Below are 55,932 nucleotides of genomic sequence, written 5' to 3'. Positions count from 1 at the left end.
ATTTTGAGAAGTGCTCTTGCGCAGCATCAGTAATAACGATCATGGCGATTGCTCAATAGTTGACTAAATTACTTGGTTATAATACGCCCAACACCGACGCTCTACAAGGTACGGCACAGGCAACCAATGTGTACGCTGGCCGCGCCTTGCGCCAGCAGGATGCGGCTAATTTCCGCCACGGTACTTCCGGTCGTCACAACATCGTCGATAAGCAGGATATGGCGTCCGCGCACCGGCATTTCAAGGCGAAACGCGCCGCGCAGGTTCTTTTTGCGCGCGCTGGCGCTCAATGAATGCTGAACTGCGCCCTGTCGCACCCGCTTTACCGCTTCGCGATATTCACAGCCCAGCCAGCGAGCCAGCGGTTTTGCTAGCAGCGCCGCCTGATTGTAGCCGCGTTGCCAGGCGCGCCGACGATGCAGCGGTACGCTCAGCACCAAATCTACACGCGGCAGCCGGTAATCACGACGCATTGTTAACAATTTTAACAAAATCAGCCGCGCCAGCATCACTCTGAGTGCGGTTACGCGAGAAAACTTCAGCTGCTGCACCCAATCGCTCAGCGGCGGCAGGTAATCGCTGACGCAGCTCAGGCTCTGCCACGGCGGCGGGCGGCGCAGGCAGCGCCCGCAGGGCTGCATTCCACTGGCCGGTAAACCGCAGCAGGGACAGAGTGCCGGTAGCCGCGGAATTTGCTGCACGCAGCGGCTGCACAAACCGTGGCTGGCAATCTGCAACGGCAGGCGGCATAGCCAACACAGGGCCGGGATTGGTAGCATAGCGACCTCCTTATCACTTTTCCGGAGTGTAACCGATGAGTTCGCTTTACTGGCACACCACAGGCACGGGCGATCGCGATCTTGTGCTGCTGCACGGCTGGGGTTTGAACGCCGAAGTGTGGCAAAACATCGTTCCGCGACTCAGCTCGCATTTTCGCCTGCATCTGGTGGATCTGCCGGGCTTTGGCCGCAGCCAGGGTTTTGCGCCGCTGACCTTAGCGGAAATGGCGCAACAGTTGTTGCCGCAGCTGCCCGATCGCGCAGTGCTGCTCGGCTGGTCGCTGGGTGGATTAGTTGCTAGCCAGCTGGCGTTAACCCAGCCAGAGCGCGTTGCAGCGCTGATCACCGTTGCCTCATCGCCATGTTTTACCGCGCGTGATCAATGGCCGGGCATCAAGCCCGAAACGCTGCAAAATTTTCAGCAGCAGTTGAGCACCGATTTCCAGCGCACCGTGGAGCGCTTTCTGGCACTGCAAACCATGGGCACGGAGAACGCGCGACAGGATGCGCGTCAGTTGAAAGAGGTGGTGTTATCGCAGCCGATGCCGTCGGTTGCGGTGCTGGAAGGGGGATTAGAGATTTTGCGTCAGGACGATTTGCGTGCCGCGCTCGACGATCTGCCGCTGCCATTCCTGCGTATTTACGGCTATCTCGATGGGCTGGTGCCGCGTCGTATCGCAGAAGAACTGGATTCACGCTGGCCAGCTTCATCCTCGGTGGTGATGGAGAAAGCCGCGCATGCGCCTTTCATTTCTCACCCCGATGAATTTACGCAGCTGATCATCAAGTTTACCGCAGCCACATAAACTGCCACGCAGCCAGCTTTAAGGGCTGGCTGCCATCCAGCTTCTCCCCGCTAATCACATCCTGCATATGCCGCGCCAGCGGTAACTGTGTCGTCACCTCATGACGGCTGAGATTAAACACACACAGCAAACCCTCATCGCTATCCGGCTGATGGCGACGCAACACCAGCAGGCTATTTTCGCTTTCCAGCAGCGTCATCGGGTTATCGGGATGAAACGCGGGTTGCCGCGTGCGCAGTTGAATCAGCGCGCTCAGGCGTTCATACACCTGTTGGCGCAGCGGGTTGCCGCCGCTGATCCACTGTTCCATTTCACGCAGGCTGTACTTCTCCCGGTTGATGGCACGGTTATGACCGGCGGCCCGCACGCCTTCATTGTCGTTGCGCGAGCCAAGAATACTTTGAATGTAAATCGCCGGTACGCCAGGAAATGACAGCAGAATCGCGTGTGCCAGCAGGAAGCGGCGCAAACGCGTGTCATCGTCATCGTCCTGCTGATTGAGCGCATCGAAATAGGTGACATTGATTTCGTAAGGGCTGGTGGTGCCATCGGCATTGTTCTTGTAGGAGACCAGCGCGCCTTCCAGTGCTAAATCACGCACCAGCGCCACAATCTCCACTTCCGACAAAATGCCGCGCGCCGGATTGAGTCCAATGCCGTCGTGCGAGGCAAGAAAGTTAAAGAAAGTGGTGGTGCCACCGCCTAAATCCAGCGTGCTGGCCCATTGACGCAGCGCACGCGCCGATCCGGAATGAATGGCGTGCAGCACCAGCGGCGGCAGCGAAAACTGGTATACCATTTGCGCTTCATCTTTGCCGTTACCGAAATAGCTGATGTTGTCTTTGTGCGGCACGTTGGTTTCGGTGACGATCACCGTGCCGGGCGCCACTTCATTGGCAATGGCGCGAAACAGCTTCACCAGCTGATGCGTTTTCGGCAGGTGAATGCAGTTGGTGCCCGGCGTTTTCCACATGTAGCCCACCGCGTCGAGCCGCACATAATCCGCGCCTTTGTTCAGGTAGTCGAGCAGCACATCGACCATGCGAATCAGCACTTCCGGATTGCCAAAGTTGAGGTCGATCTGATCGGCGCTGAAGGTGGTCCAGATATAGCGCGTCTCGCCGTCGGCCATCGCAAACGGTGTGAGCAGCGGCGAGGTGCGTGGACGCGTCACCGCGCTGAGATCGGTCGCCGGCGGCATGCTGATAAAGAAATCATCCCAACCCGGATCCTGCGCCAGAAAGTGTTGAAACCAGCGGCTGTGCGCCGACATGTGGTTGCAGACAAAATCAAACATCAGCCGCGTTTCGCTGTGCAGCGCGCTGATGTGCTGCCAGTCGCCGCAAATCGGATTGACCTGGTGATAGTCGATAACCGAGAAGCCATCGTCGGAAGAGTAGGGAAAGAACGGCAACAGATGCACCAGACTGAAAGTGGATTGCAGATGCTGCTGATAAAAACGCGAGAAGCTGGCAAGGGTTGGCTGTTCAGGTTCGCGGAATTGATCGGCATAGGTAATCAGCACCACATCTTTCTCATCCCAGTGCGCCTTGCGCGGCAGTTTTGCCGTATCGCGTGCGGCACGAATGTGCGAAAGCAGGCGTTCACGCGCCGCGACCGTAAAGCTGCCGTGATAAATCTCATCGATTAAGGCGTTGATAATATCCATGGATCGCTGGGCCACGCGGAAGGTTATTTTTTCAGCGTAGTTGGATGAGGAGATTTATCAAGCTGATACGCGCGGAGACTAAGGTTTCTCCGCGCGTTATTTACGGCAGGAACTTAGCGTTTTTTACCGAATGCCGCGGCGAGCGCATCGCCCATCGCGCTGTTGCCGGCAGACGAGCTGGCGGGTTTGCCGCGACCTTTGTTATTGGCCGCCGGGCGGGCGTTTTCTTTGCCTGCGCTGCGGTTGCTGCCGCGGGCATGGCTTTCACCAGGCTGCTCGTCCAGACGCATGGTGAGCGCAATACGCTTACGCTGCATATCCACTTCCATCACCTTCACTTTGACGATATCGCCGGCTTTCACCACCTGATGGGGATCTTCAACGAACTTGTCGGAAAGGGAAGAGATGTGCACCAAACCATCCTGATGCACGCCGATATCGACGAAAGCACCGAAGTTGGTGACATTGGTGACGGCGCCTTCCAGCACCATGCCCGGCAGCAGATCGTTGAGCGTTTCCACGCCTTCAGCAAATTGCGCGGTTTTAAACTCCGGACGTGGATCGCGGCCCGGTTTTTCCAGCTCTTTGATGATGTCTGTGACCGTTGGCAAGCCGAAGCGCTCATCGGTGAAGTCGCGGGCATTCAGATCACGCAGACCGCCAGCATTGCCCATCAACTCATCCAGCGCCTGCTCGGTGGCGGCCAGAATGCGCTCGACCAGCGGATAGGCTTCCGGGTGCACGGTTGAGGCATCCAGCGGGTTATCGCCGTGGTTGATGCGCAGGAAGCCCGCGCACTGCTCAAAGGCTTTCGGCCCGAGGCGGCTCACCTTTAGCAGCTGCTGACGATTCTGGAAGCGGCCATTTTCATCGCGCCAGCTAACAATATTCTGCGCCATCATGCGGGTTAAACCGGCCACGCGGGTCAGTAGCGCCACAGACGCGGTGTTGAGATCGACGCCCACGGCGTTTACGCAGTCTTCCACCACCGCATCCAGCTTCTTCGCCAGCTGGCTTTGGCTGACGTCATGCTGATATTGGCCTACGCCGATCGATTTCGGATCGATCTTCACCAGCTCGGCGAGCGGGTCCTGCAGGCGACGCGCGATGGAAACCGCGCCACGGATGGAAACGTCGAGATCCGGAAACTCCAGTGCCGCCAGCTCAGAAGCCGAATAGACCGATGCACCGGCTTCGCTGACGATCACTTTCTGCGCGTTGATTTGCGGGAACTGCTTCTGCACGTCGAGGAAGAAACGCTCGGTCTCGCGCGAGGCGGTACCGTTGCCAATCGCCACCAGTTCAACCTGATGTTTGGCGCACAGCGCCGCCACAGCCGTGGCCGCTTTCGCCGCCTGGCCGGTGTGCGGATAAATGGTATCGGTCGCGACCAGCTTGCCGGTGGCATCTACCACCGCAACTTTCACACCGGTACGTAAGCCTGGATCGAGGCCCATGGTGGCGCGCATGCCCGCAGGCGCAGCCATCAGCAGATCGTGCAGGTTACGGGCAAATACGTTGATGGCTTCATCTTCGGCGCGTTCACGAAGGGTGCCCATCAATTCAGTTTCGAGGTGCAGCAGCACTTTGATGCGCCAGGTCCAGCTCACCACCGCTTTACGCCAGCTATCCGCTGGCGCGTTATTCAGGCGCAGCTTGAGGTGTTCGGCGATCAGCGTTTCGCCATAGCTTTCACGCGGGGCTTCGTCGAACTGCGGATCGGCATTCAGCGACAGCTGCAGCACGCCTTCATTGCGGCCGCGGAACATCGCCAGCGCACGGTGCGACGGGACGCCGCTCAGCGCTTCGTGATGATCGAAGTAGTCGCGGAATTTCGCGCCTTCTTCCTCTTTACCTTCCACCACGCGCGAAACCACATGCGCGTTCTTCCACAGATATTCACGCACTTTCGCCAGCAGCGTCGCGTCTTCGGCAAAGCGCTCCATCAGGATGTAGCGCGCGCCATCCAGCGCAGCGCGCACGTCGGCGACACCTTTGTCGGCATCAACGTAGCTGGCGGCCAGCTGCTCGGGATCCTGCGATGGGTCCTGCCACAGCGTATCGGCCAGCGGTTCCAGACCGGCTTCAATAGCAATCTGTCCGCGCGTGCGACGCTTCTGTTTGTACGGCAGGTAAAGGTCTTCCAGCTCGGTTTTGTTCAGCGTGCTGTTGATGGCGGTGGCGAGTTCAGGCGTGAGTTTGCCCTGTTCGTCGATGGATTTCAGAATCGACTGGCGACGATCGTCCAGCTCGCGCAGGTAACTCAGACGGCTCTCCAGCAAACGCAGCTGAGTGTCGTCGAGTCCGCCGGTCACTTCCTTACGATAACGTGCGATAAACGGCACGGTGTTCCCTTCATCAAGTAAGCGAACGGCAGCATCAACCTGGTCGGCGCGTGCCTTCAGCTCACCTGCGATAATCTGGCTCAGTGAATCTTTCATCATCATTAACAATGCTTACACAGGGTTGGAAATAGCGGACAGTTATACGGAATGAGGCCGAAAATTGCCAGCCGGTGGCCTGTGAATCCGTCTTTTTCTGAATGCAGCGCGCGCAATCTTGCTGATGGTCAATCGGTCGCTTATTGTTAGCCTCTTTGCTGCGAAGAACCGCCGTCACCACGAGTTGAAGTCATGAAAACCCAACTGATTACCCGCGAAGGCTATAACAAGCTGCGTGCCGAACACGACCATTTGTGGAACGAAAAGCGTCCGGAAGTCACCAAAATCGTCTCCTGGGCTGCCAGCCTCGGCGATCGTTCGGAAAACGCCGATTACACCTACAACAAGCGTCTGCTGCGCCAGATCGATCGCCGGGTGCGCTATCTGCGCAAATGCCTCGCCGATCTGAAAATCGTCGATTACGCGCCGCAGCAGGAGGGCAAAGTGTTTTTCGGTGCCTGGGTGCAAGTGGAGAATGAGCAGGGCGATGTGAAGCGTTTCCGCATTGTTGGCCCGGATGAAATTTATGGCGAGACGATGAAAGAGTACATCTCGATCGACTCGCCGATGGCGCGCGCGCTGATCAAGAAAGAAGTGGATGACGAAGTGGTGGTCAACACGCCGGAAGGGCAGAAGCTGTGGTTTGTGAACAGCATCGATTATGTGAAAGAGACGCCTTAAAAAAGCGCAATCGCCGTTGGTGTAGTACTCAACACTCTTTCGCAAAACGCACACATCGTAGCGGCGCAATTTATTGCGCGATAAATCGCGCCGCTACGAAATGTGCGGTATTAAATGGCAGAGATTAACGGTACGGCCGTGATGCGTTATTTACCGGCCTGGGTCGCGGTGGTGGTTGAGGTACCGCTGCCACCTTTGTCGCCGCCGCCCATGGTCGCCAGCGCCACGCCGAGCAGCGCGCCTACAGCGCCAACACCGATCGCGTCCGAGTTACCCTTCGCCGTCGTGGATGCCTGCGCGCCAGCCGCTTCGCCCGCGCTGGTGGCCGCCTGAACCTGAGTGAAGCTGGTCAGTACCAGTGCGCCCAGCAGAATTACCGTTTTTTTCATTTTTCTCTCTCCACATGAACTCAATAACAACAGGTACGAATCCAGTGTCGGAGATCGAGAGAAGCGAGGAAAGAGGAGATTACTGATTGATTTGTAGGAATTAATTTAACACTGGCCTTGTTTTTCATCGCTCGGGAATTGTTCCGAAAACAGATGCGCATTCCGCGAGAGAAATGCCCTATTTTATGCTGCCATCACTCCAACTCAGGCCTATTCTTCACCATCACCTTAAGTCAAATCGCCCTGAACGCCTCTCTGGCGGCGGGATTTTTTGTCATGAACCAGTAACAGAAAGAAAATGCGCCAAATTTTCAGATAAGCGCTAAGCGGCTTGAAAGCACAGATAAAAAACGCGAAGCGAAGCGCATTTCAGGGTCAAAAATAAATATAAGCTGCTGTTTAATATGCTTTGTAACAATTTCGGCTAGAATATAAACCATTAATGACTGTCACACTGAGGCCTCTTTTTTTAACAATATTGGCTCAGGCAATGGCGCCTTTGGGAGTTGAACATGCAAGAGAACTACAAAATTCTGGTCGTCGATGATGATATGCGGTTGCGTGCGTTGCTGGAGCGCTATCTCACCGAGCAGGGCTTTCAGGTGCGTAGCGTTGCCAACGCCGAGCAAATGGACCGACTGTTAACCCGCGAATCCTTCCACTTGATGGTGCTCGACTTGATGCTGCCGGGCGAAGATGGTTTGTCTATCTGCCGTCGTTTACGAAGTCAAAGCAACCCGATGCCGATCATCATGGTCACTGCGAAAGGTGAAGAAGTGGATCGTATCGTCGGTCTGGAAATCGGTGCGGATGACTACATTCCAAAACCGTTTAACCCGCGCGAACTGCTGGCGCGTATTCGTGCCGTACTGCGTCGTCAGGCCAATGAGTTGCCGGGCGCGCCTTCGCAGGAAGAAGCGGTTATCGCCTTCGGTAAGTTCAAGCTGAACCTCGGCACCCGCGAGATGTTCCGTGAAGATGAGCCAATGCCGCTGACCAGCGGTGAGTTTGCCGTGCTGAAAGCGCTGGTGAGCCATCCGCGTGAGCCTCTGTCACGCGATAAGCTGATGAACCTGGCGCGTGGCCGTGAATACAGCGCCATGGAACGCTCCATCGACGTGCAGATCTCGCGTCTGCGCCGCATGGTGGAAGAAGATCCGGCGCATCCACGTTACATTCAGACCGTTTGGGGTCTTGGCTACGTATTCGTTCCGGACGGCAGCAAAGCATGAGGCGATTGCGCTTCTCACCCCGCAGTTCGTTTGCCCGCACCTTGTTATTGATTGTTACCTTGCTGTTCGTCAGCCTGGTAACAACCTATTTGGTGGTGCTCAATTTCGCCATTCTTCCCAGCTTGCAGCAGTTCAATAAGGTCCTCGCGTACGAAGTGCGTATGTTGATGACCGATCGGCTGCAGCTGGAAGACGGAACGCAGTTGGAAGTGCCACCGGCCTTCCGACGCGAAATTTATCGTGAGCTGGGCATCTCGTTGTACACCAACGCGGCGGCGGAAGAGAGCGGTTTGCGCTGGGCGCAACATTACGAATTCCTCAGTGAGCAGATGGGCCAGCAGCTGGGCGGTCCTACCGATGTCCGTGTCGAGGTGAATAAAAACTCGCCGGTGGTGTGGCTGAAAACCTGGCTGTCGCCGGATATCTGGGTGCGCGTGCCGCTCACCGAAATCCATCAGGGCGACTTCTCACCGCTGTTCCGCTACACGCTGGCGATTATGCTGCTGGCGATTGGCGGCGCCTGGCTGTTTATCCGCATCCAGAACCGACCCTTAGTGGATCTGGAGCATGCGGCGTTGCAGGTCGGTAAAGGCATCATTCCACCGCCGCTGCGTGAATACGGCGCGTCGGAAGTGCGTTCGGTGACGCGGGCGTTTAACCAAATGGCGGCCGGTGTGAAGCAGTTGGCCGACGATCGTACCTTGTTAATGGCGGGTGTCAGCCACGATTTGCGTACGCCGCTGACGCGCATTCGTCTCGCTACTGAGATGATGGGCGAGCAGGATGGTTATCTGGCGGAGTCGATCAACAAAGATATCGAAGAATGCAACGCGATTATCGAGCAGTTCATCGACTATCTGCGTACCGGTCAGGAGATGCAGACCGAGCGTGCCGACCTCAACAGCGTGCTGGGCGAAGTGGTGGCGGCAGAGAGCGGCTACGAGCGCGAGATTGAGAACGCGGTGATGTCCGAGGATTTGATGCTGGATATCAACCCGCTGTCCATCAAGCGCGCGCTGGCGAATCTGGTGGTCAACGCGGCGCGTTATGGCAATGGATGGATTAAGGTCAGCAGCGGCAAGGAGCTGAACCGCGCGTGGTTCCAGGTGGAGGATGATGGTCCGGGCATCAAGCCGGATCAGCTACAGCATCTGTTCCAGCCGTTTGTGCGCGGCGACAGCGCGCGCAGTACCAGCGGCACCGGTCTCGGTTTGGCGATTGTGCAGCGTATTATTGATGCGCATGAAGGCTCGCTGGAGATTGGTGACAGCGACCGGGGCGGATTGCGGATTCGTGCCTGGTTGCCGATTCCGGAAGGCAGCAGCGCTACGGCGGTGGCGAGTATCAATCACAGTGCGTGATACCCGGCGGGCATTTATGCCCACCGGGTTTTCACATCACAACTGCGGACCCGCCTGAACTAGCGCTTTACCCGCATCGTTATCGGTATATTTCTCAAAGTTAGTAATAAAGCGCTGCGCCAGATCCTGCGCGGCTTGCTGCCAGGCCGCTTCTGTTGGCCAGCTGCGGCGCGGATCGAGAATCGCGCTATCCACCTGCGGCAGAACTTTAGGCATCTGCAGGTTGAACACCGGCAAGGTGTCAGTCTCAACCTCATCCAGCTCACCGGCCAGAATCGCATTGATGATGGCGCGCGTGTCTTTCAACGAAATGCGCTTGCCGCTGCCGTTCCAGCCGGTATTCACCAGATACGCCTGCGCACCTGCCGCTTCCATGCGCTTCACAAGCACGTCGGAATATTGCGTAGGGTGCAGCGTCAGGAACGCCGCGCCAAAGCAGGCAGAGAAGGTGGGCGTTGGCTGCGTGACGCCGCGCTCGGTGCCGGCCAGTTTGGCGGTAAAGCCAGACAGGAAATGGTATTGCGTCTGTTCCGGCGTCAAGCGTGAAACCGGCGGCAGCACGCCAAAGGCATCGGCGGTAAGGAAAATCACCCGCTTCGCATGGCCCGCTTTCGACACCGGCTGCACAATGTTCTCGATATGCTCGATCGGATAAGAGACGCGGGTGTTCTCGGTCTTGCTGCCGTCGGCGTAATCCACGCTGCCATCGGCGCGCACCACCACATTTTCCAGCAGCGCATTGCGGCGAATCGCCCGGTAGATCTCCGGCTCCGCCTGCTCAGACAGATTGATGGTTTTGGCGTAGCAGCCGCCTTCAAAATTGAACACGCCGTCGTCATCCCAGCCGTGTTCGTCATCGCCAATCAGCTGGCGATCCGGATCGGTGGACAATGTGGTTTTACCGGTGCCGGACAGGCCGAAGAACACCGCCACATCGCCCGCTTTGCCGACATTAGCCGAACAGTGCATTGAAGCGATGCCTTTCAGCGGCAGCAGGTAGTTCATGATGGCGAACAGCCCTTTCTTCATCTCGCCGCCGTACCAGGTGCCGCCAATCAGCTGCATGCGCTCGGTCAGGTTGAAGGCGACGAAGTTCTCGGAGTGCAGACCTTGCGCCTGCCAGTCTGGATTGGTGCACTGCGCGGCGTTCATCACCACGAAATCCGGTTTGAAGTCAGCCAGTTCGGCTTCGCTCGGGCGGATAAACATGTTTTTGACGAAGTGCGCCTGCCAGGCCACTTCCATCACGAAGCGCACGCTGAGGCGCGTGTCAGGATTGGCACCGCAGAACGCATCGATCACAAACAGGCGTTTGCCGGAAAGCTGCTGGGTGCAGCGATCTTTCAACGCCTGCCAGGTTTCCTGTGACAGCGGCTGGTTATCATTTTTACCGTTGCCGACATCGTTCCACCACAGCGTGTCGCGCGTGGTGTCATCCCGAACGATGTACTTATCTTTTGGCGAGCGACCCGTGAAGATGCCGGTATCCACGGCAATAGCACCGCTCTGCGTCAGAATGCCTCGCGCATAACCTTCCAGCTCTGGGCGAGTTTCTTCCTGAAACAGGGTGTCGAAATCAGGGTTGTACACCACTTCGGTGGTGCCGCTGATGCCCATAGAGGCGAGGTCTTGCGATGTCAGGCCGTTAACGCGCATGTGACTGCTCCTTTAATCGGTATCTGTTACTGCATATTTTTTATGAGGTGATTCTGCCGCCTGCCTGCATAGCCACGCAGGGCAGATCGCGCGCAGTGTACTCTTCTGAGCACGGCGGAAAAGAGAAGATAGTCAGAAATGCGAGCTGGAACGTGACAAGTAGAGAAATCTGCCACTTATGAAACTAAAGTCAGCGTTATTTAGCTAATAACCGTGATAAATGATAGGGATACGTTCAGCAGGAATGCGGGCGGATGAACCGCCCGGCAGGTAATTAATGCACGTGATCGCTGTTGTTGGTTGGCGCGTTACGAATAGCGGCAATATCCACTGCATCGAACACGTAATGCGATCCGCAATAGTCGCAATTCATATCGATTTCGCCATCCTCTGCGAGGATTTCGTCCACTTCCTCAACCGGCAACGTGCTCAGCACTTCACCGCAGCGCTCGCGTGAACAGGTGCACTTGAAGCTGACTGGCGACGGATCGAACACGGTGGCTTCTTCCTGATGATACAGGCGCCACAGCACGTCGGTGGCGGGCAGCTCAATCAGCTCTTCGCTCTTCACGGTTTCGGTCAGCGTGGCGAGGTGATTGAAATCATCCAGGCTCGGCTCTTGCGCTGGCAGCACCTGCAGCAGAATGCCGGCTGCGCCTTTGTTGCTGGTGCGGATAAACAGGCGCGTTGGCAACTGCTCAGAACGTATGAAGTAATCTTCCAGACAACCCGCCAGCGTATCCGCTTCCAGGCCAACCACGCCCTGATAGCGCTCGCCTTTCTCTGGCGAAATGGTGATCACCAGATAGCCGTTACCGACCATCTCTTTCAGGCTGCTGCCGGGTGCGATCTCCGCGTCTTCTTGCACGCGCGCCACGCCACGCAACTCCTGACGGTTGTTACCGTTGATCACCGCCAGCGTCAGCGGACCGTCGCCCTGTAACTGCACCGTGATATCACCGTCAAACTTCAGCGTTGCCGTTAGCAGGCTGGTGGCTACCAGCAGCTCGCCCAGCAAGGTTTTTACCGGCTCAACGTAGTTGTGATTTTCGACGATTTCACGCCAGGTTTCGCTCACATTGACCAGCTCGCCGCGCACGGCGACGTTTTCGAACAGGTAACGGTGCAGTTGATCGTTTGCAGACATAGTGTTTCTCTCGTTGGGGGCGCGTTATTTATCACCCGACAATTTAAATTTCATCAGATCGCGGCGCTCTTTCTTATCCGGGCGGCGATCGGGGTGCGGCATGGTTAAGGCATTCATCTTGCGTGCCAGCGCGGTTTTCTCGCGCTTGTCGATGCTGGCGGCGGTTTCGGCATACAGCGCCTGGGCTTCGCTGGCCGGACGACGCTGATCGGTCACGGCGGTGATCACCACGGTGCGCTCATCGTTGCCCTGACGCAGCGTCAATTCAGCATTTAGCTCCACCAGTTTGCTCGGCTTGCTGCGCTGACCGTTGTAATGCACTTTGCCGCCTTCGACCATTTCGCGTGCCAGCGCACGCGTTTTGTAGAAGCGCGCGGCCCACAGCCATTTGTCGAGGCGCACGCCTTCGCTCACTTTCTCTTTCATGGTATTGCGGCTCCTGCTTTAACGCAGCGTCTCACACAATTGGCGATAATCGCGTACCGCCGGATGACGCTGGAAAGATTGATCGGGCCGACCGGAATCCGGATTGCTGACGCCTAAGCACCAGCGGATGCCCCAGCGTGTTGCTGCATCCAGAATCGCTTCGCTGTCATCAATGAATAGCGTGCGCGCGCTGTCAAACGCAGTGTGTTGCTGAACGGCTTGCCAGAGACGCGGATCCTCTTTCGGATATCCAAAGGTATGGGTGGAAAGTAATAAATCAAGGTGGGCAGCTAATCCGGTCTGCTCCAGTTTCACATCTAGATTGTAAGGATGCGCATTGGTCAACAGAATCGTGCGCTTACCTGCGGCACGCAGCGCCTGCAATAGCGGCAGCGTATCTTCACGCATTGCCGCGCGGTGGCGCTTCTCCCACGTCATGGCGCGAATATCCAGCGCCAGTTCCTGAGACCAGTAATCGAGACAATACCAGTTTAGCGTATGCACCACGGCCTGGTATTTCTGCTCAATCAGCTGATGCGCTTCGCCCAGCGTGATGGCGCGTTCGCGGCTCAGGGTTTCCGGAACGTGTTCCAGCCAGAAGTGGCGATCAAAGGCGAGATCGAGCAAGGTGCCGTCCATATCCAGCAGCACGGTATCAATCTCTGACCAGTTAAGCGTAACCTGCATTGTCTTTCTCGCCGCAAAAAAGTGGGCGACAGGGTAGCACAGAAGGAGAGGGCTCAGAACAGTGAGCGCACGCTCTGCATAGTGTTCAGATTGTGGTTGAAGCACTTATCGTAATACTGCTGAATTTCCGCCATGCGCAGGCGATTGCGATGAATACGACGCAGCGCCAGCAAGCCGTTGATCACCGCGCTGGCAATCAGCACCAGCATCAACAGCGTCGTACCCAAATAGCGCCACTGCGCCATGGCATCCGGCTCGTTATGCAGCGCGATATGGCGTGTGCCGTTGGCATCGGTGGTAATACTGGTGATGATGCCGCTGGCGGCGAATGGCGTATGCAGCAGCATGCCAGACATGCGTTGCAGCTCGCGCCATTGCGAAGGCGCATCAAGATCGAACAGCGGTACCGACGGCTGCGGCTGCATCACCATCTGACGACCTTCATCACTGACAATCAGGAAGCCACCCGGCGGTGGACTATTGAGGTTTTCAGCCGCACGGCGCGTTTCACGCGCGAAGAAGCTGGAGGTGGCGGTGTTCACCAGATTTTCCAGCGCTTCGGCACTCACCGGACGCAGCAGCACGTTCATGCCATTCAGCTTGCCAGAATCCGCGCGGTGAATCAGTGAATCCCAATCTTTGGCGTTGCCGAGATTCACCAGCGCATTTTTCAGGCGTACGCAATCCTGCTGCTGGCTGCACAGATCCTGGGTTTTCAGCACCAAATCCGAGAAGTCATCCAGCAGAATCATGCCCGATTTCTGAATCGCCGAGGCGAGCTGCGGATTGAGTTTGGGATCGGTATTGGTTTCCGGATGCAGCTGGCGCGTGGTGGTATCGAGCAGCGCCGAGGCTTTATCGATGATCTCCGATTGCGGCTGTGGCAGCGGCGCGGCGTTATTCCAGTAAATCGCCGAGCAGTCGAACGGCATGTAGGCGTAGCTGCGATTGCTTTGATAATTGCCCGGTACCGAACACATGCCGGTGCCGCCCACTTTCAAAATGTCGCCGATGTGCAGCGGCAGCGCATTCAGCTTATCCACGCTATTCACTTCAATGCTCTCGGTGCCTTTCACCCATGCAAGGCTGAGTTTGATCGGCATGCTGAGAGGAATCCAGGTGAATAGCATGACCAGCACCAGCAGCGAGCCGCACGCCAGCACCAGATTTTTACGCCAGCGCTGCACCGGGAAGTTACGCACTTCATCCTGCAGCGACAGGAAGCGCCCCTGACGCACTACCTGACGATTGAGGTACATATCGACGTCGGTGGTTTGGCCTAAATCGTGCGCTACATACGGCTGCCAGTGCGCGGGATAGATTAAATCAATAATGCCCAGCGAGATGTTGCTCTGCTCCTGATTGGATTCACCAAACAGGCCCCAGCGCTTGGGCGCACCGCGCAGGCAATGCACATCGCGCAAACCTTTGGCGCCAGGGAAGCGATAGAGGAACCACAGGCTAACGGCGATCATCAGGCAGCCGAGCAGCGCAATCCAGCCCATCAGGCTGCCGGGCAGCACCAGACTCAGGAAGAACAGCAGGAAAGCGAAACAGATGGCGACCGCTTCACGCGTGCCGTCGGCGCGAGACAGCTGATACTCTTCTGAGGTCTCTTTGCGTACCTGCAGCAGCTCAACATTCTCGCTCTCTTCTTTACGAATCGACGCGTTAGTGGACATCGGACGCACCAGTGGCGGCAGCGCCGGTTGTTCTACCGCGTAATTCACCAGCGAATGTCCGTTAAGCGAAATCACCAGCGGCAGCGTTTGCGTGCGGATCAGCTCTACGTGGTTCTCTTCGGCTATGTACTGTTCCCAAAGCGGCGGAAGATGAACTTCGACTTCATCGAGATAGTAGCGCCACTTCTGCGGATCGTCGGTGGAGAGGCCATAGCGGGTGATGGAGCGGGTGACAGGATAAACATTGTTGCTTTGCGCGGTGAGCGTCAGCGCTTGAGGTTCGCGCGGCTTCTTTGCGGATCGCGCGCTGCTGTGTTGCTGCTGTTTCACTAGTAGCGCGATGTACTTTTCAACGGCAGCGCGTTCTTCGTCGGTGAGCTTGCGATTAGGCGGACTGATAAACGGCAGTGGTTTCGCCAACGGCGGACGATGCCGCATAGCGAACCAATAGCCGATACCTGCTAATAAGGAACAGGCGAGCATGACAGCCAGAATGACAATATAAGTGCTCATGCTTTGCTCAATCCAGCCAAAAAACTGCCTTCACGTTAACGAATTACTCCCGGTGAATCCATCAATACAAGTCAATTTTGGCGAGCAGATGTCATTCTGACAAGGGAAAAGTCAGATAAAATAACGCGCAAAATCATTTAATTATAGTTTGTTAGATCATTCCTTAACGGGATGTTAACCAGACATGACTCAACTAAATATCGGTATTTTCTGAATTTAACCCCACACCGTTGACTTATTGTGAATTTTTAACTGCATAGATAACAAGAAGTTGTTAGCAGCCATAAGTGAATGTATGTCACCATAGTTTACTTACGCTGCGTGTCGCACAATAGTTCTGGCTTCGGTATGCTGGCGTCATCACGTTTCACAGGGTTGTGCTAAGTTTGAGGCTGATATGAAAACCCCAATGAAAAAACCTGACATCCTCAATGTGGCAGCGGTGGCCCGCTCCCGCCTGTTCACCATCGAAGCGGTCGATCTCGCTTTCAGTAATGGCGCGCGCCGCGTTTATGAGCGCATGAAACCTTCCGACCGTGAAGCGGTGATGATTGTGCCGATAATTGGCGATGACGTGATCCTGATTCAGGAGTATGCCGTCGGTCTGGAAAGCTATGAACTGGGCTTTCCTAAAGGGCTAATCGATCCTGGCGAAAGCGCCTTTGAAGCCGCCGATCGTGAACTGAAAGAAGAAGCGGGATTTGGTGCCACCAAACTGGAAGCGCTGGGCAAGCTGACCATGGCGCCCTCATATTTCTCCAGCAAGATGAACATCGTGGTGGCGGAAGGTTTGTACGAAGAGAAGCTGGAAGGTGATGAGCCGGAGCCGCTTATTGTCCATCGCTGGCCGCTAAATAATCTGCTGGCGCTGCTGGATGAACCCGACTTCCGCGAAGCGCGTAACGTCAGCGCGCTGTTTATGGTGCGTGAGTGGCTGGTGAAGCAGGGCCGTTTAAGCTACTAAATTGCATCATCATTAAAAAAAGAAAGCCGGCGCATTTGCCGGCTTTTTTGATCAGAACAGTTCGTGGCTTTCGCCGTTGTCCATGAGGGTGGTGCCGACATCATGCACCGAATACTCGGTTGGCTGGGTGCCGTTGATGAAGTACTCCTGACGCGAGTTACCGCCGTTAGCCAACTTGCCGGTGCCGCGATCGATGTTAACGGTAACCACGCCATCTGGCGGTGTTAGCGGCTGTACCGGCACGCCTTCCAGCGCGGATTTCATATAGTCATCCCACGCTGGCTGTGCACTCTTCGCGCCGCCTTCGTAACCGGAGATTTGATCCGGTATCGCACCTGACATGGTGGAGCGACCCAACGCGCGCGAATCATCGAAACCAATCCACACCGACGTCACCACGCCCGGACCATAACCAGAGAACCACGCATCTTTCGAGCTGTTGGTGGTACCGGTTTTGCCGCCGATATCGTTACGCTTCAGGTCACGACCGGCACGCCAGCCCGTTCCCATCCAGCCCGGCTCGCCGAAGATGTTGGTGTTCAGCGCGCTCTTGATCAGGAATGACAGCGGCGTGTTGATCACGTGCGGAGCATACTGCTGCTCGCCACCCGGCTGTGCAGGCACTTGCTCCAGCTCCGGTTGCGGCACGGTTTGGTTCTGCGATTGATCGGAGGTCGCGACATTCTCGACGCTCTCTTCATTCAACGCGACCGACTTTTTGGTATCGCCATAGATCACCGGCAGGTTGCACTGCGGACAGGCAATCTTCGGTTTTTCTTCGAAGATCACGCCGCCTTGTTCATTCTCAATCTTCGCGATGAAGTAAGGATCAATCAGGAAGCCGCCGTTCGCCATCACCGCGTAGCCGCGTACTACCTGCATTGGGGTAAAGGACGCCGCGCCTAAGGCTAACGATTCGGTATGCACGATGTTCTGCGCCGGGAAGCCGAAACGCTGCAGATATTCCGCCGCGTAATCAACGCCCATCGCACGCATCGCACGTACCATCACCACGTTTTTCGACTCGCCTAAGCCCTGACGCAAACGGATTGGACCTGCATACGTTGGCGGTGAGTTCTTCGGACGCCAGTCAGCACCCGCACCGGCATCCCAGCGCGAAATCGGCACGTCGTTGAGAATCGATGCCAGCGTTAAACCGCGATCCATCGCGGCGGTATACAGGAAGGGTTTGATGTTGGAACCCACCTGACGCAGCGCCTGGGTTGCGCGGTTGAACATGCTCTGATTGAAATCGAAACCGCCGACCAGCGCGCGAACCGCACCATCTTCTGGATTGAGTGACACCAGCGCCGAGTTCACCGCCGGAACCTGGCCGAGCCACCAGTCGTCATTCACTTTACGCACCCAAATCTGCTGGCCGGTTTGCAGCACCTGCGTCACGCTGCGCGGCGTTGGGCCTTGCAGCGTGTCAGATTTGTAAGCGCGTGCCCAGCGTACGCCGGCCATATTCAGCGTAACGCTGCTGCCATCTTTCAGCATCGCCGTGGCGTGATCGGCGCTGGCGCTGGTGATCACCGCAGCATTCAGCGGTCCGTAAGTTGGCAGATTTTTCAGCGCATTCTGGATGCGGGTTTGATCCCAGCTCGCTTCGCCCACTTTCCACAGCACATTGGTTGGACCGCGATAGCCGTGGCGCATGTCATACGCCATCACATTGTTACGCACCGCCTGCTGTGCGGCTTCCTGCAGATGGCGGGTGACGGTGGTGTAGACCTTGTAACCATCTTCATAGGCTTTATCGCCATAACGCTTCACCATCTCCTGACGCACCATTTCACTTAAGTAAGGTGCAGAGAAGGCGATTTCCGGGCCGTGATAGCTGGCCGTCAGCGGCGAGTTACGCGCTTCGTTATATTGCTGCTGCGTGATGTAGTTTTGATCCAGCATACGCGCCAGCACCACATTACGACGCGCCAGCGCACGCGTATGAGAATAGAGCGGGTTGAACGTCGAAGGTGCTTTTGGCAACCCAGCAATCATCGCCATTTCACTCAGCGACAGTTGATCAATAGGTTTACCAAAGTAGACCTGCGCCGCCGCGCCTACGCCGTACGCGCGATAGCCGAGATAAATTTTGTTGAGATAGAGCTCAAGGATTTCATCTTTGCTTAGCAGCTGTTCGATACGGATCGCGAGGAACGCTTCCTTAATCTTACGCATCAAGGTGCGTTCCGGGCTGAGGAAGAAGTTACGCGCCAGCTGTTGAGTAATGGTACTGGCGCCCTGCGAGGCGTGACCGGACATCAGCGCAATGCTGGCTGCACGGAAAATCCCCACCGGATCGACACCGTGATGCTCGTAGAAACGGCTATCTTCGGTGGCAATAAACGCTTTGATTAACTCAGGCGGCATCTGTTGTAGGGTCAGCGGGACACGGCGCTTCTCGCCGTACTGGGCGATTAGATCGCCATCCGCGCTGTAAACCTGCATAGGAGTTTGCAGGCGCACATCTTTCAATGTGTTCACATCAGGCAGCTGCGGCTCTATGTATTTGTACAAACCATAAACCGTGCCGGCTCCCAGCAAAATGCAACACACTGCAAGGATCAATAAATACTTTACGAACTTCACCTGAGAATTCCCATCTGTTGTCGTTTGAGCAGTTTATAAGCAACCGCGCGGTAGTATAAAGACAAGCCTGACGCATTCATATACCTGTCAGGCTTGAAGTTGCCGGGGTATCAGCACTCTGACCTTTTAATGATAAGGAGATCGCGCGTATGGCTTTTCAGCGCTGGCAAATTGGACTGGATATCCAAAACGGACAACTGTGTGCCCTTGGCATCGAACGCCGACGTCATGGTTGGCAGTTGCGACACTGGTGGCAACAAACGCTGCCGCAAGATACGTTAAGAAACGGCGTGCTGCAAACCACGCCTGCGTTACTGGATATGTTAGGGCGCTGGCAGCGCCATCTGCCGAAGCGCTATTCACTGCGCGTTGGCCTGCCGCCGCAGTTGGTATTGCAACGCACTTTGCCGCTGCCGGAAACCTCGCTGCGTGAACCCGCGCTGGGGCGCTATGTGGCGGCTTCTGCGCAGCGTCTGTTTCCCGTCGAACCCGCTTCGCTGTCGCTGGATTATCGCTCACCGGGCAAGGATGCACCGCTTTACGTTACCGCGGCACGGCGCGAGGTGATTACGCAATGGCTGACGCCGCTCAAGCAGGCAGGTCTGCGACCGGACGTATTCGAACTGAGTAGCCTGGCGCTGACGCAGATCGCCATGCGCCTGCCGTTACGCCACAACCACTTATTGATTCATCCGCTTAGCGATCATTGGCTATGGACGCTGGTGGGGGAAAGCACTACATCAGGCGCGGCCACCGAACCTCTCACCCTTACGCAGCTGCGCGAAACCTTTCCGCAGATGGAAAGCGTATTCTGCACCTCAACTCAGGTTTTGCCTGAGGAGCAGGTTAAACGCTGCAAGCCGTTTTCGCTGCTGCACTATCTGCAACCGCCGTTGCCTGCACAGGAAGGTATTTTTGCCATCGCGCTTGGGCTGGCGCTGCGGCCGGAGGATGTCTGATGCTGGCGGTCAACCTGCTTCCCTGGCGCATCCAGCAATCGCAGCGGCGGCGCCAGCAGAGCCTCTCGCTGCTGTCGCTTACGCTGGTCTGCACCTTGCTGATCCTCTCATTACTGTGGTGGCGCGGCGTCATTGCACGGCAGCAACAAACGGACGCGCTGATGGATATCACCTCTCTCCTCAGCGCACTGCAGCAACAGCTGGAACAGCAGCAATCGCTGTTGAAGCTGCGTGAATCACTCCTTCAGGCTCAGCAGGCACAGCTGCAACGGCAAGATCAGCATCAGCGCTGGCAGCATTTTTGGCAGCAACTGCCGGAGTTAATGCCAGACACCTTGTGGCTCAATCGCCTCGAACGTCGGCAAGGGCAACTGGTGTTGGAAGGGCGGGCGCAGAGCATGGCGGCGGTCAGTGATTTTCGTCATCAGCTCATGACTCAGCCGCTGTTCAGCAGCGTAAAGCAGGGCGGTGTGAAGCGCGAAGCGGGCGGCGACTATCGTTTTGCTTTGCATGCGCGCGTGCAGGAGGTAGCCGATGAATGAACTCCTGCAGCGCTGGCTGATGCTCACGCTGCCGCTGCGCATGCTGGGACTTTTGACGTTATCGCTGGGGCTGTTTGCGCTGACGTGGATCGTGCTGCTTCGTCCGCAGCAGCAGATGCGTGAAGCGCAAGCGCGGCAGCTGGAACAGATGCGTCAACAGCAGCAACAGCGGTTGCAACAGCTGGCTTCACTTCCGGCGATTGATGTGTTGCAGAGCGAGATTAGCCTGCTGCAGCAACCCACGAAGGATACCGGCACTCAGCAAACGCTGGAGCGAATCGTGGCAGCGCGCGGCAATCAGCTGGAAGCCTGGCATCCGGATAGCCAGCCGCAGCAACTGCAATTAAGGCTTGCCTGGCCGCAATTTCTGCCGCTGTTTAGTGAACTAGCCAGCACCCGATTACCGGTGCCACAACGCTTTCAGCTGCAAGCCGAGCAAGGCGTATTGAACACGCAACTGTGGCTGGAGAGTGACGATGCGGAGTAGCGCCTTGCTGTTGTTACTCTGCAGCTCGCTGGCACTGGCGCGCGATCCTTTCCAGCCGCTGGCAGCAACGCTGTGTCAGACGCAGGTTGCTGCGCCAGAAGGCTGGCGCTTACAGGGCATTATTGGCACGGCGCCGCACTACGTGGCGTGGCTGGTGTCACCTCAAGGCAAAAGCCATCGGCTGGATAATCAAGCGCCTTTTCCCCAGCCGCCCTGGCAAGTCGTGCAGCTTACGTCGCGCATGCTGGTATTGAGCGCAGCACAAAGCTGCACGCCACAGCAAATCACATGGGTAATAAAAGGAGGTTTTTATGAAATGGATGACGTTACTGATGCTGTTGTGTCTGAGCATGCCGCTGCGCGCTAACGACGACCGATTAAGTCTGACGTTTGATGATGCGCCGGTTGAACGCATTTTGCAGGCGCTGGCAGATTATCAGCAGACCAACCTGTTGATTGCGCCGGGCGTTGAAGGTCGGCTGTCGCTGCGCTTAGACAATGTCGGCTGGGATCGCGCGCTCGCGCTGGTGACGCAGCTGGCAAAACTCATCGTGGTGCAGGAAGAGGGCGTTTTGCTGGTCTATCCGGAAAGCTGGCAGCAGCAGCAGGCGCAACAGGAAAAGGTGGAGCGTGAGGAGGAGAAGCAGCAAACGCCGCTGGAACAACAAACCGTGACGCTGCATTACGCCAGCGCCAGCGATATTTACCGCAGCCTGCAAGCCGAACGCTCGTTGATGACGCCGCGCGGTAGCGTCACGGTCGATAGCCGCACCAACAGTTTGCTGCTGCGCGATACGGCTGAGGCATTGCGTGACACCGAGCGCTGGTTAAAAGCGCTGGATTTGTCGCTCGAGCAGGTTGAGCTCGCGGCACACATCGTCACCATCAATGAAGAGCATCTGCGCGAGTTAGGTGTTAACTGGGGCACGTCACCGGCAGAAGTGGTAACGCAGGCGTTGCGCAACCCGCTGCTCGAGATTCCTCTTGCGGTGAGTAATCCGGCGTTTCGCGCGGGCGTGACGCTGGGCCAGGTCAGCGGCGAACTGCTCAACCTGGAACTGAGTGCGCTGGAGCAGGAGAACCAAATCGAAATCATCGCCAGTCCGCGCTTGTTTACCTCGCATCAGCAAACCGCCAGCATCAAACAGGGCACGGAAATCCCTTATGAGGTGAAATCGGGCAACAGCGGTGCCACCGCCATTGAATTTAAGGAAGCGGTTTTAGGCATGGAAGTGACGCCGGTGGTGCTGGGAAATGGCCGCATCCAGCTCAAACTGCGGCTGAGCCAGAACTTGCCAGGGCGCAGTGTAAACATTGGCGACAACCAGGTGCTGAGTATTGATAAGCAGGAGATCGAGACTCAGGTGACGCTGCGCGATGGCGAAACCTTAGCGCTGGGCGGCATTTTCCAGCAGCAGCGTACGCAGAGCGAAAAACGCGTGCCCTGGCTGGGCGATATGCCTTTATTAGGGAATTTGTTCCGTCAGCAAACTGATGAGCAGAAGAAAAAGGAGCTGGTGATCTTTATTACTCCCAGACTGGTCAGGGAAGCAGCGCTTACTGCCGGATAAAGCGGAAAATTCGTTCTGTGAGGCCAACTGCGTTGACGCAGGGCTGGAATTAGCTTACAAGGTTTAGCGATTTTCAAAACGGTGTAACGGAACGCGGCAGAATAACCTTCCGAATGACGTTGGTCACAAGCGATACTGACGTCAAAAGAAATATCGCCAAAATAATTCGAGCTCCAGTAAGACGTTAAATGAGTGAATGCACTGTGCTTACATCGGTAAGCGATGACAGTGGATGACCCCGGCCAGCGTGCCTGTAGCACGAAATATAGCGGATCAGCGGAGGTGCGTTACCGTCTCGCGAACCACAGACCGGTCCTGTTAAGAGGTCGCCGGGGGCAATTTATTCGGTTGCCAAACGGCCATGAGTGTTGAGATAATTTTCCGTCTGACTCTTGTTAACGCTCATGAGGTCTCAGTTCCTGTCCCGCCAGCTATGCTGAACGCGGGGTATCATCAACGAATTCTTAGTAATACCGATAAAATGGCAGAGAAACGCAATATCTTTCTGGTTGGGCCGATGGGTGCCGGCAAAAGCACTATTGGTCGTCAGTTGGCTCAGCAACTCAATATGGAATTTTTCGATTCCGATCAGGAAATTGAGCGACGCACCGGAGCGGATGTAGGCTGGGTATTTGATGTGGAAGGCGAAGAAGGCTTCCGCGATCGTGAAGAAAAGATCATTAATGAGCTGACCGAGAAGCAAGGCATTGTCCTCGCGACCGGTGGCGGCTCAGTCAAATCCCGCGAGACCCGTAATCGTCTCTCCGCCCGCGGTGTGGTCGTATACCTTGAAACCACCATCGAAAAGCAACTTGCACGAACCCAGCGTGATAAAAAGCGTCCGCTGTTGCAGGTTGAATCACCGCCGCGCGAAGTACTGGAAGCGCTAGCTGGTGAACGTAATCCGCTTTATGAAGAGATCGCTGATGTCACTATTCGCACTGACGATCAGAGTGCAAAAGTGGTGGCCAATCAGATCATCAACATGCTGGAAAAGAACTAATCCAGCGCCCTGAGGGCTCAGCAATAGGTATCGGTCATCATGGAGAAGATCACTGTCTCACTCGGGGATCGCAGTTACCCCATCACCATCGCTGCCGGACTGTTTAACGATCCGGCTTCTTTTTGGCCGCTCAAAGCAGGCGACAATGCCATGCTGGTGACAAACCAGACCCTGGCGCCGATCTATCTTGAACCCCTGTCAGCGCTGCTCAGCAATGCCGGCATTAAGGTAGATCAGGTCATTTTGCCTGATGGTGAGCAGTACAAAACCCTGGCGGTCATGGACGAGGTGTTCACCGCGCTGCTGAAAAAGCCGCACGGTCGTGATACCACGTTGATTGCACTCGGTGGTGGCGTGATTGGTGACTTAACCGGATTTGCTGCAGCCAGCTATCAGCGTGGCGTGCGCTTTATTCAGGTGCCGACCACGTTGTTGTCTCAGGTTGACTCCTCCGTCGGTGGAAAAACCGCGGTAAACCATCCACTCGGCAAAAACATGATTGGGGCGTTTTATCAGCCCGCGTCTGTCGTAGTGGATACCCATTGCCTGACCACTCTGCCACCGCGCGAACTAGCGTCCGGTCTGGCGGAAGTGATCAAATACGGCATTATCCTTGATGGCGAATTCTTCCAGTGGCTAGAGCAAAATCTTGATGCTCTGCTGGCGCTGGATGAAAAAGCCCTGGCTTACTGCATCCGTCGCTGCTGCGAGCTAAAAGCAGAAGTGGTTGCGGCTGATGAGCGCGAAACCGGCGTACGTGCACTGCTCAATCTGGGCCATACTTTTGGTCATGCGATTGAAGCGCACATGGGCTACGGCAACTGGCTGCACGGCGAAGCGGTGTCGGCTGGCATGGTGATGGCCGCACGTACCGCTGAACGTTTAGGGCAGTTCACCTCGGTTGAAACCGATCGCATTATCGCACTGCTGCTGCGTGCTGGTTTGCCTGTACATGGCCCGGCGAGCATGGCGGCGGAAGATTATTTGCCACACATGATGCGCGATAAGAAAGTGCTGGCGGGCGAGCTGCGTCTGGTGCTGCCTCTCGCTATTGGCCGCTCTGAAGTGCGTGGCGGTGTGGCTCATGATATGGTGCTGGCAGCAATCAACGATTGCCAGAAACCCTGATTATTAGAAGTGATGAGTGGTGATGCGGCGTGTGGGAAGCGCGTCGTTTTACGGAGGAGGCGAAATGGATGAGTTCAAACCGGAAGACGAGTTAAAACCTGACGCCAGTGACCGCCGTCCGACGCGGCCACGCAAATCGTCTTCTGCGCCGAAAGTGAAAGTACCGGTTTCCCGTCAACATATGATGATGGGCATTGGTATTTTGGTTCTGCTGTTGGTGGTGCTGGGGATTGGTTCAGCATTAACCGGCCCAGACGAGAAGAAACCTGCAACCAATACCGCAAATAATGGCGCGGCACCTTCTGCTGGTGGCAGCGAAAAGAACATCGACCTTTCGGGATCGACGTCCATGAGCGGCCAGCAAAACGCCACGCCTTCTGCTGAAGGCAGCGTAGCGCAAAACACCGCGGGCACAACTGCACCAGCGGGCAGCGATGGTCAATCCATCTCGATGCCATCAGTCTCCTCGACGCCGACGCAAGCTGCGCCTGTGGATACGCCAGCTAATCAACAACGTGTCACGCTGCCGGGCGATCTCAATAGTGCGCTGAACAATCAGCAAGGTTCTGTCGATGCCGCAGCACAAGGCGCGCAGGGTAATAGCTCGCTGCCAACCGCGCCAGCCACAGTCAGCGGCAACGGTAAAGCGATCACGCCGCCAGCCATGCGTTCAGAAACCCCCGCGCGCACCAGCAACAACGGTACACGCGAGACGCACGCGTCGACGCCGCATAAAACACCGACCGCCACTAAACCAGCAGCTGTGAAAGAGAACAACACCCGCACCACCGCGACGCGTAATCCCGCGCCTGCCAGTGCGAGCGGTGCCAGCAAATCGTTGCCGTCGGGCGGGAACTACACGCTGCAGTTGAGCGGTGCGTCGAAAGAAGAGAGCCTGAACGCCTGGGCGAGAAAACAGAACCTGAGTGGTTATCACGTGTATAAAACCACGCGTAACGGCGAACCTTGGTATGTGTTGGTGAGCGGCGCTTACGCCACGCCAGCCGATGCGAAACGCGCCGTGGCATCGCTGCCAGCGGAAGTGCGTGCGGCCAATCCGTGGGTAAAACCGCTTAGCCAGGTGAAGAAAGAAAGCCAGTAATGAGATGTGGGGCCGCAAAAATGCGGCCCCGTTTAAAGCGCAGAGCTGCTGTCGGTTCCACCACAGCCAATAATTAAGATGTAATAACCACGACAGCATGAAAAAAAATCGCGCTTTCCTGAAATGGGCCGGAGGGAAATACCCGCTCCTCGATGACATCCGTCGTCATTTGCCACAAGGTGATTGTCTAATCGAACCCTTTGTCGGCGCCGGTTCCGTGTTCCTCAACACCGACTATGACCGCTATCACCTGGCGGACATCAACGGTGATCTCATCAATCTGTATAACATCGTCAAAACGCGTACCGCGGCTTTCATTGAAGACGCGCGACAGCTTTTCAACGCCGAAGGCAACACTGCAGAAACCTACTACGCGCAGCGCATCGCCTTTAATGCGAGCAAAGATGAATATCAGCGCGCGGTGCTGTTTCTGTATCTCAATCGCCACGGTTATAACGGTCTGTGCCGCTACAATTTGCGCGGTGAGTTTAACGTGCCTTTTGGCCGGTATCGCAAGCCGTACTTCCCGGAAGCGGAGCTGCTCTGGTTTGCCGAACGGGCGCAAAAAGCGACCTTTGTCTGTGAATCGTACGATGTTACTCTGAACAACGCCGTTGAAGGCTCAGTGGTTTATTGCGATCCGCCGTATGCCCCGCTTTCGGCGACAGCGAATTTTACCGCTTACCACACCAACAGTTTTAGTCTGCGCGAGCAGCAGCATCTGGCTGAGTTAGCCAATAAGCTTTCGCAGCAAAATCGCATCCCGGTACTGATTTCTAACCACGATACGGTACTCACGCGTGAGTGGTATCAGAATGCGGATTTACACATAGTCAAAGCCCGGCGTTCCATCAGCCGAAGCATAAGTGGTCGCACGCAAGTCGACGAACTGCTAGCGCTTTTCCGCTAGCCTGTTTCGTCCGCGACCAAGGCATTACGCCAGCTCAGGCTGGCGCACAAAATTGGGAGAATCGGATGAAACAATTTTTACTGGCCCCATCAATTCTGGCTGCTGACTTCGCGCGTTTGGGTGAAGACACGGCCAAAGCGCTGGCGGCAGGTGGTGATGTGGTCCATTTCGATGTGATGGATAACCACTACGTTCCCAATCTGACGATGGGGCCGATGGTGCTTAAAGCGCTGCGCGATTACGGCATCACTGCACCTATTGATGTGCATCTGATGGTTAAACCTGTGGATGCATTGATCCCGGAATTCGCTAAAGCGGGCGCCACCTTCATCACTTTCCACCCAGAAGCCAGCGAGCATGTTGATCGCACGCTGCAGCTGATCAAAGAGCATGGTTGCAAAGCCGGTCTGGTGTTCAATCCTGCGACGCCGCTCGACTACCTCGATTATGTAATGGATAAGCTGGACATCATTCTGCTGATGTCGGTGAACCCAGGATTTGGCGGTCAATCCTTCATTCCCGGTACGCTCGACAAACTGCGTCAGGCGCGTCGCCTGATTGATGAGAGTGGCTACAACATTCGTCTGGAAGTGGATGGCGGCGTGAAAATCGATAACATCGGCCAGATTGCTGCCGCCGGTGCCGATATGTTTGTTGCCGGTTCCGCGATCTTCGGTCATCCGGATTACAAAAAAGTGATCGATGAGATGCGTGGCGAACTGGAGAAAGTTAATGGCTCATTTCACTGATATCCGCGCGCTGGCGTTTGACCTCGACGGTACGCTGGTCGATAGCGCGCCGGGCCTGGCACAAGCCATCGATCATGCGCTGAGCGATCTGCAGCTGCCGCCGCCGGGTTTGGCATTGGCTTCTACCTGGATTGGTAACGGCGCTGACGTGATGATGACCCGCGCGCTGACCTGGGCGCTGGGACGCGAGCCGCATGCCGAAGAGCAACGCGATGCGCGTGCGCTGTTTGACAAGTATTACGCGCAAACGGTAGAAGCGGGCAGTACGCTGTTCCCGCAGGTAGTAGAGACGCTGGCGGCCTTGCAGGCGAAAGGCCTGCCATTGGCGATCGTCACCAACAAGCCAACGCCATTTGTGGCGCCGCTGCTGAAGTCGCTCGGGATTGCTGAGTACTTCACGCAGATTATCGGCGGTGACGACGTAATTGTGAAAAAGCCCCATCCAGCGGCCATTTTCCTCGTCCTTGGCCATTTTGGCGTGCTTCCGGGACAATTGCTGTTTGTCGGCGATTCTCGCAATGATATTCTCGCGGCCCAGGCGGCAGGCGTACCGAACATCGGTATGACATTCGGCTACAACTACGGCGAGCCGATTGCTACCAGCCAACCCGATTTAACTCTCGACTCTTTTGACGAACTTTTGCCCGCTATCGGGCTGTGATTATCAGGACATAACATGAGCAAACCCATCGTTTTCAGCGGCGCCCAGCCTTCCGGTGAACTGACCATTGGCAACTATATGGGTGCGCTGCGTCAGTGGGTGCAGATGCAGGATGATTTTCACTGCATTTACTGCATCGTCGATCTGCACGCCATCACCGTACGTCAGGATCCAACCGCGCTGCGTAAAGCCACGCTGGATACCTTAGCGCTCTATCTTGCCTGCGGCATCGACCCGGCAAAAAGCACCATCTTTGTTCAGTCGCATGTGCCAGAGCATGCGCAGCTGAGCTGGGTGCTGAACTGCTACGCCTATTTTGGCGAGCTGAGCCGCATGACGCAGTTCAAAGATAAATCCGCGCGCTACTCGGAAAACATCACCGCAGGCCTGTTTGATTATCCGGTGCTGATGGCGGCCGATATCCTGCTCTATCAAACCAATCAGGTGCCGGTTGGCGAAGATCAGAAGCAGCATCTGGAGCTGAGCCGCGATATCGCCCAGCGTTTCAATGCGCTGTACGGCGATGTGTTCAAAGTGCCTGAACCGTTCATTCCGAAATCGGGTGCACGCGTGATGTCGCTGCTTGAGCCGACCAAAAAAATGTCCAAGTCAGACGACAACCGTAACAACGTGATTGGTCTGCTGGAAGACACCAAAGCGGTGGTGAAGAAGATCAAACGTGCGGTGACCGACTCCGCCGAGCCGCCAGTGGTGCGCTACGACGTCAAAGAGAAAGCCGGTGTATCAAACCTGCTGGATATTCTTGCGGGCGTGACCGGTAAAACCATTGCGCAGCTGGAGCAAGAGTTCGAAGGCAAAATGTACGGCCATCTGAAAGGTGAAGTGGCTGAAGCAGTTTCCGGCATGCTGACCGAGCTGCAGGAGCGCTATCATCGTTTCCGTAATGATGAAGAGTTGCTGAATCAGGTGATGCGCGATGGCGCAGCAAAAGCCCGCGCTCATGCGCAGGAAACGCTGAAGAAAGTGTATGAAGCGGTAGGTTTTGTCGCACAGCCGTAAGCGGTGTGCGGAATAGAACAGAACGGCGGGTCATTTGACCCGCCGTTTTTTATTTGATGCGATGTAACGCCAGTTCCGCGCCATCCCAGAACAGGCGGGCGTTACCGTCAGCCAGCACGCTGATCACCGCGCCCGGCGCAGGTCCCCACGCCTGGTTGCCACAACTCACATTGAAACCGTAGCGGAAGCTGAAATCACGATCCTGGCTCGCGCCATTCGCGGCGCTCAGGCGCGGCTTAGCGTTGCAGTTATCGACGGAAGGATTGATGCTGCGCTCAGCAGTGCCGCGCGTCCAGGTGATCGCATTCGGCTTAAATGCCACGCGCGCGCCCATAAACTGCGGATCATTCTTGATATACAGCTGACCGACTTCCTTCTTAGGCGTTACTGCCACCACCTGCCATTCACCCACCACGTTCGACCAGGTAACCGGTGCGGCGGTAGCAACCGCGCTTAACGGCAATAACAACGCGCAAACCCGTGAAGCAACGCGCATGGAAACTCCTTATTGACGAGAAAGATGGCCCATAGTCTGGCGACAAAGCGCAGCGCTGTACAGTTTTTTGCCGTTTCAAAACCAGCGTAACTGAGAACGCAGTTCCACCACGCGACCAACAATAATCAGAGCCGGACTGGCAAACTGCTGCGCCAGCGTGGCCAGTTCCGCCAGCGTTGCGGTCTCAACGCGCTGCTGCGGCGTGGTGCCGTTCTGCACGATCGCCACCGGCATCGCAGCATCCATGCCGTGTTGCAACAGCTGCTGCTGAATTTCCGGCGCCTGCGCCAGCCCCATATAGAACACCAGCGTTTGCTGTTCAGCCGCCAGCTTGCGCCACTCAATTTCACCATGCTGCTGCAAATGGCCGGTGACGAAACGCACGCTCTGCGCGTGGTCGCGATGCGTCAGCGGAATACCGCTGTAAGCAGAACAGCCCGAGGCGGCGGTGATGCCCGGTACCACGCTAAACGGGATGTTGTGCTGCGCCAGCAGTTCCAGCTCTTCACCGCCGCGGCCGAAGATAAAGGGATCGCCACCTTTTAGTCGCACCACCCGCTTGCCGCTCTGCGCCTGCTCAAGTAAAACCTGGTTGATCTGCGATTGCGGTACGCAGTGATTGCCGGCTTGTTTGCCGACAAAGATGCGCTCCGCATCGCGGCGGACCAGATTAAGAATCGGCGCCGAGACCAGGCGGTCATACACCACCACATCGGCCTGCTGGATGTGCTGCAAACCTTTCAACGTCAGCAGCCCCGCATCGCCCGGCCCGGCGCCTACCAGCACCACTTCGCCTTGCTGCGATAGCGGCGCATCGAACAAAGTCTCGACGATGTGCTCGGCGCGTGTCCGATCGTCATTCGCCAGGGTTTGCGCCAGACGATCGTTCACGAAGAAGCGCTCCCAGAAAGCGCGCCGCTGCGCCATGCTGTAAAAGGTGCGCTTCACGCGATTGCGCAACGATCCGGCCAGTGACGCTAATTCACCGAGATGTTGTGGCAGCATCGCTTCAAGTTTTTCACGCAGCAAACGCGCCAGCACCGGCGCGCGACCGCCAGACGACACGGCGATCATCAGCGGCGAACGATCAACAATCGACGGCATAATCGCGCTGGCTTCCTGCGGCGCATCCACCAGATTGCAAAAGATGCGCCGCCGCTCAGCCGCATCGCCAACCTGCTGATTCACCGCATCATCATCGGTGGCGGCAATCACCAGCCAACAATCCGCGAGCCAGCGCTCGTCAAACGCGCCGGGGAGTAAGGTCAACTTTCCCTGTTGTGCCCACTGCTGAAAAGCGGGAGAGAAATCCAGCGCGCCAACCTGCAAATTGGCACCGGCGTCCAGCAGTAAACGCGCTTTGCGTTCTGCTACATCGCCACCGCCCACCAGCAAACAGCGCTTGCCTTGCAGGCGGCAAAACAGCGGAAAGTAGTCCATAGCTCATCCTGAAAAAAGCCCGCGCAAGGCGGGCTGAAAAAGTGTTAGGCGGTTTTGAGCGGCGCGGCTTGCGCTTCGGCCTGCGGTGTGGCGTACCAGTAACCGAGGCCCATCAGCACCATGCCGGAGAACATATTGCCCAGCGTCACCCACAGCAGGTTGTGGCCGATGCCGCTTAGCGTGAAGTCGGCATTATGCTGACCAAACCACGACAGCGCAAAGACCGTCATGTTGGCAATCGAGTGTTCGTAGCCGGAAGCGATGAACGCCAGCAAACACCACCAGATGGCGATGAACTTCGCCGTGCCTTCGGTACGCACCGCCATCCAAATCGCCAGGCAGACCAGCCAGTTACAGAGCGCGCCTTTAAAGAACAGCGGCATGGCTGGCTGCGTGGTTTTTGCCAGCGCCGCGCTGTGCAGCAGCGATCCGGCATTTGGCAGCAGCGGTCCCGCCGCATAGTAATAAATCAGCGCGACGAATACTGAACCGACAAGATTACCCAGCCAGGTTTGCGGCAGCACGCACCACATCTGGCCTTGCTTGATGCTGCCGGCTTTGACGCCGATGGTCAGGAACATGGTGTGGCCGGTGAACAACTCGGAACCAGCGATGATCACCAGCGTTAAAGCGATACCGAAAGTCGCGCCCATCAGCAGCGGACGATAAGCCGGATCGACCAGATTGCCGAGCGTGAAGATCAGGATAATCGCCAGGCCAACGTAAGCGCCCGCCATCGCCGAGCTGATCCAGAAGGCCAGCGGGCTGTGCTGCGCCGTACGCACAATGCGCGCCGCGTTGGCGGCGCATTTATTCAGGGTGTCAGTAAACATAGTGACGTCTCATAAAGTGAAGGAATGCTGTCAGGCGCAGATCTCGACCTTGCCATCGCGAACGCGCACCGGATAGCTCGCCACCGAGCACGCTTCGTCTTCCAGGCAAAGGCCATCGCTCAGGCGGAAGCGCTGTTTCTTCAGTGGACTCGCCACCCACAGCGCCTGCTGGTGCTCCGCAATCAGACCGCGTGACAACACGCTGGCCTGGGCGAAAGGATCGATATTGCTCAAGGCGTAGAGTTGCTCATCGTCGTGCGGACGGAAGAGGGCAATCTGCTGGCCTTTGATCAGCGCACATACGCCGGTCGCAGGCAGAATTTGGCTGAGTTCACACACCGAATGCCACTGGCTCATGCGTCGATCTCCTCAATCAGAGTGACCGCAATGCGCTCGGCGGGTTGCGCCGGACGATGCTGATCGCGTTGGTTGATGTGCTGTACCAGCGGATCGCGGCGATCGCTGTTGATGAAAGTGCGGAAGTGACGCTGCTGCTGCGGATCCTGCAGCGTCGCGGTCCATTCACATTCCACTGCCGCGCGCAGACGCGCCAGCTCCGTTTCAAGCTGCGTATTCAGACCGAGTTTGTCATCAATAATCACGCTGCGTAGATAGTCAATGCCGCCTTCCATGCTTTCCAGCCACAGCGAGGTGCGCTGCAGGCGATCGCCGGTGCGGATGTAGAACATCATGAAGCGGTCGAGATAGTGCAGCAGCGTATCGCGATCAAGATCGGCAGCCAGCAAATCGGCGTGACGTGGCTTCATGCCGCCATTGCCGCACACATACAGGTTCCAGCCTTTCTCGGTGGCGATGATACCCACGTCTTTGCCCTGCGCTTCGGCGCATTCGCGCGTGCAGCCGGAGACGCCAAACTTCATCTTGTGCGGGGTACGAATGCCTTTGTAGCGATGCTCCAGCTCAATGCCGAAGCCGAGGCTATCGCCTACGCCAAAGCGGCACCAGACGCTGCCGACGCAGGTTTTCGCCATGCGCAGCGCTTTGGCATACGCTTGTCCGGTTTCAAAACCGGCAGCAATCAGCTGCGTCCAGATCGCCGGCAGATCGTCGCGCTGTGCGCCAAACAGGCCAATACGCTGCGAGCCAGTGATTTTGGTGTAGAGATTGTACTGGCGCGCCACGGCGCCAATCGCCATCAATCCTTCCGGCGTGATTTCGCCTCCGGCCGAGCGCGGGATCACCGAGTAAGTACCGTCTTTCTGAATATTGCCGAGGAACAGATCGTTGCTGTCCTGCAGCGGTGCGAGCTGTGGCTTCAACACATATTCGTTCCAGCAGGAAGCCAGCAGTGAACCAACCGTCGGTTTACACACCTCGCAGCCGTAGCCCTGACCATATTTCGCCAGCAGCGCGTCGAACGATGTGATCTCTTCCACGCGAATCAGGTGATACAGCTCCTGACGCGAATAGGGGAAGTGCGCGCACAAATGATTGTTCACTTCGATGCCCTGACGGCTCAATTCAACGTTCAGCACCTGAGTAATCAACGGAATACAGCCGCCGCAGCCGGTGCCGGCGCGGGTTTCGGTTTTCAGCGCTGCGACGGTGTGGCAACCGCCTTGCACCGCTTTGACGATATCGCCTTTGCTGACGTCGAAGCAGGAGCAGATTTGCGCGCTGTCCGGCAGTGCATCAGCGCCCATTACCGGTTTCTCGCCGCTGCCCGCAGGCAGGATCAGCAACGCCGGATTTTCCGGTAGCGCGATGTTATTCAGCGCCAGCTGCAGCAGATTGCCGTAATCGCTGGTGTCACCGACCAGCACCGCGCCCAGCAGCGTGCGGTTATCTTCGCTGACGATCAGGCGCTTATAGATATTTTTCTGCTCATCAAGCCACACGAAGCTGCGCGCGCCCGGCGTGCGGCCATGCGCATCACCAATGCCACCGACATCAACGCCCAGCAGTTTCAGCTTGGCGCTCATATCTGCTCCGGCAAACGCGTTGTCGCGGCCAACCAGCCGATCGCTGGCGACCTGCGCCATTTTGTAGCCCGGCGCGACTAAGCCATAAATACGGTTCTGCCAGGCGGCACACTCACCAATGGCGAAGATATCCGCATCGCTGGTCTGGCAATGATCGTCAATGGCGATACCGCCGCGCGCGCCCAGCTGCAGGCCGCACTGTTTGGCCAGCTTGTCTTGCGGGCGAATGCCGGTGGAGAAGACGATGAAATCGACATCCAGCGCGCTGCCGTCAGCAAACTCCAGCGTTTTACCGCCTTGCGCGTGATGGACGATCTGCTGGGTGTTTTTGCCGGTGTGAACGCATACGCCCATCTGCTCGATCTTACGACGCAGCTGCTCGCCGCCTTGCGGATCGAGCTGTTCCGCCATCAGCACCGGCGCGAACTCAATGACGTGGGTTTCGACGCCGAGGTTTTTCAGCGCGCCTGCCGCTTCCAGTCCCAACAGGCCGCCGCCAATTACCGCGCCGCGTTTGCTGCGGCGTGAACAGGCTTCAATGGCGTTGAGATCTTCAATGGTGCGATAGACATAGCAATCACTGCCTTCCGCGCCGGTAATCGGTGGAATCCACGGATAAGAGCCGGTGGCGAAAATCAGCGTGTCGTAATGCACCGCGCGACCGCTATTCGAGTGAATCAGTTTTTCATCGCGGTTAATGGTGATGGCGCGTTCGCCGAGCAGCAGCTTTACCTGATGCTTTTCGTAATACCCTTCGCGAACCAGTGAAAGTTCTTCGGCGGTGTGATGGGAAAAATAGGCGGAAAGGTGGACGCGGTCATAGGCGACGCGAGGTTCTTCACAGAAAACGGTTATCGCAAACTGATTAGATTCATCTTTGTCGATAAGTTCTTCTATAAAGCGGTGGCCGACCATGCCGTTGCCAATAATAACGACACTGTGCTTGCTCATGCTTGCCTCAAAAATTGCGGTATCTGTGCCTACCTTAGCGCGGCGCTTTTGGAGCTTATTGATATACATCAAGCGCACCCTTATATACCTATTTCGAGTTATGTAACTGATTTTGAACGAATTAGTTAAGTGGCTTATTTGGTTGATAATTACCTAATCATTTCTTCGCCGTACATTCCGTAGCGGCACGATTCATCGCGCAATAAATTGCACCGCTACGGAATGTGCCCGCGGTGACAGGGGTTTTCATGCTAGCTTTAGGTTTTGTGTTTTACAGGAGTACGGCATGGCCAACCCGTCACTGAAGTGGATCAACAACCTGCGCTTAGCGGGCCAGCAAGGCTTGTGGCAGATCGAAATCGCCAACGGCAAGATTGCGCAAATTCGCCCACAGCCGCCGCAAACCGCAGCCCAGCCTGACGCGCTGGATGCGGAGGGCGGACTGGCGAGCGCGCCGTTTATCGAGCCGCATATTCACCTCGATACCACGCAAACCGCTGGCGAACCCGCCTGGAACCAATCCGGCACGCTGTTTGAAGGCATCGAGCGCTGGGCGGAGCGCAAAGCGCTACTGAGCCATGACGACGTGAAACAGCGCGCGCAGCAAACCCTGAAGTGGCAAATCGCCAACGGGATTCAGCATGTGCGGACTCACGTCGATGTTTCCGATCCCACGCTGACCGCGTTAACAGCGATGCTGGAGGTGAAAGCGGAAATGGCGCCGTGGATCGACATCCAGATTGTGGCGTTTCCGCAGGAAGGCATTCTCTCTTATCCCAACGGCGAAGCGTTGCTGGAAGAGGCGCTACGCATGGGCGCGGATGTGGTAGGTGCGATTCCGCACTACGAATTCACCCGCGAATACGGCGTGGAGTCGCTGCATAAAACCTTTGCGCTGGCTAATCGCTACGATCGGCTGGTGGATGTGCACTGCGACGAGATCGACGATGAGCAGTCGCGCTTTGTCGAAACCGTGGCGGCGCTGGCACACCGCGATGGCAACGGCGAGCGCGTCACCGCCAGCCACACCACGGCGATGCACTCCTACAACAATGCCTACACGTCGCGGCTGTTCCGTCTGCTTAAGCTCTCAAATATCAACTTTGTCGCCAATCCGCTGGTGAATATCCATCTGCAAGGGCGCTTTGATAGCTATCCGAAACGTCGCGGCATCACGCGGGTGAAAGAGCTTATGGAAGCAAATATCAACGTCTGCTTTGGCCACGATGATGTGTTCGATCCCTGGTATCCGCTCGGCACTGCTAGCATGCTGCAGGTGCTGCACATGGGATTGCATGTCTGTCAGCTGATGGGTTACGAGCAGATTGATAATGGATTGCAGCTGATTACCGCCAACAGCGCCAAAACCCTGCAGCTGACGAATTACGGTATTGAAGCAGGTAATGATGCCAGTCTGATTATCCTGCCGGCGGAGAGTGGATTTGATGCGGTGCGGCGTCAGGTGCCGGTGCGTTATTCAGTGCGTAAAGGTGTATTGGTCGCTGCGACGCAGCCCGCCAGCAGCGAGATCTATTTAGCGGGAAAAGAAGCGGTAACCTTCAAACGCTGAAGAGCAGGGCGGACTGCGGTCCGCCCGTCAGACTTAGTGGGTGACGTGACCGTGCTGACGATGTTTGGTTACAAAGCCGAGCAGAACACACATCACAAACACCACGGCGTACAAACCGTTAGCGGTTGAGAGCGCAGCATGTGCGCCACCTTGCGCCACGATTGGGCCGGTTACCACGAAGGTCAACATGGTGCCGACGGTGCCGCAGGTCAGGATGAAGTTCACCAGCTTCGGTGAAGAGACCTTGGTTTGCAGCGATCCCAGCGTGATGATGGTGGTGTAAATCGCGCTTGAGCTGAAGCCCAGCGTCATGATGATCCAGTGCAGCATGCTGGCGTCTTTAGAAGTGACGAACCAGTACATCAAACCGGTGGCCAGCGCCGCCAGCACCATCAGGATGCGCTGCAGATCGAAGAAGCGCAGCACGAAGCTGAACACCCACATGCCGACCATGTACGCGGTCCAGAAGTTACCCACCAGCTGACCGGCAGCGGCGATATCCATGCCCATCGATTTGGTGGCGTATTCCGGCACCCACGAGATGAAGCCGAGCTGGCCGAGGATATAGCAGAGTGCTGCAATCGACAGGAACAGCACGCCGATGCCCCATTTCTCTTTCTCAACGCCTGGCTTAGCGGCTTCGCTTTTCAGCACCGGGAACTCAATGAACAGCGTCAGCACAAAGATCGCGACATAAATGATGCCGATGCAGGCGTAAACCCAATACCACGGCAGCGCGCGCGCCAGTAAGATACCGGCGATGATCGGAAAGATGGTGCCCGCCATGCTGAAGAACGAATCGGTAAACAGCAGACGTGCGCCGCGCTGACGGCCATCGTACAGATGGGTGATCAGGAAGGTACCGATCGACATCGTGATGCCGCTGACGACGCCGAGGATAAACATGCACAGCGAGAAGACGGTGAGATCGTGGCTGGTCATCAGACCGGCAACGGCGAGGATCATCAGCACAAAGCCAAAGATCAGCTGGCGCTTCAACGGCACAATCACCATCAGCCAGGCGTTCAGGAACACCGACACCAAAATGCCCGCATTGAGGAATGTGAAGGTGTTGCTCATTTCTGAAATAGGGCGCTGGAAATACTGCGCGATATTGTCCAGCACCATACCGGTAACGATCACCAGTGCGCCAGTGAGCGCATAGGAGAAATAGCTAATCCAGGTAAGGCCAATGCGATTACGGTTTGTCATGTTCTGAACCTGTTAAGCGCCGAAGGTGGCAAAAAGTGTCATGAATTGTAAGTGTTGCTGTGATCTTAATAAACAACGAGTGTAACAAGGCGGAAATATTTCATTGAGAGTGTGATTTTCATCACGCAAATGATTGCGTGGCGGCAAAAGTATGACAATAGCAACATCCACGTAAATATCGGTAAAACGCTGGCTCTTGGATCACATGCTCTTTACAATCAATCTCGTTTTTGAGCTAGCTCTCCATGGTAAGGAATCTTTCATGCTTAAACGTACTTTGACAGCGGCGGTTGCCCTGTTAGCGCTCTCTTCCGTATCGTCTGCCGCGCTCGCCGCAAAAGGCGATCCTCATGTGCTGCTCACCACCTCTGCGGGCAATATTGAACTCGAACTGAACAACCAGAAAGCCCCGGTTTCGGTGAAAAACTTCGTTGATTACGTCAACAATGGTTTCTACAACAACACCATTTTCCACCGCGTTATTCCTGGCTTTATGATTCAGGGCGGCGGTTTCACTACCGACATGCAGCAGAAGCAAACGGTAGCGCCGATCAATAACGAAGCCGACAACGGCTTGCGTAATCTGCGCGGCACCATTTCGATGGCGCGTACCGCAGATAAAGACAGCGCCACCAGCCAGTTTTTCCTCAACGTAGCCGATAATGCGTTCCTCGATCACGGTCAGCGTGATTTTGGCTATGCGGTATTTGGTAAAGTTGTGAAAGGCCAGGATGTGATCGACAAGATTGCGCAGGTCCCTACCAAAGATGTGGGACCGTACCAAAATGTGCCGTCAAAACCGATTGTTATCCTCTCCGCCAAAGTCCTGCCTTAATTCTGAAACGCGCCATTTTCGCATGGCGCATCATTGGCTCTCCGGCAAAGCAAAAAATTGCTGCTTATACTTAGGGCTCATTGCTTGCCGGAGGCGCTATGACTAGCAAACTCACTGAGAAACAGAAAGCCACTTTGTGGCAGCAGCGCCGTGCTGCGAGCTACCAGGCCAGCAGTCGACTGGCCGGATATACCTATAGCGAAGCTCTTATTGATGCCGAACATGCTGAGGAGCGACTCGAGTCGCTGAGGAGGCAATATGGTGGATAACAGCTTAGCGGTACGCGATCCCTATTTGTGGCATAACGACAATGTGTTGAAGAATCGCCTCGATATTCACGATGAAGCCCAGCTGCGCAAAGCGGAACTGGCTTTCAGCACCGCGCGCCTGGCGACGTTAGAACTTGGCCAGCGCAGCATCGGTTTGCCACGTCTTTGCCATATTCATCGCACGCTGTTTCAGGATCTCTACAGCTGGGCGGGAGAATTGCGCACCATCGATATCTGGCGCGATGAAACGCCGTATTGTCATTGCGAATACATCGAGAAGGAGGGCAACACGCTGATGCAGGCGCTGGAGGAAGAGCGCGGCCTGGCTGACCTTGAGCAGGAAGCGTTCGTGGCGCGTATCGCACATTACTATTGTGAGATCTTCGTGCTGCATCCGTTCCGCGCCGGCAATGGCCGCGCGCAGCGCATCTTCTTCGAGCAGTTGGCACTGCATGCCGGGTATCAGCTTTCGTGGGAAACACTCGAACGCGATGCGTGGCGCGCTGCGATCTCGGCGGGCGTCGCCGGCGATCTGGCACCGCTTACCGCGCAGTTTGCGAAAGTGGTAAGCCCGGCGAAGGTTTTACAGTAACACTTCAAGCCCGTGTTTTTGCACCACGGACAACAGCTTAAGAGATATTCCGCCGGGGCGTTTAGCCCCGGTTTCCCATTTCTGCACGGTTGACACACTGGTGTTGAGATAGCGGGCAAAAACCGGCTGACTAACATTCAAATTCTCGCGCAAGTTCTTAATCGCCTGCGCATCGAGCGCGGCGACATCGCTCAGGCAACGTTCATCAAAATCACGCATGCTCTGTTTGCTGATGGCATCTACTTCAAACAATCCGGATGCCGCGCTGTGAATGGCTGCAAAAGCCGGACTTTTAAATTTACGCGTTATGGTCATGACACATCTCCACTAACTCCCGAACGGCGAGCAGCCGATTCAGAGCCTCATTTGAAATCAGCGAGTATTGTTTTGCCAGCTCACGAAAGCCCTCAAGTTCGCTTTCACTCAGGTTACTCTGATCCTGTTTGGCAAATAAAAAGGTATAAATCCAGTTTTTACCCCCTTTGGCCAGAATGATGGCGCGATCGCGATTTTGCTGCAGACGCTTTTTAAATACGCCACCACCCAAATCATCGGCATAACCCAGTTTTACTGCTGTAATTGCCCGACAAAGTTCTTTATCGCCAATAAGATGCCGACGGGCTTGCTTACTGAACCATTTGGTTTTGAATACTCGCGTTGTAGCTGACATAGTCACTCTCCAAAATATAGCACTGGGTGCGAGAGTAATCAGAATCTTTTTCGTCAGCTAGCGGGTATTAAGATTGAAGGTGTTAACATGGCTTTTTTGCGACCTTTCTTGCGCCAGTTGCCGCAATGACACACTGCTACGACCTACTATGCTGCTGCTAATCGATAACTACGACTCCTTCACCTGGAATCTCTACCAATACTTCTGCGAGCTGGGCGCGGATGTGCGTGTGGTGCGCAACGACGCCATTACGCTGGATGAGATGGCAGCGCTGCCGCTGACGCATCTGGTGATTTCGCCGGGCCCATGTACGCCGGATCAATCTGGCATCTCGCTCGCGGCTATTCGCCATTTTGCCGGGCGCTTGCCGATCCTCGGCGTTTGCCTTGGACATCAGGCGATTGCGCAAGCCTATGGCGCGCAGGTGGTACGCGCGCGGCAGGTGATGCACGGCAAAACCTCGCTGATTCAGCACACCAACCAAGGTGTGTTTCGTGATCTGAATAATCCGCTTACCGTGACCCGCTATCACTCATTGATTGTGGCGCGCGATACGCTGCCCGCTGAGTTTGAAGTCACCGCGTGGAGCCTGCGCGACGGCCAGCCGGATGAGATCATGGGCTTCCGCCATCGCAGCTTGCCGCTGGAAGGCGTGCAGTTCCATCCGGAAAGCATCCTCAGTGAGCAAGGGCATCAGCTGCTGGCTAATTTCCTCAACGCGTAACTTATGTTTGCCTTCGTGTGACTTTTTATGCATATTTTGTGATTATAATTTCACATCAGCTCAAGAAATAACCCGATGAGGTCGTCAATGGCAGCGGAAAAACTAGCGGTAACCCGGGAAACGTTCGATAACGTAATTTTGCCTGTTTATGCACCTGCGCAGTTTGTGCCGGTAAAAGGCAAAGGCAGCCGAGTGTGGGATCAGCAGGGCAAAGAGTATATCGATTTCTCTGGCGGTATCGCGGTGACTGCATTGGGCCATTGTCATCCGGCGCTGGTGGAAACGCTGAAAACCCAGGGCGAAACGCTGTGGCACACCAGCAACGTGTTCACCAACGAACCGGCGCTGCGTCTGGCGAGTAAACTGATTGCCGCGACCTTTGCCGATCGGGTGTTTTTCGGTAATTCCGGCGCGGAAGCCAATGAAGCGGCATTCAAGCTGGCGCGTTATTACGCCTGCAAAAAACACAGCCCGTTCAAAAGTAAAATCATCGCCTTCCATAACGCCTTCCACGGTCGCACGCTGTTCACCGTGTCGGTGGGTGGCCAGCCGAAATATTCTGATGGCTTCGGTCCAAAACCGGCGGATATCGTGCATGTGCCGTTCAACGATCTCGATGCGGTGAAAGCGGTGATTGACGACCATACCTGCGCCATCGTGGTCGAGCCGATTCAGGGCGAAGGCGGCGTGATGCCAGCTACGCCAGAATTTATGCAAGGCCTGCGCGCCCTCTGTGATGAACATCATGCGCTGCTGGTGCTGGATGAAGTGCAGAGCGGCATGGGACGCAGCGGCAAACTCTTTGCGTACGAACATTACGGTATCAGGCCCGATATCCTCACCACCGCCAAAGCGCTGGGCGGCGGTTTCCCGGTGAGTGCGATGTTGACCACCAACGAAATCGCCTCAGTAATGGCGCCGGGCGTGCACGGCACCACTTACGGCGGCAATCCGCTGGCGTGTGCCATTGCTGAAACCGCGCTGGACATCATCAACACGCCAAAAGTGCTGGAAGGCGTTGAAGCGCGTCGTCAGCAGTTTGTTGAAGCGCTGCAAGCCATCGAAAGCAAATTCGCTATCTTCAGCGAGATTCGCGGCAAAGGTCTGTTGATTGGTGCCGCGCTGAGGCCGCAGTTCGCCAGCAAAGCGCGTGACATCCTCAACGCTTCCGCCGCGGAAGGGCTGATGATTCTCACCGCCGGTACTGACGTGATCCGTTTTGTGCCGTCGCTGGTGATTGAACCAACCGATATCGCCGAAGGCATGACGCGTTTCGCCAGCGCGATTGAAAAGGTGCTGACCGCTTAATCCGCTTTCGGACGTAACACTTTGAGCCAGCGGCCATGATGCGGTCGCTGGCTCCACGCCAGCGAAGAGATGGTGTGCATTACGCTGAGGTGCTGCAATATCCGCTTCACATGCTGTTCGACAATCGTCACCGGCCCTTCATTAAGATTTTCCGGCGCTTCCAGAATATTGCTGTCGTTGCCCGGACCGTCATACGCCAGCCGCTGCTGACAACGCTGCAGCGCGATTTCACAGGATTGCAGATAACGTTCTGCCAGCTTCGATGTCAGCATGGTGTGCTCGCGCGCCAGAATCGTCATGGCATTAATATGCTCGACGATGAACTGACTGTGCGTAACCCACATGCGCATATCTTTCAGATATTGCAGGTTAAAGCCCGGCTCGCTCGATGCCTGGTTCAATGAGTTGAACAGCGCGTTGTGCGCCTGATTAACCTTTATGCGCTGATAAGCCAGTTTATCGGGCGACTGTTCCGGCCCCAGCAGCAGTTGCAGCGCCTCCTGATAGGCTTCCAGCGCATCGTGCGCGTTCTTGCGCAGCAGCCCGCTTTGCCACTGCGGCCACAGCCAAATCATCCCGGCGAAGGCAATTAAACAGCCCATCAAGGTATCCATCATGCGCGGCAGCAGAAACTGCGCGCCGTTCAGCGACAGCAATTGCAGCGAATACACCGCCGTGACGGTAAAGCCAATCATCGACCAGCCATAATATTTCCGCGTGATCAGATAGCTCGCCAGCGTAATCCCCAGCATAAACAGCAGCGTGATCGATTCCGGCACCGCCAGCTGCAGCGACGCGGCGGCGATCAGCAATCCGGCGAAAGTGCCCAGCGCACGGTGCTGAATACGCACGCGCGTGGCGTTGTAACCGTTCTGGCTGACGAACATGATGGTCATCAGAATCCAGTAAGGTTTGGGGATGTTAAAGAACAGCGCCAGCGAGCTGCCAAACATCAGCATCACAGCGAAGCGGGCTGCGGTGCGTAACGCGGTGGATTTGAATGACAGATAACTGCGCAGCGCCGGCAACAGCGGCAAACGGCGCTGGCGATCGGCCATCAGGTCACGCGTGTAGAGCGGCTTCTGCGTACGCAATACGCGGGCGATGCGACTGAAGTGATACAGGCAGAAGTTGCCGACCGGATTATCCGGATGCTGGCGTGCAATTTTCTCCAGAGCGCCGAGCTGTTTCTCCATGTGAAAACGATCCGGCAGCTGATGGTAGAGAATCGCATCCGCCAGCACGCGCAGCCGCGCCGAAATAATTTTGGCGTTCCAGCGAATCACCGCTTCGGCGTGGCTCTCCTCAACCAGCTTCTGCACCTCTTCGGGCTGATGCAAACTCACGGAGATGTGTTCCTGTAAATCCAGCGCAACCTGAAAAGCGCGCGTCAGGCGTTTGTGGCTGTTATCGCGGCTCGCCGACAGCATATGCATTTGCTGATAGCAGGTGGTGATGAGATCGACCGCCTTTTGCTGGCGCGCCAGCAGCGGCGGCAGCGCTTTCTCCGGATCGGTCAGCTGCGTCAGTAAGGTGTATTTGGCATCGCAGTAATCCGCCAGCTCGCGGAACAGCAGGCTGAGCGATTCGCGCATCGGCTGCTCTTTCCACAGCCAGAACCAGAACCAGTTGAACAAGCCGTACCACAGCGTGCCGCCAATGTAGAGCAGCGGCGGCACCCACATCGGCATGCGTCCCACTAAGCTGAGCGTAAAGATGGCGGCGATGAGTGTGGCGGGCAGCAGGCGCGCGTGCAGCGGGCCGATTTCGCCGGTTACGCCAATCAGCAGCGGCAGCGCCAGCAAAATCAGTGGCAGCGGAATCTGGTAAGCGGTGAGGATTTGCATCAGGAAACTGCCGGTGGCAAACAGCGAACCACCCACAATCAGGCGTTTGAAGAAGCGTTTGTGCGGCGTATCCAGTCCCGCCATGTTGCAGCAGGCCGGCACTAACGAGAACAGCAGACCTTTTTGCAGATCGCCAAACAGCCAACCGAGAGCCACAGGCAGGCACAGCACCAGCGTTTGCCGCAGCGCATAGTTAACTTCGGGATGATAGATGATTCGGCGCCACATCAGCTCATCGCAAATAGAAACGGCGCGATGTTGCCATCACGCCGTGGGTGAGAAGAAATTAGCGGGTGCCGTAAACGACGATGGTTTTACCGTGTGCGGAGATCAGGTTCTGATCTTCCAGCATTTTCAGGATACGACCCACGGTTTCGCGTGAGCAGCCCACGATCTGACCAATCTCCTGACGGGTGATTTTGATTTGCATCCCGTCTGGGTGAGTCATCGCATCTGGCTGTTTGGCCAGATTTAGCAGCGTTTGCGCAATACGTCCGGTGACATCGAGGAAGGCAAGGTTGCCCACTTTCTCAGATGTCACTTGCAGACGACGCGCCATTTGCGACGAAAGTCGCATTAAAATATCCGGGTTTACCTGAATCAGCTGACGGAATTTTTTGTATGAAATTTCAGCCACTTCGCAGGCAGACTTCGCACGCACCCAAGCACTGCGTTCCTGGCCTTCTTCGAAAAGACCGAGTTCGCCGATGAAATCCCCCTGATTGAGGTAGGAGAGAATCATCTCTTTGCCTTCTTCATCTTTAATCAGTACCGCTACGGAACCTTTTACGATGTAGTACAGCGTTTCCGCTTTCTCACCCTGATGGATGAGCGTGCTTTTGGATGGATATTTGTGAATATGGCAATGGGACAGGAACCATTCGAGTGTAGGGTCTGTTTGCGGTTTGCCGAGAACCATTCGCTATTATCCTCTGTTGTAATCGTGCCCAAAACACAGGGGGCATTTTTTCCCTGTCAGGCGGTTTAATCGTCGAGCGTTTCCAGTAAAGGAAAAATTATTCCGGGTGGACTCTTAAGCTACGCTTTTGATTCTTCCGGCCTTCGTCTGTGATGACGAAAATATTTTCAGCACTGTTTGTAGCACAGCTTTTGCGAGCTGTCTTGTGTTGTCTCGCTTCAGCAGAAGGGGGATTACTCTGGATTGCTGTTTGTCAGGTGAAAGCGTACTCTGGCGGCAAAACCGCCGCTTCAGGAGAAAGAATCATGCAGGCACGAGTGAAATGGGTGGAAGGTCTTACCTTTCTCGGAGAATCCTCATCCGGCCATCAGGTATTGATGGATGGTAATTCCGGTGATAAAGCGCCAAGTCCAATGGAGATGGTGCTGATGGCCGCGGGCGGCTGTAGCGCTATTGATGTGGTGTCGATCCTGCAAAAAGGGCGCAGCGATGTGGCCGATTGCGAAGTGAAGCTCACATCGGAACGCCGTGAAGAAGCGCCACGCATTTTTACCCACATCAACCTGCATTTTATCGTTAGCGGTAAAGCATTGAGCGACAAGGCCGTTTCGCGTGCGGTTGATCTGTCAGCGGAAAAATATTGCTCGGTAGCGATCATGCTGGGTAAAGGCGTGGAAATTACCCACAGCTATGAAGTGATCGAGTTATAACTCGGATTGTAGCGGCGCAATTTATTGCGCAATAAATTGCGCCGCTACGGAATGACTCCGCTTATTCAATCCGCTTCCCTTCAATCAGTCGCTGTACCAGCGGCAGCATAATCAGCTCCATCGCCAATCCCATTTTGCCACCCGGCACCACCAGCGTATTGATGTGCGAAATAAACGATCCCTGAATCATCGCCAGCAGATAGGGGAACGCGATGCCTTCCAGACCACGGAAATGAATCACCACGAAGCTTTCGTCGAGCGACGGAATTTCGCGTGCGGCAAACGGGTTTGAGGTATCAACGGTCGGCACGCGCTGGAAGTTAATGTGGGTGCGCGAGAACTGTGGCGTGATGAAGTTAATGTAATCCTCCATTGACCGCACCACCGAATCCATCACCGCTTCGCGTGAATGGCCGCGCTCGCTGGTGTCACGCACCAGCTTCTGAATCCACTCAAGGTTAACAATCGGCACCACGCCAACCAGCAGATCGACATGCTCCGCCACATTTTGCTGCTGCGTGACCACGCCGCCGTGTAAGCCTTCATAGAACAGCACATCGGTGTTTTCCGGCAGCGGCTGCCACGGCGTAAAGGTGCCCGGCACCTGATTCCACGGCACGGCTTCATCGTAGGTATGCAGATATTTGCGCGATTCGCCAAGGCCGGTTTGGCCGTAATGTTTAAACGTCTGCTCCAGCAGGCCGAAGTCGTTGGCTTCCGGGCCGAAGTAGCTGATGTGGCGCCCGAGATCGCGCGCCTTGCGGATCGCCATGTCCATTTCCGGACGTGTGTAGCGATGGAAACTGTCGCCTTCGAGTTCCGCCGCATGCAAATTCAGCTGCTGGAAAATTTTACGGAAGGCGAGGCTGGTGGTGGTGGTTCCGGCGCCGCTGGAACCGGTGACGGCAATAATTGGATGCCTGGCTGACATAACAGAGCTCCCTGTGAAGTCCGGCGATGAGCATTGTTACCACGAATTGCCGCGGGGTGCATCAGCCGCGGAATTCACCCTTCGGCATAATATTGATCGATTCATGCAGTTCCGACCACACCAGCACCACGTCGCCGCGCTCCAGTTGGCGGCGTACGTCGGCGACTTTTTGCAGCAAACTGCGTTCCTGCTCGCCGTAATCAGTGCCTTCGCGTAACACGAAGGTTTCAATCAGGTTTTCCAGCGTGTCCGCTTCGAGTTCTTGCCAGGGAATAATCACAATTACACATCCAGATAGGTTGAGAGCCAGTCGGGCACGCGCTGTTCCAGCCACATTTTCGGTTTAAGAACGGTGCCGCCGACGAAACCGACGTGGCCGCCTTGCTGCGTCAGCTGATACTGAATGGAGGCTGACAGCTGGTCAGGTTGCGGAATAACGGCATCGGTCATAAAGGGATCGTCTTGCGCGTGAATGATCAACAGCGGTTTACGCACGCCGGTCAGCAACGGCATCGCGCTGGCTCGTTGATAATAGTCGTTGGCGTCAATAAAACCGTGCGCACGTGCGGTTATCGCATCATCGAACTCGCGTAAGCGGCGGAAAGCACGTAACTGGCTGAGATCGACCGGCAGCGTGCCAGGCCAGGCGCGCAGTTTGCGCGTGGCGTTCTTTTTCAGCTGCGTCAGTAAATAGTGCTGATAAAAGCGTGAAAACCCCACATCCAGCTTGCCGCTGCAAGGCTCGAGCGCCAGCGGCGCTGAGATGGCGATGCCGGCATCAATCGGTACATCGTGACCTTGCTGACCCAGCAGGCAAGCGAGCATGTTGCCGCCCAGCGAAACGCCGACGGCGGCGGTGGGTACGCTGCCCCATTCGCGCTGCAGCCAGTGAAGGAAGTAGGTGGCGTCTTCGGTTTCACCGGAGTGATAGATGCGCTTTAAGCGATTAGGCTCGCCGCTGCAGCCGCGAAAGTGCATTACCACCGCCAGCCAGCCGCGTGCCTGACACGCCTGCATCAGGCCGTGCGCATACGGGCTGCGAAAGCTGCCTTCCAGTCCGTGAAACATCACCATGCGCGGTTTATGACGCGCCTGCGCCGGATCTTCACTCCACGCTAAATCGACAAAATCGCCGTCCGGCAGGTCAAGACGCTGCCAGTGCGGACGTAACGTAACGCGGCGCCGCAGAATACGCGGCAGCAGCGTTTGCAGATGCGCGTTACTGAATCCGCGCAGGGGTTTAAAACGCTCGCCGCTGGGGCGATCAAAATAGCTTGGGTAAAGGCTTGTCTGATGCATAAGTCGCTGATAGCTTCGATGGGTTGTTCGCTTTACTGGGTGAGGAGCACCCGAATATACATGGAACTGAGTCTTTTTTTATCAATGTTAGGTTTTCTCTGGGTCGCGGCCATCACGCCCGGGCCCAATAATATGTTACTTACCGCCTCGGGTGCTAATTTTGGCTTCCTGCGCACCATTCCGCTGCTGATTGGTATCATGATTGGTATGCAAGTCATGTTGCTAATGGTGGCATTTGGCATCGGCGGCCTCATCCTGCTTTATCCCTCGCTGCATCTCATTCTGAAGATTGCCGGTAGCCTTTATCTGCTGTGGCTGGCATGGAAAATCGCCAGCGCCGAGTATGAAAAACTGGAAACCGACGCTGTCACGGTGAAGCAGATGCCTTTCTGGCAAGGCGGCTTGCTGCAGTTGATCAACCCGAAAGCGTGGCTGATGGCGCTCGGCGCGGTGGCCAGCTTCAGCCTGGCGGGCAGCGAATATCTGCATTCGGTGGTGGCGATCAGCATCGGCATGTTCATGGTGAACGTGGTTTCCGGGGTGATCTGGATGGGCTTTGGCTCGCTGATTGGACGTCTGCTGCGCAGCCCACGCGCGTGGAAAATCTTCAATCTGGCGATGGGCTTGCTCACCGCTGCCTGCGTATTGCTGATTTGGCGCTAAGTTAGCTGGAAGCGCGTTCAACGCGCTTCCACGGCAACACTTCATGGACTACCGACGCGTTAGGCTGGCGGATGCGTTGCAGCAACAGCTGTACGCTGCGCACACCCATACGATTCATCGGCTGCTCAATCGTGGTCAGCGGTGGATTCAGGCTGCTGGTAAAGTTGATGCCATCAAATCCCACCACCGCTAAATCTTCCGGTACGCGTAAACCTGCTTCCAACGCCGCGTGGATGACGCCGACCGCCAACACATCTGATACCGCAAACACCGCATCCGGCGGTTCCGGCTGCGTGAGCAGTTCGCGCAAAGCCGCACTGCCCGCTTCGCAGGTGATATTCTCGGCGTAAGCCACACCGCACCAGCTGAGATCCAGCTGCTCCAGCGCCGCGCGATATCCCTCTTCACGCTTATGTGAATAGAGGTAGCGCATATCACAGTTCACCAGCGCAATACGACGTCGGCCTTTGCTCGCCAGATAACGCACGGTTTCGAAAGCCGCTTCTTTATTATCAATCGCCACGCTTGAGGCGGCGATTGACGGATCGTATTCCGCGCACTGCACCCAAGGCTGATCGCCAATCAATTCTTTCAGCTCATGCAGGCTGCTGGCGGCATCCATGGTGATCACGCCGTCGACCACTTTGCCGGTGAGCAGCGCAATGTAGGCCGCTTCGCGCCGCAGCTGCGATCCTGAGTTACACAGCAGAATGTGGTAACCCTGCGCTTCAGCTTCGGCTTCAATGCCCTGAACCACGCGTGAGCAGAACGGATTGGTGATGTCGGGAATCAGCACTAACAACATATGGCTTTGCGAAGTGCGCAGCTGGCGCGCCAGTAGGTTGGGCTGATAGTCGCAGATGTCGATGGCCGCCAGCACTTTGGCACGCGTATCCGGGCGCACGCCGGGATTCTGGTTCAAAACCCGTGAAACGGTGGCTTTTGACACGCCAGCCAGGTGTGCGACTTTCTCTATCGACATGGATTCAGGACCGTTAGTAAAGAGTTAAAAAATGAGATCTCTATCAATATCACAGCTGCCATGTGAGCGTGTGACATATTTACCGCTTTCCCTTTTCTTTCCATTTGCACTTTTTGCATAGCCTTGCCCGATGTTGATCTAAGAACGGATCGTCATTAGGGATAATTTTTAATTCCTTTATGAAATTACTGTTGCTGGAGAAACTGCCCAGACAAAACACATTAGGGTGAATGATGATGGCAATGAAAAAAACAATAACGGCGGTCACAGCGGCTCTGGCCCTGATGGCGTTCCAGGCGCAAGCGGTCAACGTTACCGTGGCGTATCAGACCTCGGCTGAACCAGCCAAAGTGGCGCAGGCGGATAACACCTTCGCCAAAGAGAGCGGTGCTACCGTCGACTGGCGCAAATTTGATAGCGGGGCCAGCGTGTTACGTGCACTGGCGTCGGGCGACGTGCAGATTGGTAATATCGGTTCCAGCCCGCTGGCGGTCGCCGCCACGCAAAAGCTGCCGATTGAAGCTTTCCTGCTGGCCTCTCAGCTCGGTAACTCCGAAGCGCTGGTGGTGAAGAAAACCATCAAAGATCCCAAAGACCTGATTGGCAAGCGCATCGCCGTGCCATTCATCTCGACTACGCACTACAGCTTCCTCGCCGCGCTCAAGCATTGGGGCATCAAGCCTTCGCAAGTGACCTTAGTCAACCTGCAGCCGCCGGCGATTATTGCTGCCTGGAAACGCGGTGATATTGACGGCGCTTACGTCTGGTCTCCGGCGGTCAACGAGCTGGAGAAAGATGGCAAGGTGCTGACGGACTCTTCGCAGGTCGGCAAGTGGGGCGCGCCAACGCTTGATGTGTGGGTGGTGCGTAAAGACTTTGCGCAGCAGCATCCAGAAATCGTCACCGCCTTTGCCCGCAGCGCCGTTGAAGCGCAGCAAGCTTACATTACCAATCCGGATCAATGGCTGAAGCAGTCAGACAACCTGAGCAAGCTGGCGCGCCTGAGCGGTGTACCCGAAGCGGATGTGCCGGTGCTGGTGAAAGGCAACACGTACCTCACCGCGCAGCAGCAGGTGGAGCAGCTCGGCAAGCCGGTGAACAAGGCGATTGTCGATACTGCCGGCTTCCTGAAAGAGCAGGGCAAAGTGCCAGAAGCGGATAGCGATTACAGCAGCTTCGTCACCACGCGCTTCGTTGCACCCTTAGTGAAATAACCGGAGGCCGTATGCTTAACATCACCCATCTCAATGCGCGTTACGCCGGACAACCCGCGCTGCAGGACATCAACCTGCAGCTGGGCAGCCGAGACCTGCTGGTGGTGTTAGGTCCCTCCGGCTGTGGCAAAACCACGCTGCTGAACCTCATCGCCGGCTTTCTGCCGCTGGAATCTGGCAGCATTACGCTGGATGGCAAAGCGGTAAAAGGGCCGGGCGCTGAGCGCGGCGTAGTGTTTCAAAATGAAGGATTGCTGCCGTGGCGCAACGTGATCGATAACGTTTCGTTCGGTTTGCAACTGGCGGGCATGGCGAAGGCGGAGCGCCATACCATTGCACGCCGTTTGATCCGTAAAGTAGGACTGGAAGGTGCAGAGAAGCGTTTTATCTGGCAGCTCTCTGGGGGTCAACGTCAGCGCGTGGGCATTGCGCGTGCGCTGGCGGCTGATCCTCAGTTGCTGCTGTTAGATGAGCCGTTTGGCGCGCTGGACGCCTTTACCCGTGAACAGATGCAAACCCTGCTGCTAACGCTGTGGCGTGATACCGGCAAGCAGATTCTGCTGATCACCCACGACATCGAAGAGGCGGTGTTCCTCGCCAGCGAATTAGTGCTGCTGTCGCCGGGACCGGGCCGCGTCGTGGAGCGTTTAAAACTCGACTTCGGCCAACGCTTCGCCGCCGGGGAACCGTGCCGCAGCATCAAATCCGATCCGGCGTTTATCGAACGTCGTGAATATGTACTGAATCAGGTGTTTTCCCAGCGTGAGGCGTTTATATGAGTGCAGTGATTGATGGGAAGACCCAAATGCGTCGTCGTGGACTGCGCTGGCCGTTCTCGCGCCAGTTCTCACTCAGCCTGCTCAGCGTGGGCTTGTTGCTGCTGTTGTGGTGGGCTATCACCGCGCTCGGCTTAGTGGCGCCGCTGTTTTTACCGCCGCCGCAAGTGGTGCTGCAGAAGCTGATATTGATTGCCAGCCCGCAAGGTTTTATGGACGCCACATTATGGCAGCATCTGGGTGCCAGCCTGGCGCGTATGCTGGTGGCGCTGTTCTTCGCCGCGCTGATTGGGATTCCGGTCGGCATCGCCATGGGCCTGAGCCCGGCGATTCGCGGCTTGCTTGATCCGCTGATCGAACTCTATCGCCCGGTACCGCCGCTGGCTTATTTGCCGCTAATGGTGATCTGGTTTGGCATCGGCGAAACCTCGAAGATTTTACTGATTTATCTGGCGATTTTCGCGCCGGTGACCTTGTCGACGCTGGCGGGTGTGAAGAATGCCCAGCAGGTACGGATTCGCGCGGCGCAGGCGCTTGGCGCATCGCGCTGGCAACTGCTGCGCTACGTGATTCTGCCTGGCGCGCTGCCGGAAATCCTCACCGGTTTGCGCATTGGTCTCGGCGTAGGTTGGTCAACGCTGGTGGCGGCGGAACTGATTGCCGCTACGCGTGGACTCGGCTTTATGGTGCAGTCGGCCGGTGAGTTCCTCGCCACCGACGTGGTGCTGGCCGGTATCGCCGTGATCGCCCTGATTGCCTTTGGCTTAGAACTGGGTCTGCGCGCCTTGCAGCGCCGACTGACGCCCTGGAATGGAGAACAGCAATGAACGAACGACTTTCTTTTACCGCGCTGGGCCCGAATATTGGGGCGCAGGTCAGTGATGTCGATCTCAGCCGTCCGCTGAGCGATGCCCAGTTTGAACAGCTCTATCATGGCTTGCTGCGCCATCAGGTGCTGTTCCTGCGCAATCAAGTGATTACTCCGGAACAGCAGCGCGCGCTGGCGATTCGCTTTGGCGATCTGCATATCCATCCGGTCTATCCGCATGCGGAAGGCGTGGAAGAGATCATCGTGCTGGATACGCATCAGGATAATCCGCCGGATAACGACAACTGGCACACCGATGTCACCTTTATTCAAACTCCGCCGGCAATTGCAATCCTGGCTTCGAAGCTGCTGCCGGAAAGCGGCGGCGATACCTTGTGGTCAACCGGCATTGCGGCCTATGAAGCGCTGTCTGAACCGTTTAAGACGCTGTTGAATGGACTGCAGGCGGAGCACGACTTTAAGAAGTCTTTTCAGGAGTACAAATACCGTAAAACCGAGGAAGAGCATCAGCGCTGGCAGCAAGCGGTGGCAAAGAACCCGCCGGTGCAGCATCCGGTGATTCGTACCCACCCGGTGAGCGGACGCAAGGCGCTGTTTGTCAACGAAGGTTTTACCACGCGTTTGCTGGGCTTGAGCGAAAAAGAGAGCGATGCGCTGCTTAACTTCCTATTTTGGCATAGCGCCAAACCGGAATTCCAGGTGCGCTGGCGCTGGCAAGAGAATGATGTGGCGATTTGGGACAACCGCGTGACCCAACACTATGCTAATGCGGATTATTATCCGGCGCGGCGGGTGATGCATCGTGCGACGGTGTTAGGGGATAAGCCGTTTTAATTTGGAATAGTGCTCGCATTCCCCCTCCTCGGTCCTCCCCCATAAATGGGGGAGGAAGACGCTGCCACATGTCAGTGATGAAGCTGCATGTGGCAGCGTCTCCTTCCCCCGCTTGCGGGGGAAGGCCGGGATGGGGGACAGCGTGCACACTTAACCCGCCAGCATCTGCTCCAGCTGTTCCTGCGCATCCAGCCACGCCATTTCGACCTCTTCCAGCGCCGCCTTACTCTCGGCCTGACGTAGCAGCGCCACATTCAAATCGGCTTTGCGGCTCTGATCGTAAATCGCGCTGTCGGCTAACTGGGCTTCCGCGTCGCTGAGCTGGCTCTGCCACTTCGCCATCTGCTTTTCAAGCTTCTCGATCTCTTTACGCAGCGGCTGCGTTTGGGCGCGCAGTTCGGCGTCGCGGCGTTTCTGGTCTTTGCGCGATTGCGCGCTGTTGCCGTTGTCCTGCTTCGGCGCGGCATCCTGTTGCGCTTGCTGCTTCTGCAAATCGCTCAGCCACTGCTGATAATCTTCCAGATCACCCTCAAACACGTCGACCTTGCCGTCGTGCACCAGATAAAGATCGTCGGTGGTGGCGCGCAGCAGATGGCGATCGTGCGAGACCACCACCAGCGCGCCTTCGAAATCAATCAGCGCTTCGGTCAGCGCCTGACGCATATCAAGATCGAGGTGGTTAGTTGGTTCATCAAGCAGCAGCAGGTTCGGGCGCTGCCAGACGATTAATGCCAGCACCAGACGCGCTTTTTCGCCGCCGGAGAAACGTTCGGTAATTTCGCTGACTTTATCGCCCTGGAAGCCGAAGCCGCCAAGGTAGTCGCGCAGCTGCTGCTCCAGCACTTTCGGCGCGATGCGTGATAAATGCTGCAAGGGTGATTCATCGGCGCGCAGATATTCCAGCTGATGCTGGGCGAAGTAACCGAGCTTAATGCCTTTCGCCAGGCCAACTTTGCCATCCAGCGCGTCGAGCTCACCGGCTAGCAGCTTAATCAGCGTCGATTTACCCGCGCCGTTACGGCCCAGCAGGCCAATACGTGAACCCGGCACAAGGTTGAGTTTGATGGCGTCGAGAATAATGCGTTCGCCATAACCGGCGGTAACACGCTCCATCTTCAGCAACGGATTCGGCAAGCTTTCTGGCGCGCGGAAACTGAAGCTGAATGGGTTATCGACGTGTGCTGGCGCAATCAATTCCATGCGCTCCAGCATTTTGATGCGGCTCTGCGCCTGCTTGGCTTTGGTCGCCTGCGCGCGGAAGCGATCGATATACTTCTGCAGGTGCGCCACTTTTTCCTGCTGGCTCTGGAACAGCGCTTGCTGCTGCGCCAGCTTGGCGCCGCGCTGACGTTCGAACGAGCTGTAGTTACCGGTGTATTCAAACATCGTCTGCTGTTCGATATGGATGATCTTATCGACCACCGGATCGAGGAAGTCGCGGTCGTGCGAAATCAGCACCAGCGTGCCTTCGTAGCTTTTCAGCCAGCGTTCAAGCCAGATCACCGCATCCAGATCGAGGTGGTTAGTCGGTTCATCCAGCAGCAGCAGATCGGAACGGCACACCAGCGCCTGCGCGAGGTTAAGGCGCATGCGCCAGCCACCGGAGAAATCGCTCACCGGCCGCATTAATTGTTCCTGGCTAAAGCCCAAACCGTGCAACAAACTTGAGGCGCGAGCAGGTATGCTCCACGCCTGAATCGCATCCAGCTTGCCGTGCAGCAGGGCGATGGCGTTGCCATCGTTGCGCGCATTGGCGTCGGCCAATTCGGACTCAAGCTGACGATATTCACGGTCGCCGTCGATAACATACTCCAGCGCGGGTTTGCTCAGCGCCGGGGTTTCCTGATTGACCCACGCCAGCGCCCAGTTGCTCGGGAAGGTGGCGTTACCTGCATCGCTGCTGATTTCGCCCTTCAGCAATGACAGCAGCGTCGATTTGCCGCAGCCATTTTTGCCCACTAAGCCAACTTTCTGGCCTGGGTTAATGGTGGCTGTTGCGTTATCCAGCAGCACATTGGTGCCGCGGCGAATTTGTAGTGCTGAAAAGACAATCATAAGCGCCGTATCGTCAGAATATGTTAATTTACCGGCAACATAATTCGAGAAAATTTGTTGCGTCGAGCATGGTAGCGGAATTCCTGTGCCGTGACGACGCTTTGGAGGGGAACGATGTCGCAGCCACCCAAAATATTGCTGCTTTACGCCCATCCGGAATCACAGGATTCGATTGCTAATCGGGTTTTGCTGCAGTCGGCTATGGAACTGGACCACGTCACGGTGCACGATTTATACGCCCACTATCCGGATTTTTTTATTGATATTCACTATGAGCAGCAACTGCTGCGCGACCATCAAATCGTTGTATTCCAACATCCACTTTATACCTACAGCTGCCCGGCGCTCCTGAAGGAGTGGCTGGATCGTGTGCTGTCGCGCGGCTTTGCCAGCGGACCGGATGGTAATGCGCTGGAAGGCAAATACTGGCGCAGCGTGGTCACCACCGGCGAACCGGAAGCGGCTTATCACCCTAGCGGCCTGAATCGCTATCCGATGAGTGACATTATGCGTCCGTTTGAGCTGACGGCGCAGATGTGTCGCATGCACTGGATGACGCCGATGGTGATTTATTGGGCGCGTCGACAAACGCCGGACGTGATGCGTAATTTTGCGCGCGCATACGGCGACTGGCTGGCTTCACCGCTGCCGCAGGGAGGAGTGTGATGGAAGGCGAAACGTTACTGACGGCGGGCGTGATTTATCTGGTCGCGGCGGTGCTGATTGTGCCGATTGCAGCGCGTCTTGGCATTGGCGCGGTGCTGGGCTATCTGCTGGCCGGTATCGCGATTGGTCCGTGGGGTTTGGGGTTCATCAGCGACGTCGAGGAGATTTTGCACTTCTCGGAACTCGGCGTGGTGTTCCTGATGTTCA

The 55,932-nt window shown here is 56.3% G+C and carries 57 protein-coding genes (2 of these 57 cut by a window edge); 31 read left to right on the top strand and 26 right to left on the bottom strand.

Going from position 1 to position 55,932, the window contains the following annotated elements; translation table 11 throughout:
* Positions 1–43, bottom strand: the beginning of a protein-coding gene (nfuA, locus tag P6287_RS17980; protein ID WP_064741235.1) for a Fe-S biogenesis protein NfuA. It extends 533 nt beyond the left edge of the window; the window shows 43 of its 576 coding nt (coding positions 1–43); it begins with the start codon at positions 41–43; the stop codon falls past the left edge of the window.
* 58 nt (positions 44–101) lie between these two features.
* Positions 102–779, bottom strand: a complete 678-nt coding sequence (gene gntX, locus P6287_RS17975; RefSeq protein ID WP_101762685.1) for a DNA utilization protein GntX — start codon at positions 777–779, stop codon at positions 102–104.
* A gap of 35 nt (positions 780–814) precedes the next feature.
* On the opposite strand from gntX, the gene bioH reads away from it, so the two are divergent.
* Positions 815–1,585 carry a pimeloyl-ACP methyl ester esterase BioH gene (gene bioH / locus P6287_RS17970; protein ID WP_277974183.1) on the top strand — a complete coding sequence of 257 codons (771 nt, stop codon included), beginning with the start codon at positions 815–817 and terminating at the stop codon, positions 1,583–1,585.
* Here bioH and P6287_RS17965 read toward each other — a convergent pair.
* Together P6287_RS17965 and P6287_RS17960 are read right to left on the bottom strand one after the other, a co-directional pair.
* Positions 1,569–3,254, bottom strand: coding sequence for an alpha-amylase family glycosyl hydrolase (locus P6287_RS17965; protein WP_277974182.1), 1,686 nt, complete (start codon positions 3,252–3,254; stop codon positions 1,569–1,571). The genes bioH and P6287_RS17965 overlap by 17 nt on opposite strands.
* Positions 3,255–3,367: 113 nt before the next feature.
* A complete protein-coding gene (locus tag P6287_RS17960) occupies positions 3,368–5,698 on the bottom strand; it encodes a Tex family protein (protein WP_277974945.1) in 2,331 nt (776 codons plus the stop codon).
* 189 nt (positions 5,699–5,887) lie between these two features.
* On the opposite strand from P6287_RS17960, the gene greB reads away from it, so the two are divergent.
* Entirely contained in the window at positions 5,888–6,376 is a 489-nt protein-coding gene (greB, locus tag P6287_RS17955) for a transcription elongation factor GreB (protein ID WP_101762682.1), read from the top strand.
* Between the two features lie 146 nt (positions 6,377–6,522).
* Here greB and yjbE read toward each other — a convergent pair whose 3' ends face one another.
* Positions 6,523–6,765 (bottom strand): exopolysaccharide production protein YjbE, encoded by a 243-nt coding sequence (gene yjbE / locus P6287_RS17950; RefSeq protein WP_101762681.1) that lies wholly within the window; start codon positions 6,763–6,765, stop codon positions 6,523–6,525.
* 512 nt (positions 6,766–7,277) lie between these two features.
* Here yjbE and ompR point away from each other — a divergent pair.
* Complete coding sequence (gene ompR, locus P6287_RS17945; protein WP_001157751.1) at positions 7,278–7,997, top strand: two-component system response regulator OmpR; 720 nt, start codon at positions 7,278–7,280, stop codon at positions 7,995–7,997.
* Entirely contained in the window at positions 7,994–9,358 is a 1,365-nt protein-coding gene (envZ, locus tag P6287_RS17940) for a two-component system sensor histidine kinase EnvZ (RefSeq protein ID WP_101762680.1), read from the top strand. Before ompR ends, envZ begins: the two co-directional genes overlap by 4 nt.
* Before the next feature lie 36 nt (positions 9,359–9,394).
* On the opposite strand, the gene pckA is transcribed toward envZ, so the two are convergent.
* The 5 genes from pckA to P6287_RS17915 form a co-directional block, all read right to left on the bottom strand.
* Complete coding sequence (gene pckA / locus P6287_RS17935; protein ID WP_101762679.1) at positions 9,395–11,014, bottom strand: phosphoenolpyruvate carboxykinase (ATP); 1,620 nt, start codon at positions 11,012–11,014, stop codon at positions 9,395–9,397.
* Positions 11,015–11,288: 274 nt separating this feature from the next.
* Positions 11,289–12,161: an Hsp33 family molecular chaperone HslO gene (hslO, locus tag P6287_RS17930; RefSeq protein ID WP_277974181.1), complete on the bottom strand. Its 873-nt coding sequence runs from the start codon at positions 12,159–12,161 to the stop codon at positions 11,289–11,291.
* A gap of 24 nt (positions 12,162–12,185) precedes the next feature.
* Positions 12,186–12,587 (bottom strand): ribosome-associated heat shock protein Hsp15, encoded by a 402-nt coding sequence (hslR, locus tag P6287_RS17925; RefSeq protein WP_101762677.1) that lies wholly within the window; start codon positions 12,585–12,587, stop codon positions 12,186–12,188.
* Positions 12,588–12,605: 18 nt separating this feature from the next.
* The gene (yrfG, locus tag P6287_RS17920) at positions 12,606–13,274 is read right to left on the bottom strand and encodes a GMP/IMP nucleotidase (RefSeq protein WP_101762676.1); all 669 of its coding nucleotides are present in this window, start codon (positions 13,272–13,274) and stop codon (positions 12,606–12,608) included.
* A gap of 53 nt (positions 13,275–13,327) precedes the next feature.
* Entirely contained in the window at positions 13,328–15,469 is a 2,142-nt protein-coding gene (locus tag P6287_RS17915; protein WP_137386663.1) for an intracellular growth attenuator family protein, read from the bottom strand.
* Between the two features lie 397 nt (positions 15,470–15,866).
* On the opposite strand from P6287_RS17915, the gene nudE reads away from it, so the two are divergent.
* A complete protein-coding gene (gene nudE / locus P6287_RS17910) occupies positions 15,867–16,433 on the top strand; it encodes an ADP compounds hydrolase NudE (protein ID WP_101762674.1) in 567 nt (188 codons plus the stop codon).
* 51 nt (positions 16,434–16,484) lie between these two features.
* On the opposite strand, the gene mrcA is transcribed toward nudE, so the two are convergent.
* Complete coding sequence (mrcA, locus tag P6287_RS17905; RefSeq protein WP_101762673.1) at positions 16,485–19,025, bottom strand: peptidoglycan glycosyltransferase/peptidoglycan DD-transpeptidase MrcA; 2,541 nt, start codon at positions 19,023–19,025, stop codon at positions 16,485–16,487.
* Positions 19,026–19,174: 149 nt separating this feature from the next.
* On the opposite strand from mrcA, the gene pilM reads away from it, so the two are divergent.
* From pilM to trpS, 12 genes are all read left to right on the top strand, one after another.
* Positions 19,175–19,984 carry a pilus assembly protein PilM gene (gene pilM, locus P6287_RS17900; RefSeq protein WP_277974180.1) on the top strand — a complete coding sequence of 270 codons (810 nt, stop codon included), beginning with the start codon at positions 19,175–19,177 and terminating at the stop codon, positions 19,982–19,984.
* Positions 19,984–20,526, top strand: a complete 543-nt coding sequence (locus P6287_RS17895) for a PilN domain-containing protein (RefSeq protein WP_277974179.1) — start codon at positions 19,984–19,986, stop codon at positions 20,524–20,526. Before pilM ends, P6287_RS17895 begins: the two co-directional genes overlap by 1 nt.
* Positions 20,519–21,013, top strand: a complete 495-nt coding sequence (locus tag P6287_RS17890) for a hypothetical protein (RefSeq protein WP_101762670.1) — start codon at positions 20,519–20,521, stop codon at positions 21,011–21,013. Before P6287_RS17895 ends, P6287_RS17890 begins: the two co-directional genes overlap by 8 nt.
* Positions 21,003–21,380 (top strand): HofP DNA utilization family protein, encoded by a 378-nt coding sequence (locus tag P6287_RS17885; protein ID WP_277974178.1) that lies wholly within the window; start codon positions 21,003–21,005, stop codon positions 21,378–21,380. The genes P6287_RS17890 and P6287_RS17885 overlap by 11 nt, the downstream gene beginning before the upstream one ends.
* Positions 21,325–22,584: a DNA uptake porin HofQ gene (gene hofQ / locus P6287_RS17880; protein ID WP_277974177.1), complete on the top strand. Its 1,260-nt coding sequence runs from the start codon at positions 21,325–21,327 to the stop codon at positions 22,582–22,584. The genes P6287_RS17885 and hofQ overlap by 56 nt, the downstream gene beginning before the upstream one ends.
* 481 nt (positions 22,585–23,065) lie before the next feature.
* Positions 23,066–23,587, top strand: coding sequence for a shikimate kinase AroK (gene aroK / locus P6287_RS17875; RefSeq protein WP_008107887.1), 522 nt, complete (start codon positions 23,066–23,068; stop codon positions 23,585–23,587).
* Between the two features lie 39 nt (positions 23,588–23,626).
* Positions 23,627–24,715 carry a 3-dehydroquinate synthase gene (gene aroB, locus P6287_RS17870; RefSeq protein ID WP_192236981.1) on the top strand — a complete coding sequence of 363 codons (1,089 nt, stop codon included), beginning with the start codon at positions 23,627–23,629 and terminating at the stop codon, positions 24,713–24,715.
* Positions 24,716–24,779: 64 nt separating this feature from the next.
* Positions 24,780–25,817, top strand: a complete 1,038-nt coding sequence (locus tag P6287_RS17865) for an SPOR domain-containing protein (protein ID WP_192236982.1) — start codon at positions 24,780–24,782, stop codon at positions 25,815–25,817.
* 97 nt (positions 25,818–25,914) lie between these two features.
* Entirely contained in the window at positions 25,915–26,727 is an 813-nt protein-coding gene (dam, locus tag P6287_RS17860) for an adenine-specific DNA-methyltransferase (RefSeq protein ID WP_101762665.1), read from the top strand.
* Positions 26,728–26,792: 65 nt separating this feature from the next.
* The gene (gene rpe / locus P6287_RS17855; RefSeq protein WP_008107883.1) at positions 26,793–27,476 is read left to right on the top strand and encodes a ribulose-phosphate 3-epimerase; all 684 of its coding nucleotides are present in this window, start codon (positions 26,793–26,795) and stop codon (positions 27,474–27,476) included.
* Positions 27,460–28,137 (top strand): phosphoglycolate phosphatase, encoded by a 678-nt coding sequence (locus tag P6287_RS17850; protein WP_101762663.1) that lies wholly within the window; start codon positions 27,460–27,462, stop codon positions 28,135–28,137. The genes rpe and P6287_RS17850 overlap by 17 nt, the downstream gene beginning before the upstream one ends.
* Positions 28,138–28,152: 15 nt before the next feature.
* On the top strand, positions 28,153–29,157 hold the full coding sequence (trpS, locus tag P6287_RS17845; RefSeq protein WP_101762662.1) for a tryptophan--tRNA ligase: 1,005 nt from the start codon (positions 28,153–28,155) through the stop codon (positions 29,155–29,157).
* A 49-nt stretch (positions 29,158–29,206) separates the two neighbouring features.
* Here trpS and P6287_RS17840 read toward each other — a convergent pair whose 3' ends face one another.
* The 5 genes from P6287_RS17840 to nirB all read right to left on the bottom strand — a co-directional run bounded on the left by P6287_RS17840 (position 29,207) and on the right by nirB (position 34,820).
* Positions 29,207–29,653, bottom strand: coding sequence for a hypothetical protein (locus tag P6287_RS17840; protein WP_277974176.1), 447 nt, complete (start codon positions 29,651–29,653; stop codon positions 29,207–29,209).
* 75 nt (positions 29,654–29,728) lie between these two features.
* The gene (gene cysG, locus P6287_RS17835) at positions 29,729–31,093 is read right to left on the bottom strand and encodes a siroheme synthase CysG (protein WP_277974175.1); all 1,365 of its coding nucleotides are present in this window, start codon (positions 31,091–31,093) and stop codon (positions 29,729–29,731) included.
* Between the two features lie 44 nt (positions 31,094–31,137).
* Positions 31,138–31,926, bottom strand: a complete 789-nt coding sequence (gene nirC / locus P6287_RS17830; RefSeq protein ID WP_277974174.1) for a nitrite transporter NirC — start codon at positions 31,924–31,926, stop codon at positions 31,138–31,140.
* Positions 31,927–31,956: 30 nt separating this feature from the next.
* Complete coding sequence (gene nirD / locus P6287_RS17825; RefSeq protein WP_110867613.1) at positions 31,957–32,283, bottom strand: nitrite reductase small subunit NirD; 327 nt, start codon at positions 32,281–32,283, stop codon at positions 31,957–31,959.
* A complete protein-coding gene (gene nirB / locus P6287_RS17820; RefSeq protein WP_277974173.1) occupies positions 32,280–34,820 on the bottom strand; it encodes a nitrite reductase large subunit NirB in 2,541 nt (846 codons plus the stop codon). Before nirB ends, nirD begins: the two co-directional genes overlap by 4 nt.
* Before the next feature lie 286 nt (positions 34,821–35,106).
* Between nirB and P6287_RS17815 the strand changes: the two genes are divergently transcribed.
* Positions 35,107–36,390 carry a cytosine deaminase gene (locus tag P6287_RS17815; RefSeq protein ID WP_277974172.1) on the top strand — a complete coding sequence of 428 codons (1,284 nt, stop codon included), beginning with the start codon at positions 35,107–35,109 and terminating at the stop codon, positions 36,388–36,390.
* Positions 36,391–36,423: 33 nt separating this feature from the next.
* Here the strand turns inward: P6287_RS17815 and tsgA are convergent, their stop codons facing one another.
* Positions 36,424–37,602, bottom strand: coding sequence for an MFS transporter TsgA (gene tsgA / locus P6287_RS17810; RefSeq protein ID WP_008101801.1), 1,179 nt, complete (start codon positions 37,600–37,602; stop codon positions 36,424–36,426).
* 262 nt (positions 37,603–37,864) lie between these two features.
* Here tsgA and ppiA point away from each other — a divergent pair, with 262 nt between their 5' ends.
* The 3 genes from ppiA to P6287_RS17795 all read left to right on the top strand — a co-directional run bounded on the left by ppiA (position 37,865) and on the right by P6287_RS17795 (position 39,298).
* On the top strand, positions 37,865–38,437 hold the full coding sequence (ppiA, locus tag P6287_RS17805; protein WP_277974171.1) for a peptidylprolyl isomerase A: 573 nt from the start codon (positions 37,865–37,867) through the stop codon (positions 38,435–38,437).
* A gap of 98 nt (positions 38,438–38,535) precedes the next feature.
* On the top strand, positions 38,536–38,706 hold the full coding sequence (locus P6287_RS17800; protein ID WP_277974170.1) for a YhfG family protein: 171 nt from the start codon (positions 38,536–38,538) through the stop codon (positions 38,704–38,706).
* Positions 38,696–39,298: a putative adenosine monophosphate-protein transferase Fic gene (locus P6287_RS17795; protein ID WP_192236990.1), complete on the top strand. Its 603-nt coding sequence runs from the start codon at positions 38,696–38,698 to the stop codon at positions 39,296–39,298. Before P6287_RS17800 ends, P6287_RS17795 begins: the two co-directional genes overlap by 11 nt.
* On the opposite strand, the gene P6287_RS17790 is transcribed toward P6287_RS17795, so the two are convergent.
* Both P6287_RS17790 and P6287_RS17785 read right to left on the bottom strand, forming a co-directional pair.
* Positions 39,290–39,613, bottom strand: a complete 324-nt coding sequence (locus tag P6287_RS17790) for a DNA-binding transcriptional regulator (RefSeq protein ID WP_192236991.1) — start codon at positions 39,611–39,613, stop codon at positions 39,290–39,292. The two genes, P6287_RS17795 and P6287_RS17790, sit on opposite strands and share 9 nt — an antisense overlap.
* A complete protein-coding gene (locus tag P6287_RS17785) occupies positions 39,597–39,968 on the bottom strand; it encodes a type II toxin-antitoxin system RelE/ParE family toxin (protein WP_192236992.1) in 372 nt (123 codons plus the stop codon). The genes P6287_RS17790 and P6287_RS17785 overlap by 17 nt, the downstream gene beginning before the upstream one ends.
* 148 nt (positions 39,969–40,116) lie before the next feature.
* Between P6287_RS17785 and P6287_RS17780 the strand changes: the two genes are divergently transcribed.
* On the top strand, positions 40,117–40,692 hold the full coding sequence (locus tag P6287_RS17780) for an aminodeoxychorismate synthase component II (protein ID WP_137386648.1): 576 nt from the start codon (positions 40,117–40,119) through the stop codon (positions 40,690–40,692).
* Positions 40,693–40,779: 87 nt separating this feature from the next.
* On the top strand, positions 40,780–42,000 hold the full coding sequence (locus P6287_RS17775) for an aspartate aminotransferase family protein (RefSeq protein WP_277974169.1): 1,221 nt from the start codon (positions 40,780–40,782) through the stop codon (positions 41,998–42,000).
* On the opposite strand, the gene P6287_RS17770 is transcribed toward P6287_RS17775, so the two are convergent.
* Both P6287_RS17770 and crp read right to left on the bottom strand, forming a co-directional pair.
* Positions 41,997–44,075 (bottom strand): YccS/YhfK family putative transporter, encoded by a 2,079-nt coding sequence (locus P6287_RS17770; RefSeq protein WP_217549931.1) that lies wholly within the window; start codon positions 44,073–44,075, stop codon positions 41,997–41,999. The genes P6287_RS17775 and P6287_RS17770 overlap by 4 nt on opposite strands.
* 58 nt (positions 44,076–44,133) lie before the next feature.
* Positions 44,134–44,766 carry a cAMP-activated global transcriptional regulator CRP gene (gene crp, locus P6287_RS17765; RefSeq protein ID WP_003852956.1) on the bottom strand — a complete coding sequence of 211 codons (633 nt, stop codon included), beginning with the start codon at positions 44,764–44,766 and terminating at the stop codon, positions 44,134–44,136.
* Between the two features lie 305 nt (positions 44,767–45,071).
* Here crp and P6287_RS17760 point away from each other — a divergent pair, with 305 nt between their 5' ends.
* Positions 45,072–45,476, top strand: coding sequence for an OsmC family protein (locus tag P6287_RS17760; RefSeq protein ID WP_101762649.1), 405 nt, complete (start codon positions 45,072–45,074; stop codon positions 45,474–45,476).
* Between the two features lie 61 nt (positions 45,477–45,537).
* On the opposite strand, the gene P6287_RS17755 is transcribed toward P6287_RS17760, so the two are convergent.
* The 3 genes from P6287_RS17755 to P6287_RS17745 all read right to left on the bottom strand — a co-directional run bounded on the left by P6287_RS17755 (position 45,538) and on the right by P6287_RS17745 (position 47,706).
* The gene (locus tag P6287_RS17755) at positions 45,538–46,407 is read right to left on the bottom strand and encodes a phosphoribulokinase (RefSeq protein ID WP_101762648.1); all 870 of its coding nucleotides are present in this window, start codon (positions 46,405–46,407) and stop codon (positions 45,538–45,540) included.
* A 61-nt stretch (positions 46,408–46,468) separates the two neighbouring features.
* Positions 46,469–46,687 (bottom strand): YheU family protein, encoded by a 219-nt coding sequence (locus P6287_RS17750; protein WP_007892223.1) that lies wholly within the window; start codon positions 46,685–46,687, stop codon positions 46,469–46,471.
* Positions 46,688–46,689: 2 nt separating this feature from the next.
* Positions 46,690–47,706, bottom strand: a complete 1,017-nt coding sequence (locus P6287_RS17745) for a hydrolase (RefSeq protein WP_101762647.1) — start codon at positions 47,704–47,706, stop codon at positions 46,690–46,692.
* Positions 47,707–47,766: 60 nt separating this feature from the next.
* Between P6287_RS17745 and P6287_RS17740 the strand changes: the two genes are divergently transcribed.
* A complete protein-coding gene (locus tag P6287_RS17740) occupies positions 47,767–48,369 on the top strand; it encodes a LysE family translocator (protein ID WP_192414872.1) in 603 nt (200 codons plus the stop codon).
* A gap of 1 nt (position 48,370) precedes the next feature.
* Here P6287_RS17740 and P6287_RS17735 read toward each other — a convergent pair whose 3' ends face one another.
* Complete coding sequence (locus P6287_RS17735; RefSeq protein WP_101762645.1) at positions 48,371–49,351, bottom strand: LacI family DNA-binding transcriptional regulator; 981 nt, start codon at positions 49,349–49,351, stop codon at positions 48,371–48,373.
* A gap of 236 nt (positions 49,352–49,587) precedes the next feature.
* On the opposite strand from P6287_RS17735, the gene tauA reads away from it, so the two are divergent.
* From tauA to tauD, 4 genes are read left to right on the top strand one after another with little or no spacing between them, the layout of a single operon-like run.
* Positions 49,588–50,565, top strand: a complete 978-nt coding sequence (tauA, locus tag P6287_RS17730; RefSeq protein WP_277974168.1) for a taurine ABC transporter substrate-binding protein — start codon at positions 49,588–49,590, stop codon at positions 50,563–50,565.
* Between the two features lie 11 nt (positions 50,566–50,576).
* Positions 50,577–51,344, top strand: coding sequence for a taurine ABC transporter ATP-binding subunit (gene tauB, locus P6287_RS17725; protein ID WP_222213387.1), 768 nt, complete (start codon positions 50,577–50,579; stop codon positions 51,342–51,344).
* Positions 51,341–52,168, top strand: coding sequence for a taurine ABC transporter permease TauC (gene tauC / locus P6287_RS17720; protein WP_101762642.1), 828 nt, complete (start codon positions 51,341–51,343; stop codon positions 52,166–52,168). Before tauB ends, tauC begins: the two co-directional genes overlap by 4 nt.
* Positions 52,165–53,004, top strand: a complete 840-nt coding sequence (gene tauD / locus P6287_RS17715; protein ID WP_154157202.1) for a taurine dioxygenase — start codon at positions 52,165–52,167, stop codon at positions 53,002–53,004. Before tauC ends, tauD begins: the two co-directional genes overlap by 4 nt.
* Before the next feature lie 150 nt (positions 53,005–53,154).
* Here the strand turns inward: tauD and P6287_RS17710 are convergent, their stop codons facing one another.
* Positions 53,155–55,059 carry an ABC transporter ATP-binding protein gene (locus P6287_RS17710; protein ID WP_277974167.1) on the bottom strand — a complete coding sequence of 635 codons (1,905 nt, stop codon included), beginning with the start codon at positions 55,057–55,059 and terminating at the stop codon, positions 53,155–53,157.
* Between the two features lie 114 nt (positions 55,060–55,173).
* On the opposite strand from P6287_RS17710, the gene kefG reads away from it, so the two are divergent.
* Both kefG and kefB read left to right on the top strand, forming a co-directional pair.
* Positions 55,174–55,725: a glutathione-regulated potassium-efflux system ancillary protein KefG gene (gene kefG, locus P6287_RS17705; RefSeq protein WP_101762639.1), complete on the top strand. Its 552-nt coding sequence runs from the start codon at positions 55,174–55,176 to the stop codon at positions 55,723–55,725.
* Positions 55,725–55,932 carry the 5' portion of a glutathione-regulated potassium-efflux system protein KefB gene (gene kefB / locus P6287_RS17700; RefSeq protein ID WP_008101837.1) on the top strand. It continues 1,595 nt past the right edge of the window, so only the first 208 of its 1,803 coding nucleotides appear in the window; it begins with the start codon at positions 55,725–55,727; its stop codon lies off the right edge, out of view. The genes kefG and kefB overlap by 1 nt, the downstream gene beginning before the upstream one ends.

This window comes from Pantoea sp. X85 (assembly GCF_029623675.1).
Lineage (GTDB): Bacteria > Pseudomonadota > Gammaproteobacteria > Enterobacterales > Enterobacteriaceae > Pantoea > Pantoea leporis.
This window is presented reverse-complemented; position numbering and strand designations above follow the sequence as displayed.

Excerpts from the sequence above, each read along its gene's own strand:
- gntX (WP_101762685.1), bottom strand. The coding sequence starts at position 779 with ATGCTACCAATCCCGGCCCTGTGTTGGCTATGCCGCCTGCCGTTGCAG.
- bioH (WP_277974183.1), top strand. The coding sequence starts at position 815 with ATGAGTTCGCTTTACTGGCACACCACAGGCACGGGCGATCGCGATCTT.
- P6287_RS17965 (WP_277974182.1), bottom strand. The coding sequence starts at position 3,254 with ATGGATATTATCAACGCCTTAATCGATGAGATTTATCACGGCAGCTTT.
- P6287_RS17960 (WP_277974945.1), bottom strand. The coding sequence starts at position 5,698 with ATGATGAAAGATTCACTGAGCCAGATTATCGCAGGTGAGCTGAAGGCA.
- greB (WP_101762682.1), top strand. The coding sequence starts at position 5,888 with ATGAAAACCCAACTGATTACCCGCGAAGGCTATAACAAGCTGCGTGCC.
- yjbE (WP_101762681.1), bottom strand. The coding sequence starts at position 6,765 with ATGAAAAAAACGGTAATTCTGCTGGGCGCACTGGTACTGACCAGCTTC.
- ompR (WP_001157751.1), top strand. The coding sequence starts at position 7,278 with ATGCAAGAGAACTACAAAATTCTGGTCGTCGATGATGATATGCGGTTG.
- envZ (WP_101762680.1), top strand. The coding sequence starts at position 7,994 with ATGAGGCGATTGCGCTTCTCACCCCGCAGTTCGTTTGCCCGCACCTTG.
- pckA (WP_101762679.1), bottom strand. The coding sequence starts at position 11,014 with ATGCGCGTTAACGGCCTGACATCGCAAGACCTCGCCTCTATGGGCATC.
- hslO (WP_277974181.1), bottom strand. The coding sequence starts at position 12,161 with ATGTCTGCAAACGATCAACTGCACCGTTACCTGTTCGAAAACGTCGCC.
- hslR (WP_101762677.1), bottom strand. The coding sequence starts at position 12,587 with ATGAAAGAGAAAGTGAGCGAAGGCGTGCGCCTCGACAAATGGCTGTGG.
- yrfG (WP_101762676.1), bottom strand. The coding sequence starts at position 13,274 with ATGCAGGTTACGCTTAACTGGTCAGAGATTGATACCGTGCTGCTGGAT.
- P6287_RS17915 (WP_137386663.1), bottom strand. The coding sequence starts at position 15,469 with ATGAGCACTTATATTGTCATTCTGGCTGTCATGCTCGCCTGTTCCTTA.
- nudE (WP_101762674.1), top strand. The coding sequence starts at position 15,867 with ATGAAAACCCCAATGAAAAAACCTGACATCCTCAATGTGGCAGCGGTG.
- pilM (WP_277974180.1), top strand. The coding sequence starts at position 19,175 with ATGGCTTTTCAGCGCTGGCAAATTGGACTGGATATCCAAAACGGACAA.
- P6287_RS17895 (WP_277974179.1), top strand. The coding sequence starts at position 19,984 with ATGCTGGCGGTCAACCTGCTTCCCTGGCGCATCCAGCAATCGCAGCGG.
- P6287_RS17890 (WP_101762670.1), top strand. The coding sequence starts at position 20,519 with ATGAATGAACTCCTGCAGCGCTGGCTGATGCTCACGCTGCCGCTGCGC.
- P6287_RS17885 (WP_277974178.1), top strand. The coding sequence starts at position 21,003 with ATGCGGAGTAGCGCCTTGCTGTTGTTACTCTGCAGCTCGCTGGCACTG.
- hofQ (WP_277974177.1), top strand. The coding sequence starts at position 21,325 with ATGAAATGGATGACGTTACTGATGCTGTTGTGTCTGAGCATGCCGCTG.
- aroK (WP_008107887.1), top strand. The coding sequence starts at position 23,066 with ATGGCAGAGAAACGCAATATCTTTCTGGTTGGGCCGATGGGTGCCGGC.
- aroB (WP_192236981.1), top strand. The coding sequence starts at position 23,627 with ATGGAGAAGATCACTGTCTCACTCGGGGATCGCAGTTACCCCATCACC.
- P6287_RS17865 (WP_192236982.1), top strand. The coding sequence starts at position 24,780 with ATGGATGAGTTCAAACCGGAAGACGAGTTAAAACCTGACGCCAGTGAC.
- dam (WP_101762665.1), top strand. The coding sequence starts at position 25,915 with ATGAAAAAAAATCGCGCTTTCCTGAAATGGGCCGGAGGGAAATACCCG.
- rpe (WP_008107883.1), top strand. The coding sequence starts at position 26,793 with ATGAAACAATTTTTACTGGCCCCATCAATTCTGGCTGCTGACTTCGCG.
- P6287_RS17850 (WP_101762663.1), top strand. The coding sequence starts at position 27,460 with ATGGCTCATTTCACTGATATCCGCGCGCTGGCGTTTGACCTCGACGGT.
- trpS (WP_101762662.1), top strand. The coding sequence starts at position 28,153 with ATGAGCAAACCCATCGTTTTCAGCGGCGCCCAGCCTTCCGGTGAACTG.
- P6287_RS17840 (WP_277974176.1), bottom strand. The coding sequence starts at position 29,653 with ATGCGCGTTGCTTCACGGGTTTGCGCGTTGTTATTGCCGTTAAGCGCG.
- cysG (WP_277974175.1), bottom strand. The coding sequence starts at position 31,093 with ATGGACTACTTTCCGCTGTTTTGCCGCCTGCAAGGCAAGCGCTGTTTG.
- nirC (WP_277974174.1), bottom strand. The coding sequence starts at position 31,926 with ATGTTTACTGACACCCTGAATAAATGCGCCGCCAACGCGGCGCGCATT.
- nirD (WP_110867613.1), bottom strand. The coding sequence starts at position 32,283 with ATGAGCCAGTGGCATTCGGTGTGTGAACTCAGCCAAATTCTGCCTGCG.
- nirB (WP_277974173.1), bottom strand. The coding sequence starts at position 34,820 with ATGAGCAAGCACAGTGTCGTTATTATTGGCAACGGCATGGTCGGCCAC.
- P6287_RS17815 (WP_277974172.1), top strand. The coding sequence starts at position 35,107 with ATGGCCAACCCGTCACTGAAGTGGATCAACAACCTGCGCTTAGCGGGC.
- tsgA (WP_008101801.1), bottom strand. The coding sequence starts at position 37,602 with ATGACAAACCGTAATCGCATTGGCCTTACCTGGATTAGCTATTTCTCC.
- ppiA (WP_277974171.1), top strand. The coding sequence starts at position 37,865 with ATGCTTAAACGTACTTTGACAGCGGCGGTTGCCCTGTTAGCGCTCTCT.
- P6287_RS17800 (WP_277974170.1), top strand. The coding sequence starts at position 38,536 with ATGACTAGCAAACTCACTGAGAAACAGAAAGCCACTTTGTGGCAGCAG.
- P6287_RS17795 (WP_192236990.1), top strand. The coding sequence starts at position 38,696 with ATGGTGGATAACAGCTTAGCGGTACGCGATCCCTATTTGTGGCATAAC.
- P6287_RS17790 (WP_192236991.1), bottom strand. The coding sequence starts at position 39,613 with ATGACCATAACGCGTAAATTTAAAAGTCCGGCTTTTGCAGCCATTCAC.
- P6287_RS17785 (WP_192236992.1), bottom strand. The coding sequence starts at position 39,968 with ATGTCAGCTACAACGCGAGTATTCAAAACCAAATGGTTCAGTAAGCAA.
- P6287_RS17780 (WP_137386648.1), top strand. The coding sequence starts at position 40,117 with ATGCTGCTGCTAATCGATAACTACGACTCCTTCACCTGGAATCTCTAC.
- P6287_RS17775 (WP_277974169.1), top strand. The coding sequence starts at position 40,780 with ATGGCAGCGGAAAAACTAGCGGTAACCCGGGAAACGTTCGATAACGTA.
- P6287_RS17770 (WP_217549931.1), bottom strand. The coding sequence starts at position 44,075 with ATGTGGCGCCGAATCATCTATCATCCCGAAGTTAACTATGCGCTGCGG.
- crp (WP_003852956.1), bottom strand. The coding sequence starts at position 44,766 with ATGGTTCTCGGCAAACCGCAAACAGACCCTACACTCGAATGGTTCCTG.
- P6287_RS17760 (WP_101762649.1), top strand. The coding sequence starts at position 45,072 with ATGCAGGCACGAGTGAAATGGGTGGAAGGTCTTACCTTTCTCGGAGAA.
- P6287_RS17755 (WP_101762648.1), bottom strand. The coding sequence starts at position 46,407 with ATGTCAGCCAGGCATCCAATTATTGCCGTCACCGGTTCCAGCGGCGCC.
- P6287_RS17745 (WP_101762647.1), bottom strand. The coding sequence starts at position 47,706 with ATGCATCAGACAAGCCTTTACCCAAGCTATTTTGATCGCCCCAGCGGC.
- P6287_RS17740 (WP_192414872.1), top strand. The coding sequence starts at position 47,767 with ATGGAACTGAGTCTTTTTTTATCAATGTTAGGTTTTCTCTGGGTCGCG.
- P6287_RS17735 (WP_101762645.1), bottom strand. The coding sequence starts at position 49,351 with ATGTCGATAGAGAAAGTCGCACACCTGGCTGGCGTGTCAAAAGCCACC.
- tauA (WP_277974168.1), top strand. The coding sequence starts at position 49,588 with ATGGCAATGAAAAAAACAATAACGGCGGTCACAGCGGCTCTGGCCCTG.
- tauB (WP_222213387.1), top strand. The coding sequence starts at position 50,577 with ATGCTTAACATCACCCATCTCAATGCGCGTTACGCCGGACAACCCGCG.
- tauC (WP_101762642.1), top strand. The coding sequence starts at position 51,341 with ATGAGTGCAGTGATTGATGGGAAGACCCAAATGCGTCGTCGTGGACTG.
- tauD (WP_154157202.1), top strand. The coding sequence starts at position 52,165 with ATGAACGAACGACTTTCTTTTACCGCGCTGGGCCCGAATATTGGGGCG.
- P6287_RS17710 (WP_277974167.1), bottom strand. The coding sequence starts at position 55,059 with ATGATTGTCTTTTCAGCACTACAAATTCGCCGCGGCACCAATGTGCTG.
- kefG (WP_101762639.1), top strand. The coding sequence starts at position 55,174 with ATGTCGCAGCCACCCAAAATATTGCTGCTTTACGCCCATCCGGAATCA.